This is a genomic window from Xenorhabdus santafensis (assembly GCF_033949405.1).
Classification (GTDB): Bacteria; Pseudomonadota; Gammaproteobacteria; order Enterobacterales; family Enterobacteriaceae; genus Xenorhabdus; species Xenorhabdus santafensis.
Window position 1 is genome coordinate 1 of the sequence record NZ_VCDN01000030.1, and the last position, 53566, is coordinate 53566.

Genomic DNA, 53566 nt, shown 5'->3' on the forward strand with positions numbered 1-53566 from the left:
CCTGTTCAAAATGGGGCGAATCCATTATGACAAACAGGTAGTTGAGAATAGTAACAACATCATTGTCACTATTATAATTGTCTTTAAGAACCTGTGCCAATAGCGTAGTTACAGCTTTGATGCCTTCACGCAGGTTTTTATGTTTCATTGCCAGTTCCATTATCGCGATCTTACGATGATTGATCAGTTCGTTATCATCAATCACGGTCACATCAACGAGAGGAAAGGCATTGAAATAAATCTCTTCCGCCAGGCTAGGTAATGAAAAACACTGCGTCCAGCACTGCTGAAAAGGGTAAGGGCTGGTGTCACCGTGGTAAAACAAAACGGGCACAACCAGTGGCAATGCCTTATGACCTTGTTGCAAATGTTGATTCATCGCCATAAACGCGTAGTGCATCATGCGCCATGCTATCATTTTATCCGGTGTTGACTGGTGTTCAACAAGGACATAAATATACCCGTCACCTTGTTGTGTTTTCACTGAATAGAGCACATCAGACATTCTTGAGCGTAGTTGACGATCAATGAATGACGAGTTAGTCAGAGCTAACGTATTAAAATCACAAAGTTTCTTAATCTTCTCGGGCAGATGAATGTCAAAAAAGTCACGGGCATTCTCGATCTGAGCCATGAATTTTTTGAATGTGGCATCATGAGCTGTAGGTGTAGCCTTTTTATCCTTCATATTTTCTTATCCAAAATGATCCCTGCACTCAGTGTACAGTAAGCATACAGGACAAAAAATAGTGGTACCGTTAACGTCAGTATGGTATCTGAAAGAGATCCATTTATATAAAGGAATTAGTTCCACTCCGGCATTTTGCGTCTTATTGCGTAAGTAACTCTTATGATACCGAAGTGGATTGATGTAACAAGAATTCAGGAGTCAGCTATTTCACTGATGTAGCCGTTATTCTTTCTGAAGCGATTTGACACGTGAATATGTTAATTCAACCTTGCAGGAAAGAAAAACATCGCCGGAACCACTGCCACCTAATATCGCGTCAGATTGTCGCTGGCACTCACTTTCCCGGAACCTCAAGAAATCTTTCTGTGATTTTTTGAGTGAGGCGATAGCGGTTTTTGTTGCTGAAGAACCTGTTTGTTCAAGATTTGTTTTATTGTCGCGTACCGCTTTAGTCATTGCGCTATCGGCAGCGGTTAGTTTAGAGGTGAGACATCCCTGTATTGCAGTTCGAGGGGCATCACCGATTTGGTTATAGCATTGCGTCAGTGGATCTGCTATCACGTCTTTATCAGCGTGGGTATTTGCGATGCTGGAAAATGGTAGGCAAAGAATGATGCTTGTTACAGATAGCAGGCTTAGATTGAATTTCACGGTTAGAAACTCCTTCATGTTTATTCAGAATAGTTTTTAACGCATCTGATAACAACTTTACAATATTTATTCAGTTGTAATATAAAAATACCGATTATTCCTAATTGCACAATGGCGTTTAAGCCAGTTACCTTCCATAGAAAGTTGCCCCAAAGGGGAAAATATTTTGGGGGAGAGATGATGACGTTTATTAGGGACCATATTCGCCATTTAAACATACCAGCCTATGGCTGACATACAACGAAAAAGTAAAAATCCACGCGATTGCGTGGATTTTATGGCGTTTCTTGAAGTGAGCAGAAACTATTTAAACGTTAAACAAGAAGTTCATTACATCGCCATCTTTAACAATATAATCTTTCCCTTCTGCTCGCATTTTTCCAGCTTCTTTTGCGCCTTGCTCACCTTTATAAGTGATAAAATCTTCAAATGCGATGGTTTGGGCGCGAATAAAACCTTTTTCAAAATCAGTGTGAATTTTGCCGGCGGCCTGTGGTGCGGTTGCACCTACCGGGATAGTCCAGGCACGAACTTCTTTAACACCCGCAGTGAAGTAAGTTTGTAGGTTCAATAGCTGGTAGCCGGCACGAATAACACGGTTCAGGCCCGGCTCTTCCAGACCCAGTTCAGCCATGAATTCTTCACGGTCAGCATCTTCCAGCTCTGCAATATCTGCTTCAATTGCTGCACAAACAGGTACAACGACAGAACCTTCTGCTGCTGCAATCGCGCGAACAGTATCAAGGTGTGGATTATTCTCGAAACCATCTTCATTGACATTGGCGATGTACATGGTTGGTTTCAAGGTCAGGAAGCTAAGATAACGGATGGCCGCTTTTTCTTCTGTACTCAGGTCTAAAGCCCGCAGCATACCAGCTTGTTCAAGGTGAGGCAGGCACTTTTCCAAAACCTCCAGTTCAGCCTTGGCCTCTTTATCACCACCTTTCGCTTTCTTCTGGATACGATGGATAGCGCGCTCGCAAGTATCCAAATCCGACAGTGCCAGTTCTGTGTTGATAATGTCAATATCAGCCGCTGGATCAACTTGGCCGGAAACGTGGACAATGTTGTCGTTTTCAAAGCAACGCACAACATGGCCGATGGCTTCTGTTTCACGGATGTTAGTCAGAAATTGGTTGCCCAGGCCTTCACCTTTTGATGCACCTTTTACCAGACCCGCAATGTCCACAAATTCCATGGTAGTGGGCAATATACGTTGTGGTTTAACAATCTCAGCCAATTGGTCAAGACGTGAGTCCGGCATTGGCACAACGCCTGTGTTTGGTTCGATAGTGCAGAACGGGAAGTTTGCTGCTTCGATACCTGCTTTTGTCAGCGCATTGAATAATGTAGATTTCCCAACGTTAGGCAGGCCAACGATACCGCATTTGAATCCCATAAATTTATCACCTTAGATCACTTATAAACCAACGGGCAATATGCCTGTCAGTGAGTTATACAAAATTGGCGCTATTATACACGCAATAGCTCTGTGCGCCACGCACTCCCGGTCAGGCGCTGGCTTTAAATGCATGTAACCGATTGATTGCTTTATTCATGCCATCTTTAATAATAATGTCTGTACAACGCAATGCCTCATCAATAGCATCGTCAATCAGTTTTTGTTCACTGGCTGGTGGCTTGCCCAGAACAAAGCCCACAACTTTACTTTTATCCCCCGGATGGCCAATACCAATGCGCAGGCGGTGAAAGTTAGGGTTATTGCTAAACTTGCTTTGGATATCTTTTAAGCCGTTATGGCCTCCATTGCTTCCACCCAATTTCATTTTTGCGACGCCAGGGGGAAGATCCAATTCATCATGTGCGACCAGTATTTCGTCTGGTTGGATGCGGTAAAACCCAGCAAGAGCCAGAACAGATTTGCCGCTGGCATTCATGAAAGTTGTTGGCACCAGCAGGCGGATATCTTGCCCATTGATATTAATCCGGGCGGTATAACCAAAAAATTTGCTTTCTTCTTTTAGGGGCTGGTTATGGCGTTGTGCTAACAAATCGACAAACCATGCTCCGGCATTATGTCTGGTCTGAGCATATTCGGCCCCAGGGTTTGCCAGGCCAACGATTAATTTTATGTTACTCACAGTTTGGGTTCGCTTATTGGCAATAAAATAAAAAAGGTGAGTAGTTTACCCATCTCAGGGCTTGAGTACAAAGTTCTTGTGTTTTTCATTGTTATCTATATTTTTCATGATCTTCTATATCATTTGCATCCTTGTCGAGCGGTCTACTGGTTGCTGCCCTGAGCTTTATATTGAAGTGCTGCATTATGTGTAATGCTGCGTGTCGTGCGTGGATGTAAACTCATCGGGCATGCCATCGGAGATAAATATAGTTGCTTAATAAATATTAATTCCACAGAATGTAAATAATTAGATCTGAAGTTGAACGAACTGTGATCAGTTACGCAATAACATTCTAAAAAATAAGGCTATAATTAATTCAAAGGAGATATCTGCTTTCGTGCTTTTGAGTTCGTTAAATTTATAAATTGCGTTCGCAAAAAGTATTGGAGGTTGGCTATGAGACGTAAAAAAGCGCTTATTTTTGGTAACATTCTCATGGGATTGGGAATGGCGACGATGTTTATCAGTTTGTCCTATGTATTGTTGAGCCATATTTTTAACTTGGGAGTGTCTGAGTTACTGACAAGCATAGCATTAATGGGATTGTTTGTTGGCGCATTGATTTGGCTGGTTGGCGCCAGTGTTGGTGGACGGGAAGGGGTTACTGATAGATATTGGTGGTTGAGGAATTATGATGAACGCTATCGTCGTAAAAAACACAAGCACCCATGAAATGTATAAATGTTAATAATCTAGTTAACTTATCTGCAAGGCGGTAATAATACTACCGCCTTGTATGTATTTTTCTCTATATTCTTATTCTTTTTGCTATGTCTTTTCTTTTTTATTCCATTTTTAATAAATCATTTAAAAACTGAAATTAAAACCTAAATTAACATTATAGTTATTATCCGGGAAATTATTGTTTTGTTCATGTGATACAGCCGCAAATGCCCGAAAATTATTGGTGAAATTAGCATTAACGCCCACGGTATATTGGACATAATTTTTATCGTTTATTCTTTCTTTTTGAACAAAAGAGGTTCTGGTGGAATTTATGGCGCTGCGCAGTGCATAATCTTCACCGTTAAATTTATGAGTGAGCAAAATTGAGGCATAAGGATTGACGCGACCCAATTGTGTATCCACGCGCCAGCCTACAGAGCCTACTCTTGAATTATAGTGTTGGGAACCAAAATGCATTGAAGTGCTGTTGTCTCCGGCTTCGCGATATCCATCAACATCCCCTTGATCCCAAGCATACTGAATTATCGGGCTGGTGCTCAGATAGTTGGTGACAGGTATATTCCAGCCAGTTGTTATTCTCCAACCCCACTGTTTACCACTGGTTGAGCCAAATTCTCTGCGTGTGGTTTGCCCAAGCCGAATGGCGCGTGACAGGTAATCGTAGTTGGTGTGTGAATAATGAATATCGCTGCTCAGCCAGCCTTTGTCATTATAGTTCCACAGTGCATAGGCTGTCATAACGTGACTGTTTGCGGCATAGCTGAAATGAGGTGCTGCATTTCTTTCCGTTTGAGCACGTGAGATAGTCAATCCTAATAATAAATTATCAGTCAGTTGATAATCGCTGCCCAATGTAAAGGTGTCATCGCGGTTGCCTGTGTAACCGCCAAAGACACCAATTTTCCCTTGTGGATTGCGACTATTTCGCAGTTGTTGCAGGTGCCCGTCAAGTAAAGACAGCGTATTGTTAGTAGGCGCCCGGTTGATTTGATTCAATGTCATCACCAGATATGGCGCGTAATAGATGGACATAATGTACTGACCAACGATTTTATGGGCATCTGGTGTTGGATGGAAATTATCAGAGAATAAGAATGATTGTTTTTTATCAAAATTGGGGTTGGAAGAGTGGCACATCATGGCAAGTTGACCTTGTGGGCAGGCATAACCGAGGGTGTTGGTGATACCATAAATAAATGGATTTTTGATTACTTCCATCAGGAGGCGGTTGGCATCCGCCCGCAGGATATTGCCGTTACCGAGTAATTTATCTTCTTTGTGGTTAAACTCTTCTGAAAATTGGGAGCCCAATTTGCTGTTTTGCTCATAGGCATTGAGCAATTTTTGGTAAATTTCTTTGGCTTTGTTTGGATCTGTAGGCGCTGCATTTTCTGCGATTTTCTCGAAAACACCGTTTAGAATTTTGTTCCGGATCGCAGGATTAGGGGTAGGGTATTTGTTAATTGCTTCGCGGGTTTTTTCCAGAATTTGTTTGATTTTTTCGGGGGGGATCTTGTTTTTTTCTAATGCACCTTTCAGCACACTTTCTAATATTTTGGGTGTTGTACCCACATCAGGAACATTAGGCACAATGACCAGACCTGCACCTGCTTTAATGAGCTGACGGACTTGTGAGGCAGCAGATGTAGAACCATTGTCGATGATTTGTTGTGCTGTTTTTTTCTCTCCTTTTGAAAAGAAAACTAAAGCATCGGCGACGTCATTACCCCCGACCCAGTGGATATACAGGCTATTGGGGTCAGCTTTGTTAGCGTACGAAGCAAAATATTTATTGAGCTGCTTTTGGGTTGTAATGAATTGATGCTTTGATCCCTCTGAGTCATTGGCTGTTGAACCTGCTATAGCATAATTAGTTCCACCATTTTTGGATGGTATTAATTTTTTGTTCGTAATTTTCTGGGCTATATATTCATCATAGAGTTCAGATTCTTTTCCATCTGTTGTAAATCTGCCTAAATTTCCACCATCGCTTAAACTGTCGCCAAACACATAAACATTATCATAAGCATGGGTATTGGAAACGAAACTCAATAAAAATGCTGTTGTAGTTGAGAGTACAAGATGCGTTTTTTTCATCGTCATTCTCCAAAGAAATAGCTTAGTATTTCCACGTCAGCACAATACCTTGGTACAATAACTCACCTCAACCTATTGAATTAATAGAGATAATAGTTATTTATTCTCTTTGGCGAAGTGCTGATTTTTATGGTTTCAGCTTGATACTACTTTGGATGACGTATATGGATACTCAACGTAATGGTAACGCTCGTATATTTGTATGAGTGTTGAACGAGGGAAAATAAAAACGCAAGGACACCAAAGGTGCTTGCCTTGCGTTTTTGATTGAGCGTGCTAATTTTTGATGCTTTTATATCAATGAATTATAAAAGCTCAACAAATTAGAAGCTGGCATTGATTCCGAGGCTAATATTGTAGTTAGGGTCTTGAGCATTACCATCATTGCGGGTAACAGAAGCAAATCCACGTAATTTATTGGTGAAGTTTGCATTTACGCCGACGGTATATTGACGCCAGTCGCGGCTTTGTTTGTCACCTGTTTGCGAAAAAGATGTCGCGGAGGAATTAATGGCACCGCTCAATTTGTAACGGGCATCATCAAACTGATGATTGAATTGAACCGCAGCATAAGGATTGAAGCGACCTAACTTCGTATCCACACGCCAACCCAGTGTACCAACTTTAGAGGTATATTTTTGGTTACCGAAATGCATGGAAGTGCTATTGCTGCCGGATTCATGGTAACCATCAATTTCACCTTTATCCCATGCATACTGAATGATTGGGCTGGTGGTCAGATAGCGGGTGACTGGGATGTCCCATCCTGCAGTGATGCGTGCTCCCAACTGCTTACCAGCGGTAGAACCTGTTTCTCTGAGGTTCGCCATACGAAGACCCTCACCCAGCTTGATAGAACGGGTCAGACCATAATTGATGCGAGAATAATGCACATCGCCGCTCAGCCAACCGTTGTTGTAATAGTTCCACAGCCCATAAGCGGCAAACACATGACCACGCCCTTCATAAGAGAAGTCAGCCACAGGAGTACTCTCATCCTTATAGTTGGAGTACATCGCACCCAACAGCAGGTTATCAATCAATTGATAATCACTGCCAAGGGTAAAGGTTGCGTTCTTGCTGCCGGTATATCCACCAAAGACACCGATTTTGCCTTGTTCATTGCCGCCATTGCGCAATTGTTGCAAATGGCCGTCAAGTGAAGAGAGGGCGCTTTTCACTGGGGCGCGGTTAACTTGGTTCAGAACCATTACCTGTGATGGAGCAATGCCAATTGAAGTAATGTATTGAGCAATGAACTTATGTCCCAATGGCGCTGGGTGAAAATTATCGGAGAATAAAAATTCCTTGTCTTTTGTGAAGGTTGCATCATCTTTGGAGCATTTATCGGCGGTTACACCAGCACCACAGGCATAGCCCAATGTATTGTCGATGCCATAAATCAGAGGATTGGCAATGACTTCACGCAATAATCCATTGATATCAGCACGCAAAATATTGCCGTTGCTCTTGCTAATTTCTCTATCTACTGTGCTGTTATAGAGGTCTGTAAGATTTGAACCACCTTGACTGGCTTCTGCATACTTGTCATTGAGCATCTTTTCAATTTGCTCAGGTGGGATTTCTACGCCGTGATCTTTTGCCTGTGTAGCTAATTCATGGAAAACTTTTTTAATCCCTAGCTCACGGAAAGTATCACTAGGGATAGTTTCTTTGTTAATGTCTGTATGAATTTTTTGTAAGATATTGCCGATATCTGAGTCAGATACACCTGCTTGTTTTAACGCCCCATTAAGCACAAATTCTAATAATCTAGGTGTAGTGCCGACATCAGGAACGGTAGGAGCAATAATTAAGCCTGCTCCGGCATGAACGAGAGAGTTAATTTGGCTGGATGCTTCCATCGCGCTGCTCAAAGTCATACCTTGGGCAACTTTTCTTCCTTCTTCTGGATCATTAGTTTCTGCGCTTTTTGTAGCACCGGCCATTAAGGCTGCGGCAAGATCGTTGCCACCAACCCAATGAATGTATGTGCCGTTAGGATTAGCACGATTGTTATGGGATTTTAAGTAGTCACTGACTTGTGTTTTTGTGCCATCAGCCGTAGCGCCGCCCACAGCAAAGTTGGTGCCGCCATTTTGGGATGGTTTTAACTCATTACATGAGATAAGTTGATTATACAATTTGTTTTTTTTACCATCTGTTGTATAAACCGCGCCATCATTATTTCCAGTATCGCTTAAACTATCACCAAAACCTACAACGTTGTTAAAGACACAATCATCGGCATAAGCATTGCCAATAAAAATTGCATTGATTGAAAGCGCTAACAGTGCAGGTGTGAATAAAGATGCCTTTTTCATTGGCATTCTCCTTAAATAGTAGTTTTTAAATTAACCAGCAATCGTCTGTTAAAGTAAAACGTCCGGCGACTTCATCTTTGATTAAGCCGGAGGTGCTGATGTATTAAATAGTTGGAATAAATTTATGTCAGACAGTGAACATCTTGATAAGAACTGTCCTCGATTATGTATGGTCAGCTGTCAGAAATCGTCCATATTGATTTGAGTTTTTTATATTCAATGTGCTGTAAATACATACATTTTTAAAAACACCTCCAAAAATACTAATCTGATAAAAATTAACCATAGCTAAATTCAGGTCAAAAGAAGCCCTACCTGAAAACTCAGGTATTGATAGTTTGTCTATAAGTAAAATTTATTTTTTTAGACTGGAAATAATATTTATCTATCGATACTTCATTGTAACTAAATGAAATAGTACCCAGCTGTTTTTATTGCGCGACAGGTTAGCAGCAACCTTTGGATGACACCAGTATTGTTGGAGAATTCGGTGACTGGACGTACCAGATGAATTGTTGTGCTTGTTGAATATGAATTTTTATTTGTTTATAACGCAATCAATTTATTATAGTGGGAAAAATTCACTTAACTTTAATCAAGTTATTGATATAAATGATTATTTATGTATGAGTAATAGTTATATTTGTTATTAATTACGGACTTAGCTATTAATGAAAGCGATTAAATAAACAGAAAAACCCCGCTGTGCAAATGCAACAACGGGGTTTTTCAGGCAATGATTTATTTAATCACTTGAATAAGTTTGTGCTTAATACTTGCACTAAAACCCAATCATTAGTGCTCAAACATCGCGGAGATAGACTCTTCATTGCTGATACGGCGAATAGCTTCAGCAAGCATGCCAGACAGTGTTAAAGTACGAACTTTGTTCAATGCCTTGATCTCATCAGACAGAGGAATTGTGTCACACACAATAAATTCATCGATCACTGAGTTCTTGATGTTTTCAACTGCATTGCCAGAGAAGATAGGGTGGGTTGCATAGGCAAACACCCGCTTCGCTCCGCGCTCTTTCAATGCCTCAGCTGCTTTGCACAACGTACCACCTGTGTCGATCATATCATCAACCAGAACGCAATCACGGCCAGCAACGTCACCGATGATGTGCATAACCTGAGAAACGTTCGCACGTGGGCGGCGTTTATCAATGATGGCCATATCTGTATCATTCAGCAGTTTGGCAATTGCACGGGCACGAACGACTCCACCGATATCCGGAGAGACAACAATCGGGTTTTCCAGACCTTTCTGGAGCATATCTTCCAGAAGAATTGGGCTACCAAACACATTATCAACCGGAACATCAAAGAAGCCTTGGATCTGCTCGGCATGCAGATCAACGGTGAGAACACGGTCTACACCAACACTGGACAAAAAGTCTGCGACAACTTTAGCGGTGATTGGCACACGTGCTGAACGGACTCGGCGATCTTGACGGGCATAACCGAAGTAAGGAATAACCGCAGTTATACGGCCGGCAGATGCGCGACGTAAAGCATCAACCATAACGACTAATTCCATCAAGTTGTCGTTAGTTGGTGCACAGGTGGACTGGATGATGAAAACATCACCACCGCGTACATTTTCATTGATTTGAACACTGACTTCACCATCGCTAAAACGACCGACGGCAGCGTCTCCCAGGCTAGTGTACAGGCGGTTGGCAACACGTTGTGCTAGTTCAGGTGTGGCATTACCAGCAAAAAGCTTCATATCGGGCACGAGAAAAACCTCAGGCTTGCGTCCAGAGAGATATTGTTGACCAATTGAACAAACCTTGCTCATTGGTTCAATAACACGGTTATCCCAGAGCGGAATGTATGCAAAGGTGAAATGTTGACGCCACGCGCAACAAAGCCCTGCATCCACTCTGGGGCTTGATTTAACACCTTACGGGCTGATGCCTCTGTTTCGAACTCGCCGAAAACACATGCACCAGTTCCGGTCAGGCGTGACGGGGTGTATTGTAACAGCCATAAAAGAAGCTGTTCAACCTCACGAAAACGTTTTCTTGCGATTGGTTCACAATCATTTGCAAATGGTGCCTTTAATAATGCGGGCAGAGCACGAATTGGAGAATCTCTTTTTAATTCAGGATCTGTGAAGATCATCGGGGTTGAAATCTCAATTCCGGGGTGTGCAACCAGAAACCATTTTTCTTCCGGTGAGGCGGGTTGGAGTTTTTCGCCTATTCCTTCAGCAAAAGCAGCATGCCCTTTGACAAATACGGGAACGTCTGCACCGAGGCTGACACCAAGTTGTGCCAATTCGTCATCGGATAGATTGGCTTGCCAGTGATGATTCAGGGCAACCAACACCGTTGCCGCGTTGGAAGAACCTCCACCTAAGCCTCCACCCATTGGCAGACATTTATCAATGTGAATATCGGCTCCCAGATATTCAATGCCGGGTCGGCGGGCGTTATTGTGATCCTGCTGCGTGCGTTTTTGTAATAAATGCGCTTGCAATAATCGGGCGGCCTGCACGATCAAATTATCATCATGGGCAACGCCTGTAACGGGAGTCAGCAGGTGAATTTGGTTATCCTGCCTAGGTGAAATGGTGATTTTGTCACCATAATCGAGAAATTGGAACAGAGTTTGCAGTTCGTGGTAGCCATCGGGACGTTGGCCCGTGATATACAAAAATAAATTCAATTTTGCCGGTGAAGGCCAGGTTAAAGTCATTATTGCGTCGTCCAGTTATCCATTTTTAATTTGATGCGATTCTTTCCTTGGGTAAGTTCCAGCCGATTGGGCAAGGTTGGAGCTGTTGAAGTATCATATCCCTGATAATTTACCTGCCAAACTTCACCATTTTTTCTATCACTGACGGATTTGAGCAAATAGTTTGCATCCAGTTGGAAATTTTTGGCGTTCCCAGGTAAGCCAATAATCCAATTTTTCAGGTTATCCAATGGAATGTGCATATCAGTAAGTTGGTAAATTAATGATTCAGGATTGTCACTGCGATATTTTTTACCCTCACTGTCGGTGAGCCGGATCATGTTTTGTTCGACGAATAACTCTAACTCTGTCGTACCTAGGGGATTCAATAACAGTAACTTATAATCATCAGGTGAATATTGTTGCCAGAAAAAGCGCGCATACACTTTTTTATCATTGCCCAGATAAGCGAACGAGCCCCTTGTTTGATAATGTTCCATTTTTTTTAGTTGTTGCTCACGCGCATGCCATTGTGGGCTGTCCGCTGATCCCGTACCGACAGGGGGTTGAGTCACTGTACAGGCGGTCAATAAAACAGCGGAAAGGGGAAGCAAGCGAAAAAACGCGGATATCTTCATACAATAGCCCTTGGCAATAGGAGTGTTTGAAACTTGAAATCGACTGGATATGCAACTTGCCATCAAAGTCTATAATCAAGGAGCTAATTTAGCGAAAATTTGCCAAAAATTCTCGAATAAATTACTGATAATGGTTCGTTCGGCTTTTATTGAACTGATGCATCAAGTAAAATGCCCAGCTATTGGGAGTCCTTATGAAGGGTGTGAGTTTATGAGAATAGTTATTAATATCATCATGAATTTGATCCCTGTGATAACTCAACGCAGTTAAAATGACTTTATTAGCACTTGGTATCAACCACAATACAGCACCTGTTTCTCTACGTGAGCGGGTAGCCTTTTCTCCCGAAACGTTAGGGCTTGCTCTTGATGACTTGCTCCGGCAACCGCTGGTGCGGGGTGGCGTCGTGCTGTCAACCTGCAACCGTACAGAGCTCTATCTCAGCGTTGAGCAACAGGATAATTTTAAAGAACAACTGATTGATTGGCTATGTGGCTATCATCAGCTCAATCCTGAAGATCTGCAATCCAGCCTCTATTGGCACTTGGATAATGATGCTGTCAGCCACCTGATGCGTGTTGCAAGCGGGTTGGATTCTTTAATCTTGGGCGAACCGCAGATTTTGGGGCAGGTGAAAAAAGCCTTTGCTGAATCGCAAAATTATCAATCCCTGTCAGGGGAATTGGAGCGTTTGTTCCAAAAATCGTTCTCGGTGGCCAAACGAGTCAGAACTGAAACGGATATCGGGGCAAATGCGGTTTCCGTTGCTTTTGCTGCCTGTACGCTGGCCCGGCAAATTTTTGAATCCCTCTCCAAATTGAGCATCCTGCTGGTGGGAGCAGGGGAAACTATCGAACTGGTGGCACGTCATCTCAAAGAACACGGTGTGCGCCACATGATGATTGCCAACCGTACAAAAGAACGGGCACAGGCTCTTGCCAATGAAGTGAATGCTGAGGTTATTTCTCTGCCGGACATTGATACCCGATTGGCAGAAGCGGATATTGTGATCAGCTCTACCGCCAGTCCGTTGCCGATTATTGGTAAGGGAATGGTGGAGCGGGCATTGAAATTACGCCGGAATCAACCGATGCTGCTGATTGATATTGCTGTTCCCCGTGATATTGAGCCTGATGTTGAAAAATTGAGTGATGTTTATCTGTACAGCGTGGATGATTTACAGGCCATCATTCAGCAAAACCTAGCCCAGCGCAAAGCTGCGGCGGTTGTAGCAGAAGGGATTGTGCAACAAGAGAGCGGCCATTTCATGGATTGGTTGCGTTCTCAGGGTGCCGTCAATACAATTCGCGAATATCGGGAACAGGCAGAGAAAATCAGGGCTGAAATGACAGCAAAAGCATTGATGTCCATAAAGCAGGGTGCTGATGCTGAACAGATCATTAACCAATTGAGCCACCAATTGACCAATCGTCTGATCCATACACCAACAAAATCACTCCAACAGGCTGCCAGTGATGGTGATTTGGAACGCCTGAATCTATTACGTGACAGCCTTGGGCTGGAGCACAACTAACCCTATTCTAAATAAGGTCTGATATTACGAATGAAGCCTTCTATTGTCGCTAAATTGGAAGCATTGCAAGAACGCCATGAAGAAGTATTGGCTCACCTCGGGGATGCCGGAGTCATCGCTGATCAAGAACGTTTTCGTGCATTATCGAAAGAATATGCTCAACTTACCGATGTGACGAACTGTTTTAAAGCCTGGAAAGGCGTTCAGGATGACATTGAAACAGCAGAGATGATGCTTGATGATCCCGAAATGAAGGAAATGGCGCAGGAAGAACTCAAAGACGCAAGAATTCGTAATGAGGAATTGGAGCAACAGCTTCAATTATTGCTGTTACCAAAAGATCCCGATGATGAGCGTAACTGTTTCTTGGAAGTTCGTGCTGGAACGGGTGGGGATGAAGCCGCCATATTTGCCGGGGATTTATTCCGCATGTACAGCCGTTATGCAGAATCCCGCCGCTGGAAAGTTGAAATCATGAGCAGCAATGATGGTGAACATGGTGGATATAAAGAGGTAATCGCAAAAATTTCCGGGGATCAGGTTTACGGGCATTTAAAATTTGAATCAGGCGGCCATCGAGTTCAGCGAGTGCCTGAAACCGAATCACAAGGCCGTATTCATACTTCCGCCTGTACTGTCGCTATCCTGCCAGAAATACCGGAAGCAGAGCTGCCGGAAATCAGCCCTGGTGACCTGAAAATTGATACTTACCGCTCTTCAGGTGCTGGCGGACAGCACGTCAATACCACCGATTCTGCAATTCGAATTACTCACCTTCCAACCGGTATCGTCGTTGAATGCCAGGATGAACGTTCCCAGCACAAAAACAAAGCAAAAGCGATGTCTGTGCTCGGCGCCCGTATTCGCGCCGCAGAAATGCAAAAACGTCAGGAAGCAGAAGCTTCTGAGCGTCGTAATCTGCTGGGTTCTGGAGACCGTTCTGATCGTAACCGTACGTATAATTTCCCGCAGGGGCGCGTTACGGATCACCGCATCAACTTAACCTTATACCGCCTTGACGAAGTCATGGAAGGCAAACTGGATATGCTTATTCAGCCTATCATTACTGAATATCAAGCCGACCAGCTATCTGCATTATCAGAGCAGGATTGATGAATTATCAACATTGGCTCCAGTATGCAACTGCGCAATTAACCGAGAGTGACAGCCCCAAGCGTGATGCAGAAATTCTGCTGCAATACGTGACAGGGCGTTCACGAACCTATTTGATAGCATTCAATGAAACGCTGATTTCAGCGGATGAGGTTCACCAACTTGGTGATGCGCTGGCTCGCCGGATTAAGGGCGAACCGATTGCTTATATTGTTGGGGAACGTGAGTTTTGGTCACTACCGCTTGCTGTTTCACCGGCAACGCTTATTCCACGTCCAGACACTGAATGTTTGGTTGAGAAGGCTCTGGAATTGTTGCCTGACGTACAGGCCCGAATCTTGGATCTCGGAACAGGAACAGGGGCAATTGCGCTGGCGCTTGCCAGTGAGCGGCATGATTGCTATGTAACAGGCGTTGACATTAATCCTGATGCAGTGACATTGGCACAACACAATGCTAAAAAAAACGCAGAAAAGTTATCTTTCCACAATGTGAATTTTTTACAAAGTGAGTGGTTTGCAGCGTTGGGGCAACAACAATTTGATATGATTGTCAGCAATCCTCCGTATATTGATGAGTCTGATCCTCATCTGTACGAAGGAGATGTCAGGTTTGAACCGGCCACTGCATTAATTGCCGCACAAAATGGCCTGGCAGATTTGCAATTAATTGTGGAGCAAGCTCGCCATTTTTTATTACCAAACGGGTGGTTATTGTTGGAGCATGGCTGGAAACAGGGAATCGTTGTCAGAAACCTATTTTTGGAGAAAGGTTATCGGCAGATAGAAACTTTTCAGGATTATGGTGGTAACGAACGTATCACGGTAGGTCGATGGAATAAAAATGAAACCCATAGCTAATTATGAATTTAATAATGCTTCCCTGATAGACGGAATTATTCTAGTAACACAGGCGATTCGTCCCGATTTCCCTCAAGTATTGGTTACAGAACAACTGACTGCATTGATTGAAGAAGCCGAGCAGAGGCTTTCCTCAGTTGCTGATATAAAAGCAAAAATACAGTCGTTATTGACACTTTTTTATTGGGAATGGAAGTTTGGTGGAGCAAATGGGGTTTACTGCTTATCTGATACATTGTGGCTGGATAGGGTATTGAACTCACGCCAAGGTGCACCTGTAGCGCTTGGAACTCTCTTTGCACATATTGCCCAGACACTGGCATTGCCGGTACAGCCTGTAATATTCCCGACCCAGCTTATTTTGCGAGTTGATTTGGACAATGAATCAACATGGTTCATTAACCCAATGAATGGCGATACGCTCAATGAACATGTACTTGATGTTTGGTTGAAAGGCAATATCGGCCCAACTGTTCGCTTGGAAAGTAAAGACTTACAAGAAGCAGATAACATTAGTATCGTGCGCAAGATCACTGACACTATTAAAGTTTCTCTGATGGAAGAGAAAAAAATGGAACTGGCGCTTAAAGCCAGTGAAATCGTGCTGATGTTTGATCCTGATGACCCGTACGAAATCCGCGACCGAGGGCTGATTTATGCGCAGCTTGATTGCAATCATATTGCTGTTTCGGATTTGAGTTATTTTGTGGAGCACTGTCCTGAAGATCCCATCTCAGAAATGATAAAAATGCAGATTAACACCATTGATCAGAGAACGGTTGTTCTTCACTGAACATTTTCTCTGGCCATAATGACGAGATAGCATTTCTCTGCTTCCCAGACTTTTTAATGGGTACAGTTTTTTATTTTTATGGATACAGCAAATTTATTTGCCCTTAACAAGAGAAGGTATAAGTATGCAACAGAAAGTGGTTAACATTGGTGACATCAAGGTCGCAAATGATCTGCCTTTTGTACTGTTTGGCGGTATGAATGTCCTTGAATCACGGGATTTGGCCATGCGTATTTGTGAACATTATGTGACCGTAACACAAAAACTGGGCATTCCTTATGTTTTCAAAGCGTCTTTTGATAAGGCTAACCGTTCTTCCATCAACTCTTACCGTGGGCCAGGCTTGGAAGAAGGCATGAAGATTTTTCAGGAGCTGAAACAAACTTTTGGCGTGAAAATCATCACGGATGTGCATGAAACTGCGCAGGCTCAGCCTGTTGCTGATGTGGTTGATGTGATTCAGCTTCCGGCTTTCCTCGCGCGTCAGACTGATTTGGTTGAAGCGATGGCAAAAACAGGGGCAGTGATTAACATCAAAAAACCTCAATTTGTCAGTCCGGGCCAAATGGGCAATATTGTTGAAAAATTTAAGGAAGGCGGCAACGAACAGGTAATTCTGTGTGATCGCGGCAGTAACTTTGGTTATGACAATCTGGTTGTTGATATGCTGGGCTTTGGTGTTATGAAACAAGCTACCGGTGGCGCTCCAGTTATTTTCGACGTGACTCACTCTTTGCAATGCCGTGACCCATTCGGGGCAGCTTCAGGCGGTCGCCGCGCTCAAGTTGCTGAATTGGCTCGTTCAGGAATGGCTGTGGGTATCGCCGGCCTGTTCCTTGAAGCGCATCCAGATCCAGAAAATGCGAAATGTGATGGCCCATCAGCGCTACCGCTGGATAAACTGGAACCATTCTTGATGCAGATGAAAGCCATCGATGATGTGGTGAAAGGTTTTCCTGAACTGGATACCAGCAAATAATCGCTGAAACAGCCAGATCTTCTGGGTGAGACGGTTACAGGCATTTTGCTTGTAACCGTTTATTTTATCCGGCATCTGCCAAACGGCAGCCAAAAGTATGTCGGGGGAGGGGGAAGATCACTCCGCCATTTCGGCAATTTGTTTATTATGATTAGTTTGTCGTCTGAGGTTTTGTGCAATATGCCGGACTACATAGGCCGCATCCTGATCGATCCCCAAAAATCGCCCGGAACCCCATGTATGTAGCCAAGGTAAACCAATAAACGTAACATCCGGATCAATGGTGATGCCTCTGTCATGTTTGGGATAACCATTGTCCTGAAAAATAGCCAAATCAATCCATGAATAATCCGGTTTAAAACCGATACACCAAATCACCGAAGTAATATTTTCTTTTGCCAAATCAATATGGAGGATTTCTTGTTCTGGCTCCCAAACAGGCTGATATACCGATGCCGGTTCTTCAGTCGCAATATTGTTTTTCTCTAAATATTCATCAATAGAGGCATTAATCCGGTTATACGTCGCATCAGCACGGCTCAGGTTTTCTGATAAATCTGGCCTGAACCAGAGTTGCCCCTCTTTATAGTCATCAAAACGCCCAAGCAACTGCATGCCTTCTAAGGCAAATTTACGCAGGTCAATATCATGCCCGCCATCACGTCCTGTCACATAGTGGTTGGTACTGTCACGGACTTTTTCACTATAGCGATGATCTTTTGCCGTCATTTTGTAATGGCCCATATCAAACAGCCACTTCACCACATCTTTGCCGCGATAGAAGCGGGCACAGCGCGGCGCATCACCGGTTGATAAATAGACTTTCTTGCCTGCCAAGTGTAAATCTTCGGCAATTTGTGCTCCAGACTGCCCCGAACCTACCACCAACACGGCTCCTTCAGGCAGTTGATCCACATTTAAATATTCTTCCGAATGCATGACTTTTATATGCTCAGGTAAATCATCACTTAATCTGGGGTAAATCGGGGTATGATACCCGCCGGCGGCGACGACAAGCTGCTTGGCTGTAGTAGTGCCATGATTTGTTTTGATGATAAACTGTTGTGCCGCCACTTTTTCCACATGTTCAACCTGAATATTTAACATGGCAGGTGGATTGAGTTTTTCAATAAACTCATCAAGATATTCCACAATTTCGTTTTTTTTCATAAACCCGTCGGGATCTTGTTTTTGATAAGGATGTTCAGGTAACAAACACTGCCAATTCGGTGTTACTAACGTAAAATTATCCCAACGTTTACGGCGCCAGCTATGGGTCAACTCGGGTTCTTTTTCCAACACCACATGTTCAATACCTGATTTTTGCAAATAGTGGCTGATGCATAAACCTGCCTGACCGCCCCCCACAATGACCACATCATAATTTGGCAGCAATACTTGATTTTGGCTAGTAATCATAGAACTTCCCTCTCATTTTTTGTCATTTCAATCACTGTAATTTGATCTTCGGGGGTGAGTTCGAAGTGTTTGGCTTGGTGTTTGATCAGTGTCAGGCTGTCCATGGCCGAACTACAGGCAAAGCCATAACGTATCCGCACTCTTTCCGAGGCGGCATGCAAACCCTCTTCAACCTGCTGCAAAAACAATATGCTTGGGTAACTTTTATGCATGGACAAATATTCATAAATCACGGTTGAAGGGGAGTAATATTGAATCTGTTCCCCATTGGGCCACTTCACAGTAAAATTCACACTGGGCATAACATAGACTCCTGCTGCGATTTCAAGGCATCGGCATAACAAAAACCGGTAAATAGTTGGTTGTTAAAATCCCAAAATAGGCTTTTCTGTTGTTGTTGCTGTACCGTAACGGCACTACTGGCATTGGTTTCGCCCACCACGGCGCAGGTAATGCCCTGACGGTGAAACAACGTGATAATTTCTTGACAGTTATCGGCATTGGCCGTCAGTAAAAACCCAAAGCTGGGAAAAATTTGCAGCCATCTAGACCAATCCACACCATTAGGTTTGGGAATGGCATCCAGGCTGATATGAGCTCCTGACGCTGTAGCTTCAAGCAACATCAACAAACTGCCTAAAATGCCAGCATTACTGATATCACGGGCTGCATAAGCCAGATTGGCTTCCGCTAATTGCGGCAACAAGGCAATTTGCGACTGTAAAACGCGGTCAGAGACATGCTCAAAGCATTTCCAATAAGTGGTATTGGGATGGAATTGTCCTTGCAGATTTAAAGCAATCAGGATTTTTTGTTGTGGTTTGACATGCAACACTGAGAGCAATTTTTGCGCTGTACCCTGAATTGCAACTGACAAAGCGGGTTGATAGGCCGCATCGAGGTTAGTATGCCCGCCGACCAATGGCACGCTATAGGCACGACAGGCATCTTGTATACCTTGCATGATCCATTGGGCCTGCTCACTGTTGATGTGCCAAATACTGTTTACCACTGACAACGCTCGGCCTCCCATCGCAGCAATATCACTGATATTCGCCATCACCGCTGACCACCCGGCAAAATAGGGATGATTGGCGACAAAACTTGGCAACATACCCTCACAGGCGTGCAATACATATTGATCATTTAACGGCAGCGCCGCCGTATCATCCCCGGGGCAGGCATACAAACTCTTCCAATCCTGTGCATCAGCATGACACCTTGTATTGGCTGGAATGGCATTTTTTGCAATTGAATTGACTGAAACACAGGGATTAATCGCCTGTTTGGAGCGCATGGCCGGAGTGTTCTTCAATATATCCAGCAATGTATTGAGTTCCATTGTCATGCCTCCTCCTGCATATGGTTTTGCATCGGGATATACGGCAATGGATAATTTTCAATCTGTGCCTGCATCAACACATGCGGGATGTTGGCGACAGTGAGCAGCTGCAAACTATGCCAACCCAACCTTTGGAAATAATGTTCATTTTGACTTTGCACTGTGGCTAAAAAAGTACGGCAACCCAAGTCCTTGGCCGTTGATACCGCCGCATTGATTAACGCTTTCCCAATCGTATGGTGGCGCCGATAGCGAGGCTCGACACATAAACGCCCGCCATACCACGTTTGATCATCAACGGGGAAAATGCGTACGGCACCAATGACACGATCGCGCTGACCGGGCGCTTTCTCAATGGCAACAATACCTAATGCCTTAACATCATATTCGTCACGATCTTCTTTCAATATTTTTTGTTCATCGCGAAAGGTAACTTCGCGCAAGTGATAATATTGCTGAAGCTCCCAATCTTCCGACACAATTTTGATGGCAATGTCATCACTGATAAATTGTTTCAGTTTTTCATCGGGTTGAAGCCGCCAAGAATAACGAGAAAGTTCCATATCATATTTCCCCTTATTCATACGCTTTCAATGAGGAACAAGCCCCACATTTGGCGCAGCCTGCTTGAGTATTTTCTGAGTTCAGGCCATGTTTTTTGAGTTGCAATCCGATTTTTGGATAAAGGGACTGCATAAAAGCGTGATCCGGTTTAGGGTGATGTTCTAACGGTGTGCCCTGAATGGGGACAAAGGGCACAACAAATGGATACACACCCATTTCCGTCAATTTGGCAGCCATTTCCACGATTTCTGATTCGGTATCACCCAACCCAGCCAAAATATAAGTACTGACTTGCCCGCGGCCGAATACCGCAACGGCCGCCTCAAATGCGGAAAAATACGTTTCCAGCGAAACTTCGGCTTTGCCCGGCATGATTTTTTGTCGCACACGCTCGCTCACGGCTTCAAGGTGCATACCAATTGATACAGCGCCGACCTCTTTTAAACGTTGAAACCAGGTAAAATCATCAGGTGGCTCACATTGAACCTGTATTGGCAAATCGACTTGTGCCTTAATCGCCTTGACGGAGTCATATAAGATTTTTGCGCCGCGATCTCTTGCATTGGGGGTTCCTGTGGTGATCACCATTTGCTTGACGCCATCCAGCTCAACGGCGGCTTTCGCGACTTCTGCCAGTTGTTCCGGGCGTTTGCGGGCTAAGGTTCGTCCCCCGATAAGGGACTGATCAATTGAGCAAAACTGACACGCGGTTGCCTTATCATTCATTCGAATGCAATGTTGCAACACCGTTGTTGCCAGCACATCGTGGCTATGCAAGGTTGCAATTTGCTCATAGGCAATACCTTCGGCGGTTGTTAAATCATAAAATCGGGGACGGGCAGGGACAGTTAACGTTGCCACCGGGATCCGGTTTTTAAAAACAGTCACCTTGTCTGAGTTCAACTCAGGCTTTGCCGTGTAGGGAGAGTCTTGTGCTGCAAGATTCAGCACAGGGATCATCATGGTTTTACCATCAAGACACAGCGCTTTATGATCGCTTGGGCCTGCACCACCTTTACGGGATAAGCCAAATTCACCTTCCCATTTCAGGCCGTTGCATTGTAAATCGGTCAATAATTCTATTGTGGATACTTGTCTTACAGGTAACGCCTTTTCAGGCAACTGTCTTGTCGGTAACGGTTTTGTAGACAATGACATTGCAGACATCTTTACCCCCTATTACTTGGGTTTCATCAATAGGTTTATACCCTTCGCCATTCAAGGTGTTTTCTTGTTGGCTGCGTTTATGCATCCCGGTCACCGTTTTATAAATAGGCGGTTATCTATGCTGCCGGGGATGACTGAGAGGCTATTGCCTCTCGATCTTTGGCCGGACAAATTCGCTCCTGACGAATTTGCCACTCTCTTGCTGCCGCTATTCATCTTGAAATTCATTGAGTATCAGATCTGTGGTTCAGCAAAATTTGCGTCTTTTTCGGGATGACTTGGTACCGATGCTTCAATTTTTAGTTCGTGTAATACATTTGTTGGCCGGCGATCAATCAACAAACTAAGCAGCTCAGGGCGGCTGTAATGCCCCACCGAATCCATCATGCGTTTGCGTTTATCAATCAGGCTAAAATCCAGATCGGCAATGCAGTAACCTTCACCTTGTGTGAGCGGTTCAGCTAAAAACTTACCTTCGGGAGATACAATGGCAGTAAAGCATCCTCCTGAAATCGGGCCGATATCACAGCCAGTATCTTGCATAATTTGTTGTTGCTGTTCGGGATGCAACCAGGCGGTGGAGTTGACCACAAAACAGCCGGACTCTAAGGCATGGTGCTGAATGGTTGCTTTGATTTGGTCGGCAAAAACTTGTCCTACCAACGAACCAGGAAACATGGACGCATGTATTTGCTCACCATCAACCATTAAGGCAAAACGTGCCAATGGGTTGTAATGTTCCCAACATGCCAGTGAACCAATACGCCCCACTGTGGAATCAATGGCACACAGGCCACTGCCATCACCCTGACCCCAAACCATCCGTTCATGGTAAGTTGGTGTGATTTTGCGGCGATGCTGAATAATTGAACCATCGGTATCAAATAACAGTTGTGCGTTATAAATCGTACCGCCTGCGCGTTCATTAACGCCAATTGATACCACCATGTTGGCTTTCAGGCAGGCTTGACCAATCGTAATCGTGGCTTCAGAAGGTATCACCACTGATTCACTTAACAGCGTCAAATGTGCTTTTCCCATGGCAAATGGCGGCTGCACAAAGGAAAAATAAGGGTAATAAGGCACGACAGTTTCAGGAAAAACGGCAAATTGCACACCTTGTTTTCCAAGCTCTAAAATAATGTCACAGATTTTTTTTACCGTTTCGGCCTGACTATAAAGCACGGGGCTACATTGTACTGCGGCAGCTTTAATGATTCGGTTCATGTCTTATTTCCCTTATAGAATTGGCGCTTACTTAAACAGTCCAGGTATCAATAATTAAGGCATTTTCGCGACGCATCAGCAGTTTTAGATCCATCACATCCAGAGGGTTAATGGGGCGAATTCCTGGCATAAGGGCTTTTTCCGTCTGACCATACATGGCTTGTAACGCAAAACGACAGGCATAGACTTCACCACCTTCATTCATAAAAGCTTTTAATTGGTTATTGACGGCCAAATGGCCCGGAAATGCCTCAACGCCTAACGTTGGAAAACCTCGTTGAATCCCCAATTGCACACCCGGGCCGTAAAGCAATATTTTGGTTTCAAAACCTTTACGCAATAAACGCTTCGCCTGCATTACATTGATTAGGCCGATTGAGCCTTCAAATGCAACGGTATGGAAAGTCAGCAATGCTTTTTCACCCGGCTGGGCTTTGACGTCTTCAAATACTTTTTCTTCGTAATCAACAAGAAAGTCGCCATCTTTATATTGTTCGATATCCACTTTTGGCATAGCTCGCTCCTAGTTCAATGTTATTTTGGAATGAATCGATGTGCTGTCTTCCTGTGTTATTGCGAAAACTATGCCAAGTTATATTGTGGGGCAGGGATTGGTATTTAATTTATTGAAAAACATAAATTAAATTTATTGTAAGATATTTTTATACATATCAATGAAACAGCTGAGGCACTATGATTTTTCGTAGTATTATGATTTTTCATAATTAAAACTATGGAGATTCATAATACGAATATGATGGATAACATGAATAAAGTTGATTTCATTTCGGATTGGGGTATTTCTGAAAATTCGATTCGCCCGCTGGCATTTGAACACACATCACAGGCATTAATTGTGCTGGACCCACATCAAAATCAGTTTATCGATGTGAATATCAGCGCCACTCGATTATTGCATTGTGAACGTAATGAAATTATTCAAAAAACAGTAAGCTCTGTTTTTGGCCACATAAACCAGCTACCACAATTACAGGCATTTACCGAAGAAGCATTGAAGAACGGTTGGGCTTGGAGCAATGAATTATGTTGCTTTGATAAACAGGGGGAAAAAATCCAATTAGATATTACATCCGTTTCATTGTCTTATAAAAACAAAACATTGCTGATCTGGGCGCTGGTGGATATCAAAGAGTTAGAATGGCGCCAATTTCAGCAAAATACCGATAACGCGATCCGTACAGATTTAAAAGAATGGCAGTCTTTGCAAGAATTGTTTATCGACTCTGATACAGGCAAGCATTTATTGCTGAGTTCAGCCGGCGATGGTATTTACAGTATCAACAAGGAAGGGTTGTGCACCTTTATTAATCCTGCCGGCGCCAAAATGCTGGGGCTGCAACCTGACGATGTGTTGGGCAATAATATTCATGAAATCCATCATCATACCCATGAAAATGGTGATCATTACCCTGTAGAGGAGTGCCCAATTTACGCGGCAGTCCATGATGGCATTGTATATGAAGGCGTTCAGGAAATTTTTTGGCGGCGTGATGGCAGTTACTTTCCGGTGGAATTTACCAGCACTCCGGTTATTTGTGATGGTGAAATTATTGGGGCAGTAGCCGTATTCCGTGATATTACCGAGCGACTGAACACCGAAAAACAACTGACTCAAGCCCTTGAGGAATTGCAAGATTTAAAAAGTCGGCTGGAACAGCAGAACGAATATTTGCAGGAAGAAATTTTACAAGAAAATAAATACCATGAAATTGTTGGCAATAGCGCCTCAATTTTGCAGATTATCGACAAAATCAAGGTTGTTGCTCCAACGGATGCCAACGTGATGATTTATGGTGAATCCGGTACAGGCAAGGAGTTGATTGCCCGTGCTATTCACCAATCCAGCCACCGTAAACAGCAACCACTTATTCGGGTCAATTGTACCGCCATCCCTACGGAACTGTTTGAGAGTGAATTTTTCGGGCATGTCAAAGGGGCATTTACTGGCGCTGTACGTGACCGTATCGGGCGTTTTGAACTGGCAGATCAAGGCACATTATTTTTAGATGAAATTGGTGATATTCAACCAGAATTACAAAGTAAGTTACTGCGTGTATTGCAGGAAGGCACTTTTGAGCGGGTCGGCGAAGAAAAAACACGGCGTGTCAATGTGCGCATTATTGCTGCCACCAACCGGAATTTAAAGGAAGATGTGAAAGAAAAACTCTTCCGCGAAGATCTCTATTTCCGTTTAAATGTGTTTCCGATCCATGCGCCCGCCTTGCGTGAGCGCAAAGAAGATATTCCGATGTTGGTGACACATTTCACCCGATTGATTTGTGATAATCGTAAGTTTAAGTATTTACCATTTTCACAAAAGCATATTCTGGAACTTCAGCAATATGACTGGCCTGGTAATATCCGCGAGTTGCAAAATGTGATTGAACGTGCGCTCATTACGGCGAGGCAGGGGGCGGTTTCTTTTCAATATCTACTGGAACAAGATCAAGTACCAGCCAAGATCCCGCATCAGGAAATCCATCATGAATACCAACAAACAGAAGGGGTGCTGACGATAAAACAGTTTCAGGCGTTAGAGATGCAAAACTTTTCCCTTGCTGTCAAACAATGCAAAGGGAAAATTTTCGGGGATAACGGTGCAGCAAAGTTGTTGGGCATAAATCCAACAACTTTGATTTCGCGTTTAAAGAAATTGGGGATTGATTATTAAAAATTGTCTCCGATGGTAGCCTGGACGATTAATAAATTGCCATTTATTTCTGTACCTTGAATATAAAGTTGCATGAAAATTTAATTGCTCTTAAATAGGGCCAACTTTGGCTTTTGCCAATAGCCATGTTTTCAAAAAAAGAAAGGGAGTATCATGCATAACGCAGTCTATTTTTTCATTTCAATAATATATTGATTACTTCCCGTCAGGGAAATTGGCATCTTATAGGTATTTGTGAGCGAAAGCCCCGCCTGTTTTGCTATTAATTCAAATTCCGATAGGCTCCGGGATTTCCCTGATACAGTAATATCCATATATAAATCAAATGATGCTGAATCTGCGTCATTGGGTTCTTTTACCATTTCGATAATGTATAAAACAGAATCTTCCCGCATTGCTTTATGGACATTGTTCAGGATTGCAACCGATTTATTATCTGCCCAGTCATGCAAAACATTTTTCATGCAATAAGCATCATATGCTGCCGGAATAGTGGAAAAGAAATCACCTTTGATAAAAATCACACCTTCTGATTCCTGCCTGTCAAAATCATACAGATCCATCACATGGCATTGTATGTGTGGGTGGCGTGTTTTTATGCCTTTTGCCAATGATCCCAAACCCCCACCGATATCCATGATGGAATGAATTCCTTCCAGTGGCATATTTTCAATAATATACTTACTCATAACATCGGTTGTTTTTGACATAAAATCATCAAAATCCACTTTAAGGGCTTTATTATCTTCATGATCAAGATAGTCAAAAAATGGTTCATGATGATTAAGTTCAAAAGCCGATCTTTCATTCGTTTCACTTAGGGATAAGCAATATTGTGACCAGGAATTCCAAATCGCCGGATTTAATTCGAATCTTATATGCATTGTTGAGAAGCTATTAGGATCGCTGAGTGATGCACATGGCTCAGTAAGATAAAATTTGTCTTCTTTTTTTGTTAATACATTAAGTGACTGCATGTAGTTCAATAACCGACGGAACCTAGCTTGAGAAACATTGCATAATTGAGCGAGTTGTTCCGCAGTTTTGCCATTTTTAGTGTCTAAATATAACGGCGCCTTAGATTCTACAAAAGCAAATAGCGCACTGGATTTACGATATGCTATGGCCAAGTCTACTAACATTTTTTCCTTCCTTATTAAAACGTATAAAAGAGAGTTTCAAGTTGCAGTCGGGTTATGTCAGCACTACATTACGCCAAATTAGTGAATACCTAAATATAACTATGTATCAAAGGGTTTTGGTTCCCATTACAAATAATATTCAGCCCATTAATAGCTACAATGATTTGGATCAACTGACCATTACAATTTAAAAATTATTTTCTTTCTTATTTTGTTTTTTGTTATACCACAAAGAAAAAATGTCATGGCATGGAAAATAATACCGCTTGTATAGATGAGAAAGTAATTAATAAAATATTGTTGTCACTTTTCAAGTTTCAGCTTTGTTGGCTTCGCTCACTTCAGTCATAAACTTATCTATGCTCCTGGGGATTGCCCCTTGCCGTCGTGTTGCATCTTGAAATTCAAAGGCATCAACCTTCCTAATAATAATGTGAGTTGCTATGGGCACATTACAAGTATTACCGCTTACACAGTATCAAAAAGAAATTTACTACGAAACTCAACGTAATCCGGAAAGTCATCAATTTACAATCAGTATTGCACGTGTATTAAAAAATAATATTAACTTTAAGAAACTTATTCATTCTGTTAATTCCGTTCTTGAAAATGATGTAACATGCCGATTGCGTATTATTGAACACGAGGGTGTTCTGGAGCAGGAAATACAAAATACGGCCGCTAATCAAGCTGAAATCATTAATGCTGAAGAAGAAGACGTGAGTGAACTCTTCAATAAATGGTCAAAGCGAGTTTTTCATCTGGATGAAAAATCCCTTCTTGAAATTGCCCTGTTAAAGAATCTAAAAAATAACGATACGGCTATTTTTATTCGCGCCCATCATATAGTGTGTGACGGTTGGGGCATAAACCAGTTGGCAAAAAAAATTGCTAAATGTTATCACGATAATCACCTGATTCAGGACAATGCAATCACTTCAGATGAGTTGCTTTATTCTTGTCATTTTGAAAAAAATGTTGCGAAATACACTTCTGCTATCCTTGAACAAGAAGAAATTCTGTCACAGCCGGAAACAGAACAACAAATAACCGCATTGGCTGCGCTTACACAACTTCATGATCCCGCATTTTTTAATCGGAAAAAGAAAACGCACTTATCTCGTTTTGTGCAACACCGGCATCTATTAACTCAGGCAAAAATAGAGAAAACCACTGCTCAGGGGATTAATCCGTATCTGGCGGTGATGTCTGCGGTCGCCGTGTTGCTGTCGCGGATACATAATAATACCCAGTTAACAATGGGTGTACCTTTGCTTAACCGCCGCATGAGCCAACTTGATATTGCCGGTCAATGGGCCAATACTTTGCCATTGGCTGTGACGGTCAACGCAGAGGATACTCTGGCAGAACTGGCAGCCCGCATCAAAACAGGAACTAAAGAACTCAAAGCGTTTGAACATATTCCGCTGGGGCGCTTGCTTAAATCCATGGGAACAACCGTGCGCCAAGGGTTTGATGTAACGGTAGCGTATAACCATTCACCGATGGCCGGCGCTTCCAGAGATCTCTATCAAAACGAAGGCATTTATGCCGCCGCGACAGCTCATGAAAATGATGCGATTGCGATTCATGTGCACAACTACGGTGGCAATAATGATGTTGCCATTGATATCACCGCTGCGGAGGATATTTTTGATGAAGATTATTCATTTGAAACCTTTACCGCGTCCTTGGGGCAGGTCATTGATCAGATGATAGCTTCACCTGAGCAGGCAGTTTCTCAGGTAACTCTCTCTTCCGCAGAAGAAATGGCTCAACTGGCGCTGTTTGAGCAGGGGCCCATTACTGAATATTCAGAGCAGGAAACGCTATCAACATTATTTGATGCTCAGGTTTCCTTACACGGAAATGCAGTTGCCATTGCCAATGCTGGCGAGCAATCTGCGCTGACTTATACTCAGTTTCAGACCCGCATCGGCGATATGGTGGCTGTCTTACTGAAAGCAGGAGTCAAGAAAGGGAATATCGTTGCTATCCTAATGGATCGCAGCACAGCAATGTTAACGGCTATCTTTGCGGTATTAAAAGCAGGGGCAGCCTATTTGCCCGTAGATCCTAATTATCCGCAAGAGCGGATTGATTATATGCTGGAGGACAGTGGTGTTACGGTTATCATCGCTGACCGGCTTGATCAATCTTTGAACGTTAAATCTTATACCATTATTGATGGCAATACCGTTGTCGCTCAGGAAGAGCCGCGTTGCGCAGAACAGGCCAATTTATCGACAGCAGATTCTCTGGCTTATATGATTTATACCTCCGGCTCTACCGGGCAGCCCAAAGGGGTGATGATCAATCATTATTCAGTGGTAAACCGGATTGAATGGATGCAAGAACGGTATCCGTTGGATAGCACCGATGTCATACTGCAAAAAACGCCGATTTCATTTGATGTATCCGTCTGGGAATTATTCTGGTGGTCTATCACCGGGGCATCTGTCCATTTATTACCGCCGGGTGCGCATAAAGATCCATTAGAAATAATAAACGCAATCCGCGTTCACCGTGTGACAACACTGCACTTTGTTCCCTCCATGCTCCAGCCTTTTCTGGATATTTTGGCAGCTCAACCGGAGCTAGTGAAAGAACTTAGCAGCTTGCGACGGGTGTTTACCAGCGGTGAAGCCCTTCCTCCGACACGGGTGAATCAGTTCCGTAAAATTTTCTCTGTCCTTGGCTTAAACGCGCCTGCTTTGATTAACCTTTATGGCCCGACAGAGGCAACCGTAGATGTCTCGTATTTCGAATTTTTCCCTGATAATAAAGAAGTTATCAGCCGAGTGCCTATTGGATACCCGATCAACAATACGTTGCTGAGAATTATGTCTCAGCACGGCACTCGGCAGGCAATAGGCATTGCCGGAGAGTTACAAATTGGCGGTGTTGGTTTGGCACGTGGTTATCATAATAAGCCTGAATTAACTGACGAAAAATTCATTTTGTCCGGCAATGAGCGCTGGTATCGCACCGGGGATTTAGCCAGATGGTTACCTGATGGCAGCATTGAATATTTGGGCCGAATTGATAATCAGGTAAAAATCAGAGGCAATCGTATTGAGCTGGGTGAGATCCAAAATACCCTTGAGCATATTCAGGGAATCAACCGGGCAGAGGTTTTACCACAAAAGAACAGTCAAGGTGATGATTACCTTTGCGCATACTATACGGTGGATGCAACAAATGAATTAAGTGCAGCGGGTCATCCGCATTTTACCTCTGAAAAACTGCGCAAGGCATTGCTGGCATTTCTACCTGACTTCATGGTGCCACAGAAATTTTTCCGCGTACCTTTTATTCCTCTTACTCCAAACGGCAAAGTAGATCGTCATGCTCTCGCCACCTTGGTGAAAACAGAGAATTCAGTCAGTCGTGATGATGCCCAAACTGAAACGGAATACCAATTAGCCGACATCTGGAAACGGATATTAAAAATTGACAAACTCAGTGTGCAGGAGAATTTTTACACACTGGGCGGTGATTCAATTTTAATGTTAAAAGTGCGTTCCGAAGCGGAAAAGGCGGGAATAACGGTCACCCTCTCTGATTTGGCACAGTACCTGACAATAGCCGATCTAAGCCAACATATTGACACTTATTGTAAAACGCAAAAAAGCCATCGCCAGAATGCGTTGCTGCCTTTTGCATTGATCAAAGAAAAAGAGCGGGCATCGCTTGCCCAATATGCAGATGCATTTCCCGCAACTCAGCTCCAGCTTGGCTTGATTTACCATAGCCAGCAGAGCAAACATTCAGCCACTTATAAAGATGTTTTCCGCTATACACTTAAATTAAATACGCGGAAAGGAGAATGGGAACCGGAACTTTTCCGCCAAAGTGCAGCAGCAACTATTCAGCGGCATCCTGTGCTTCGTTCTCACTTTAATTTGGCTGATTTCAGTGAACCTCTGCAAATCATCAACCACAATATTAATCTTGATGAGGCAGTGAGCATTGAAGATCTGAGTTCGCTGTCATGGGATGAATCCGAATCCATCATCAAAGAGCACATGGAAAAAAGCAGTCGGCAGGATTATCTGTTTGATCGCGCGCCATTATATCGCATTTGTGTATTCAAGACCGCAGCGACTGACATTATTGAAGTCGTATTCAGTTTCCATCACGCCTTGCTGGATGGTGGCAGTGTGGCAAACCTGATGCATGAACTCTTTTCCCGTTACCAGAATCAGGGAATGCATCCTTCTGAAGTGGAACATTCTGAAGCAAATGTCCTGCCGTCACCGGCATTATATGTACAGGATGAGCTTCATGCTTTGCAGGATCAAAAGCATCATTTGTTCTGGAAAGAGATGTTCAAAGGGCTTGCCAGAACTCAATTCCCGGCTTATCGCTTATATGAAAATCGAACGCATGAAAACCAGCCCCAAAAGCGGGTTTTTGCAAAGAAAGCGATCATTCCAAAAGAGATTGAAACAAAGCTGGGCATCTTGGTACAAGATGAACAAGTTTCAATTAAATCGGTATTCTTTGCTGCGCATTGTTTAACGGTAGCCAGCGTGACGAGCCAGAATCAGATTGCAACCGGACTCGTAACCCACGGCAGGCCGGATGTACAACATTCAGAACAAACACTGGGCTTGTTCCTGAATACATTGCCGGTTCGTTTTTCTGTCGAAAATAAGACGTGGAAAGAATGCATCCATTCGGTATTCCGAGCTGAACAACATCATGCGCCATACCGCAAGTACCCGCTTAACGCTATCCAGCAAGTAGCAGGTGAAGGTGCCAAAATCAGTTCTGCGTTTAACTATATTCATTTCCACATACTGACTGACGTTTTTAGTGGCTCTGATTTATCGCTTATTAGCTTTGATCCGTGGGAAGAGACGAACTTTGAAGTCTTGCTTAATGTCATGACTGATTTCAACACAGGTCAGCATTATCTGCGGTGTGATTTTGATGGCAGTGTCTTCTCACAAGTGCAGGCCGACACTTATATGGATATCTATATGTCCGTCTTGCACAAGATGGTCAGTCAGGGTGATCAATTGGCAACGCTGAGTCAGCCACTTGCACAAATGGTACAAAAACCCCAAAGCAGCAGCGAAATGCCGTGTCAGGGTTTTATGTCCGTGCTGAATATGATTGCGAAAAATGTGCGGGAGCAACCCGATGCCATCGCAATTCGTTATCATGATCTGCAATGGAGTTATAAAAAACTCTGGTCAGAATCAGGCAAAATTGCGTCTGCGCTGATTTCTGACGGTGTTGTTTATAGAGGTACTGTTTATAAAGGATCGGTGCAAAATACTCCGGTAGCTATCGCGCTCGAACGTTCTCCGATACTCGTGGCATCATTGATGGGCGTGATGAGAGCAGGGGGGATCTGCTTGCCATTGGATCTGAGTTATCCGGCTCAGCGCATTGAAGCCATGGTAGAACAGGCGCACCCGATACTGGCGCTTGTCGATGAAAAATCAGAGCCGTTACTCAATGTGGTCGCTGTTCCGACAATGAGGCCAGATGCGCTGATAAATCTCGAGACGCATATCTCCTGTGAAGAACAAAAAAGCAAGGCAGAGAGGGACATAGATCCTGAACAACTGGCTTATTTGCTGTTTACATCAGGTTCAACAGGTAAACCGAAAGGTGTGGCAATGCCGCATCGCAGCCTGTCAAATATGGTGACTTGGCAGAATGATACCCTCACAGGCAAAAACATTCGCTCGACTTTGCAGTATGCACCGCTCAGTTTTGATGTTTCCTTCCAGGAAATTTTTTCTACGCTCGCGGCGGGTGGAGAATTACACCTGATCAGTGAAGAGGAACGGCGCGATCCATTGCAGTTACTGCATACTATCGATACTTACCAGACAGAAAGAATTTATCTGCCTTATGTGGCACTGCAACAATTGGCTGAAACCGCCGTCGCACTGGAAACTTACCCGAAAAACCTGAAAGTGGTTATTTCATCCGGTGAACAACTCCGGGTGACTGACGATATTCGTTCGCTTATTGGGCAAATCAATAACGGTATCCTCCAGAACCAATATGGCCCTACCGAAACACATGTCATCACTGCCTTTACTATGCAGGGCAATCCGGCTTCTTTCCCTGCGCTTCCACCTGTTGGTAAAAACATCAGTAACGTAGATGTTTTACTGCTAAACGAGCAATTAGAAGAAGTTGCATTGGGTGAGCAAGGAGAAATTTATGCCCGTGGTTTAGCTGTCGCACAGGGCTATTATTGCCAGCCAGCATTAACCGCAGAGCGTTTTATTACGCTCAAAGGGGATAATAATCCGCTGTATCGCACCGGTGATTTGGGCGTGAAACTCAAGGATGGCAATATTCTCTGTCTAGGCCGTAAAGATACTCAGGTTAAAGTACGTGGTTATCGTATTGAACTGGCAGAAATAGAGTTGGCGATATCGAATACGCCCGATGCTGACACAATATTGAAAGATGTTGCTGTTGTTGTTCAACAACACGGTGAAAACGACGGTTATTTAGTGGCTTTCTTGGTTGGTGAAAAAGATGACGCATTTGTTGAGCGAGTAGAACAACATTTGTCTGAAACACTTCCCAAACACATGCTCCCGTCGCAAATAGCGTGGCTGGGTTCACTGCCTAAAACACCGAGTGGCAAGCGTGACGATGCAACGTTACGCCAAATGCGAATCACTCATAGGCATACTCAATCAGAGAGTATTTCACCGCGGGATAAATACGAGCAGGTACTGTGTGATTTGGCGGCGGATTTGTTAAAAATACCCGAAGTATCGGTTCATCAGAATCTGTTTGATATCGGGGCCACCTCACTGACCGTGATGAGAATGGTTGTTCTGGTCGAAAAACATTTCGGCATCACAATGCCCTTATCCCTCTTTATCAGTTATCCGACAGTTGCACAGCTAGCGGAACATATCAGAGAAAAGGGCGGACTGCCCACCTTCAGCCCGCTTGTTCCCATGCGCCCTATCTTCACAAGTACAAACGGCAGGGAGTCAGCAGCTCATAAATCCCCTTTATTTTTTGTCCATCCTATGGGGGGAAATGTGCTGTCTTATTTGCGATTAGTGAAACATTTCCCTGAGGATCAACCCTTCTATGCGTTGCAGGCCCACGGTGTCGATGCCGGATCGATACCACTAACCAGTGTACAGGAGCAGGCAGCGAATTATCTGCAAGCTATACGCCATATGCAGCCGCATGGCCCGTATTCAATCGGCGGCTGGTCTTATGGCGGCTTTGTCGCATTTGAGATGGCTCGCCAGTTGAAGGAGCAGGGAGAAGAGGTGGCTGATCTTTTTGTTCTGGATACGGTTGTTGTCAGCAATGAAATGAAGCGGGAAGTGAATGAAGAAGCGTTATTGCGTTGGTTTTTCTGGGAATTATTGTGGCTGAATGAAGGCGCGACGCTGCCCGCGCAGAGTTTACCGGAGCACACGATTTCTTTGCAGGAACAATTTGAATACATCACAGAGCAGGCGATTGCCACCGGCGCAATTCCGAAAGGCAGTTCCCGGGCGGTAATTCAAAGGCTGTTTGATGTGTACAGAACCAATTGGAAAGCGGCGTCAGATTACGCGGCTTGCAAGGCTGATATCAGCATGACTTTATTACATGCGACGCGGCCGTTACCTGAAGTTCTGCGCTCCATGCATGATGCGGTCGGTAGTGAATACCGTGATCCTCAAAATGGCTGGGGGCGTAAAACAACAGGTCATATTAATGTCATCGATGTGCTCGGTGATCATTTAGAAGTTATGGAAGAACCCTATGTAGAGGAAGTTGCAAAAGTCATTCTGCAAGAAATGAGTAATTCCTCTAAAAAACAAGTATTACCGTCCTCGGAGGAAGCATGTCCCATCCATTAAAAGTAATTATCGCTGGCGCAGGTATTGGCGGGTTAACAGCGGCTGTCGTTTTACGCCATATTGGCTGTCAGGTTGAAGTTTATGAACAAGCGCCAACGTTACGCACAGCCGGTTCAGGTTTATCTGTAATGTCCAATGCTGTGGCTGCCTTATCTTCTATTGGTGTTAATCTGAATCTGGAGCACTTTGGTGCTCCGGTTAAATGCGTTGAAATCAGGAACATTGAAGATCAGTTGATCCGTGAATTGCCTATCCCGGAGGTTTCATCCTCCAACGGATTTGACAGTGTTTGTATCTCACGTAAGGCGCTTCAGGAAGCACTGTTAGCGCAACTGGATAAGAATATTATTCATGTCGGCGCGAAAGTAACCCAAATTACTGAAAGCGACGAGGGTGTTTCTGTCCATTTTGCAGATGGCAGAGAAACACAGGGCGATTTGCTTATTGGAGCGGATGGGTTCTATTCCTTTGTCCGTGACTATGTCCGGGGTAATCAGCCCATCCGTGAAGCCGATTATATCTGCTGGCTGGCGATCATTCGCTATCAGCACCCGCAAATCACACCGGGTTACGTCGCCCATTATTGGGGAGAGGGAAAGCGGGTAGGTATCATTGATATCGGCGGCGGTGAAATTTATTGGTGGGGTACGGCAAATATGCTGACTGAACAGGCCAGCCACTGGCAAGGAAGCAACCGTGATATTTTGTCATATTATGAAGGATGGCCGGAGATTGTTTCCGACATTATTTCACAAACGCCGTCAGAAAATATTATCTCTGTGCCCGCACAAGACAGGCCTTTTTCGTCTGTTTGGGGAAAAGGCCGGGTCACCCTGTTAGGTGACGCTGCGCATCCCATGCTAACCACTCTGGGTCAAGGCGCCGGTATGGCCATTGAAGACGCGGCAGTGTTAGGGCATGCGCTGAAGCAGCAGGCAGACCCGATTGCAGCACTGCGTCAATACGAAGAAATTCGTATTCCAAGAGCGGAGATGTTTGTGGATCTTTCATATACACAAAGTGAATTTGAACAGCAAGCTACCCCTGCTGATTGTCAGAAAAGGGAAGATGCTTTGCGGTTTGAGCCAGCGGAAAAAATGCGGGAAGGTTTTGAAAAGTTATTGAAGTTTCCTGTCAATGAGCTTGATGTGATTTCAGCATAACGCTGTGCGCTTGCTCTAACATTAGGCTTTGAAAGGTAGAGAGTTATCGGTTTGATGGGGTTGCGTCATCCTTATATAAAAACCGGTAACTCTCATGACTCATACTTATAATTCCATCATAACCTGGCTATGTGTCGGGGTTTGCAAGGTTGATAGCCTGCCTGTTTTTTTATTCTTGCCCCTAATCTGTAAGTTACTCACTTAATTGCCATAGACGACCTCAAAATTATTTAAAACCTATATCATCGTATTCTAGTGGGATTATTATTTTTTCCGTGTTTTAGCTAAAGACAAACATAATATGATTTACCGAAATAACTTATTTTTGTCAAACAAATAAGGATATTATGCCGCATGTTATTTCCGATCAAAATAATATATTGTTTTTTTGTTGGAATACGTGGCAGTTATCAACTGATAACAATTTGTCATTATGTTCTTGATATTTATACGTCTAATTTATACTTGCAAAACCATCCACTAATTTGATATTACTGATTTACTTGTTGGTTTTTTACACAGGATATTTTTAATTTATTCATATGAATTTTCACACATGGTGTTTTTTAAATCATATTTATAAGGGGTGTTTTTATGAATGATTTTGATAATACATTGCTACCAGCGCCTAAATTTATACAAGCAGATAGTTCCGGTGTGGTTAATATAGAAGATATGAAATTAACTGGGCAGGAATTTATAGTCATGGAAGTGCATAAATACCTTGATCTTCAAGTTGGGGATAAAATAACCGGGTATCTTAGAAATAATAACAATGATGAAATAAAAAGCATTCCTAGTGTTATCGTACCAACTGATGAGGGAAAATTTAGTGGCCTTGTTTATTTCCACATAGAAGATATCAAACATTTGGGGCACTGGAACGCTTCTTATGAGGTGATAAAATTAGATGATGTGAAACTTTCCTCAAGCGTAACTGATATCAATTTCAGGATTGGCGGTCATTGCCCACCAAAAGATAATATTTATAGCATAAATATTTTTTATTTCTCTACATCTGAGGGAGAGTATATTTTCCGTCAGCGCCAATGTGATAAAGAGATATCTGTTAACAAACTTTTACCAGGTGGAAAGCAGGGTGATGATATCTCGGAAGGGCAGCAATGGGATCATTTTTATGATCTATTGCTTCCTTTTAAACTAGGTAAGCAACAGTATGTTTTTGGACTGAAAAATAATATTTTAAATGCGTCTCAAGTTGTACCTGAATCTTATTGGATGATAGCTAAATTAAGTGATCACGGATTTAGAAATGTGACTAGTAGTGGTTATTGGGATAGTCCTTATGATGTTGGTTTTACATATGTGATAGATAATAAACAATTTATTTATCTTCATAGTGGTAAAGAACAGGATAGTGATAAAAAGTATCCTTATGTCATTCGGGAAATAAAGCAAGATGGTAGCATGGGAGATATAACGGCTTCTGGTGCTTGGTCTTCTTTCTATGCTCCAACATTTTCTTTTACAACTGAAGATAAAGTCTATTTTTATGGGCAAACAAAGGCTGATAACAGTCTTATTAATTATGAATTAAAATCCGATGGAACTATTGGAGAATCAGTTGAGGGTGGTGCTTGGTTAGAATATAATGCAGTCCAGTTTACATATAGCATGGGGGGATACAACTACTATGCTGGACAAAATTTTGATAATCATAATTTTTGGACGGGGACTATAAATAATGATGGTTCACCATATCAAGTCAGTACAACGTTAACAATAATTGATAAAAACTATCAATATATGGTTCCATTGAAAATTCATGGAAAGCAATATTTCATTAGGCAAGATCAAAGCAAAGAACATTGGATTATTCAGGAATTAAAGGAAGATGGTACAGTGGGGGGAGTGACAGATAAAAGATGATGTTGTTATATTTAATGCAATAAATTAATGATGATTTAGATAATGATTAATAAGAGATTTTTCTGAGTGGATGATATAATATCAGGCAGTCTTACAGTTAATTATATTATTAATTTTTAATTGCTGGGACTTAAATTGGAGTAAAATTATTGGTGAGATTTTGCTTGTTTAATCTAATGATATTTTCATTTGCATAATAAATTATTCCATTGTGATTTTTTTAAACTAAGTTTAATTTTAGTACGTTATATTAAAGTATTTTTTAAGCCTCTCATTTTAAAATGAGAAGTGGTTATTTGGTATAAATTTTAATTTCAGAAAGAAGTGACATTTTCATTGCATTGCAGGATTTCAACAATAAATTAATTTATATGCCTGTTCTGATATGAGTGTTTAAAGCTAGCCAAAACCACTTTAATCAGTAACAGGCATAGACGATTTTCTCTAAATTAGGTTGACTGACAATCTCCCTCAATTTCTGCCAGCGCCTTAGGTAATGTAGCGTGAAAACTCAGTTGCCCTTCAATGGGAACTATTTTGGCCCTTGCCAACGTTTTCAAAGGTTGGAAGGGAATATCACACACAACGATATGTTTTTCTTTCCCCATATCTCGGACAAAACTCTGAAAGGCGTGCAGGCCGCCAGCATCCAATACAGGTACAGCATCCCATTGCATGATAATGGTTTTGTAATCAGTACTTTTTTCCCTTAATTCAGCAAAAATACGCTCTGCGGCAGCAAAAAACAGAGGGCCAGTGATTCGCACAATGAGCAAGCTGTTCTCGTTGTTTGTCAAAGAAGATGTGTTGATACGAGTCATATTGGCAATTTTGCGCATAAATAGAAGCGAAGCCAGAACAATACCAATTGTGATTGCAATGACCATATCAAACAGAACGGTCAATGACAGGCAAAGGAGCATGACGATAATGTCATCTTTGGGAGCCCGGCGGATTAAATCGATAACTTTATGAGCTTCACTCATATTCCACGCGACAATCAACAAGATTGCTGACATCGCTGCAAGCGGCAGATAAGAGAGCATTGGAGCCAGAACCAGTAGTGTTAATAAGACGAGTAAGGAATGGATCACAGCAGCAATCGGTGACGTTGCCCCTGCGCGCACATTGGCGGCTGAGCGTGCAATTGCGGCTGTTGCGGTGATCCCGCCAAAGAATGGAACCACAATATTGCCCATCCCTTGGCCAATTAATTCACTGTTGGAGTGGTGCTTTTTGCCGGTCATGCCGTCCAGAATGACCGCGCATAACAGGGATTCGATCGCCCCTAGCATTGCCATCGAAAATGCCGCGGGCAGCAATGCTGATACTGTGCTCCAACTGATGTTGAACGAGTGGGTATCAGGCAAATTCCACGGCAGGACAAATTGAGGAAGAATTGGCGGAATACCTTGGCCTTGCGTCCCATCTGCCAGTGTGTAGCTGAATGATGATCCAATCGTTGCTACATCGTGGCCCAGAAGGTGCATGATACCCATGATACTGGTTCCGGCAATCAACGCGGGTAAGTGACCCGGTAACTTTAATCCCAGCTTTGGCCAAAAAATCAATACCAGCAGGGTGGTTAAGCCAATGAGGGTATCACTGAATTGGAATGATGGCAGCGCCTGAGAAAGTGCAACCACCTTATCAACATAATTTTCCGGAATGTGCTCAAGTTTCAGCCCAAAGAAATTTTGCACTTGCATGGTAGCAATGGTGATTGCGATACCAGACGTAAATCCCAATGTGACCGATAGGGGAATATATTCTATAAGCCGGCCTAATCGCGCTAATCCCATGATCACTAAAATAATGCCTGACATGAGTGTTGCGATCAGTAACCCACTTAAGCCGAATTGCTGTGAAACCGGGTAAAGGATCACCACAAACGCTGCCGTTGGCCCGGAAACGCTATAGCGAGACCCTCCGGTAACCGCGATGACAATACCCGCAATGGCGGCTGTGTACAGGCCATATTGCGGAGCTACACCACTGCCGATAGCCAAGGCCATTGCCAATGGGATAGCAATAATACCCACAGTGATCCCGGCAATGATATCTTTTATAAAGCGATGAAAAGAGTAGGGTTCTTTCCAACAGGCCTCAATAAAAGCACTAAACGGCTGTATCCCTTTAATTTTTCTGGTATTCATTGAAATAAAAAACCCAAATAAGATATTAATGACAAGTCGAGAAAAATAAAGTTAGCATATCGCTTTTATCAGTAGAGAAAGGTGTTATATGTCAAAAAGTTAACTAATTGCATACTAAACCGCATAATTCAAAAAAGAGAAAATAGGCCATTTGTACCTAGAGTTAAGTAATATTCGGCAATAATTTTATATTGCATTGTCTATTATAGGGGAAAGCACGGGATGGAAGGGATGAAAAACCTAATTGGAGGTAAGCTGATGCTTACCTCACCAATATAAATAGAAAAAGTAGCCCGAATTGCAAAAATAAGCTAACAGCAGCTCGTTTCAACAATTTTAATGCCCCTTGAAAGCGATCATGTAAGCGCTTTGATTGGGGCGTTTTATTAAAAATCAGTAATAAAGCCTGATCAAACTCAGCGTTTTTCTCAGGATATACATTGAGGATCTGAAAATAGTGGCAATCAAGCCAAACGCGCCAGCAATAGTACTGGCAGCATAAGGCAAGGAATAACGATATGGCATAATGGCTTTGATGGTTTGGCATTATGATAAATATCATTGTCGCTATAAGAGCTGCAAATGCTGATAAGCCAGAGATGAAACACCAGCTTCTCAATGTGGCAATCACGACTTTGCCTGTCATATTTTCTGACTGCATATTATGTTTTCCTATTCAGATAATATTCAGCCCACTGCCCAAGGGCATCCATATGTGCTTGCCTGAAAGTAACATGTGGCCTGGCTTGGCGCAGGATATCAATAACAGCATCAACATCATATTCTGGATGCCGTTTCAGCAACCATGCCGCGACAACCATAGCGCTGCGGGATAGCCCGAGTGTGCAATGAATAAGTACACGGCCTTTTTTGTGCAAATCATCCAGAGTACAAACAGCGGATTGTAAAGCATCAGGCGTTAATGGCAGTAAATCGAGTTGAGGTTGGCTGATATAATTGACAGGATGGTAAGCATGCTTGTGCCATTCGGCTGTCATGTCAAATATGCTGGTTATTTGGGCTGATTTGATGACTGATTGGTGTGGCAAGCTACCGAGAATAATTCCTTCCTCAATTTGGTTATAAGGTGCACTTTTGCGCCGGAACCAAAGATAAGAAAGCCAGGCGCCGAATTGGTAGGGTGCCAATACCCAGCGGGCTGAAAGTGACATCCGGCCGTTAGATTGTTTTTGAAAAATTGAACAGCCTAATCCTGCATAACCGAGAGAAAGCATCATTAATGATATGGCCGGCCATATCAGTATCCATAAAACACCGCCGAATCCGGCTGCCGGCAGCATAAATAGCATACCAGCCGCAGCATAATAGCCAGCCAGTTTTCGCGCATAACAGTCTTGGCTCGGTTGCCAGTGCCAGCGATGCGAAATAGGCAACAGATAACTGATCATCACCCCCACGGCAAAGCCAGTGATGACATCGACAAAATGATGTTGCCATGTAGTGAGAACGGAGAATGCAATCAAGGCTGACCAAATGTGCAGCAACCCACGCCAGTATCCGTGTAAGTGAGCGGAATAACGAAGCCAAAGTAACCACAACAGGATAATGTGCAATGAAGGGGCTTGATTGTAGGGCAAATCAAACATGTCCAGCTGGTCAAAAAACCATCTGAAAATCCCTTCAGTCGCAGGCCGGGAAAATGAAAATTTCAGTGGGAATAACAAGAAGCCTGCACAGGCGATAAGTGATGCAGCCACCAATCGCCAGCCATGCAACCACTGTTCACGGTAGCTTGTGCAAATGAACAGGGAGACTCCATAAAAGAGATCGATACTCCAGTAAGGAATAATCGACCACGGCCAAAAAGGAATATTCTGTTCCCAACCGAACACAACAACACCTACAGCCTCTCTTTGCGCAGTAAGTTGATTGACCTGTCCATAAGTGAGAAAAAAGAACGGTGCCAGAAAAATCAACCACATAAAAGCTGTCAACCATAAGCGTCGGCGGCTTTCATTGGTAAATGCCATTGATTGTTTCATTTCATCATTCTCAACGGTGGACTCTTTTGGCGATGGATACGGTAAAAATGCCCCAGTTATCAGTTAATTGATATTGCTTTTCAAAACCAGCATTTTCCACCAATGCATCTATTTCACCCTGAGTGCGCCGACGCATAATCCATGGTTGATTTTGACGGTGACTCGATAAAACACGGGCAATTATTTCAAGTTGTGGATGCCAAGGTTGCCCGGTATAAATCAAATAACCATTGTCTGCGATAGCATCGGCAAACCCGGCCAAGGAATTTTTGATCAATGTGTTATCAGGGAACAATTCATAGAGGCCTGAAACAATGCCGAGTGTTGGTGCAGGGGAGATGGATGCAATACTTGCGGCATTAAATGCATCACCGATAACAAAACGAATTTTTTCTGTGAGGTTACGCTCTTCTATGTAGGCTTGGCCTTGATTGACATTAATTTCGCTGTAATCCCTCAATAAAACGGAGTCCACTTTGCTGAAATCATTGATTGCATCAAGAATATAACGTCCGTGGCCTGCTGCTATGTCAAGAATATGAACCGGCTGATTTTGTTGTTGCAGTTGACGAATAGCCTGACGGATTAGCGTTTCCATATTGATTTTTCGCTGGCGTATGCCGCGCCAACCAATATTATTTCTGAGATAGAACTGATCTATTATCCGCCCCAACATTCCTTGACCTTGGGGTTGATTGAGGTAGACATAATCCAATGTAGATCCAGAATCAAAACCTGTTTCAAGTCCGATACGTATGCCTTCGGAGGCTTTTCCCCAACGTGTATTCATGGCTTTGCGCATCAGTTTATGCCCAAGGTTTTTGGGACATAGGCGCGGCAATGGCAGGCTTAATTTCCGGAATTCATCTGCGGTATAGCTCCAAACATCTTCATTACTGTAATTGTGTTGGTAATGAGGTAGTGCAAAAATACGCTCAATAAAAGTACGTATTTTATCGAAGACCAGATGGCGATCTTTTTCACCCAGCGTATCGTGATAAAACCCTGACATGACATGTTTCTCTTTGATCGGGGTATTTAGCTGCTGATAAAACTGGTGTTGTGACTTATGGTTCACGACATAATCGCTGCCAGAAATAAATAACTGAGTGGGCACAGTAATGGCGCTGGCATCTTTTACGACGCGTCCAGCGGTTTGGTACAGTTCCAACAAGATATTGACTGCGATTTCTCGGGTAATGAGTGGATCATTGTTATATGAAGCAACACGGGCTTCGTCATGTGTCAGAAACTTTGCTTTTACATAGGAGTTGACGAAGAACAATCCCCGCGCTTTCTGCATTAATTGCAAGCCTTGCACAGCAAACGGAACATACAATTTAATATCAAAAGCAGGCGCGGCGAGGATCATGGCACGGATTTTCGGCGCATAGTCATGTACCCAAGCGGATACCAGCACAGCACCCACACTTTGACCAATCACCGCAATGCTTTTCATCGGGATTTTGTATTGAGTGGAAATAAATCTGACAAATTCATCAACATCACGAATTGAGGTTCCCATTGAAGGGCTGTAGCCCCGTGGCCCCTCTGTCTTGCCATGCCCACGTGCATCCCACGCGAACATCGGCACATCAGGGAGAGCAAGTTCGTCAACGATATGTTGCAGTCGTCCCGAATGCTCATGACCACGATGAAAAATAATAATGGCTTTCTCCGTCTCTGTCTCTGCCTGTGCTTGTGGCCAATAACGGTAAAACAGAGATACGTGATCTGAAGTAGTGAAATAGTGTTCTTCAGCAATACGTTGGTTAAATGTTTGTGTCATGTGCTTAATGCCTTATTGGGGGTGTGACTGTTCAGACAACTTGATTTCACGCAATGCCTTAACAATGCGCTGATAGCAAGTCATCAAAAGTAAAACAATTACGAGAGGGAACAGATAGCTACTCCAACTTAATGCTGAAGGGAAGGTGGCAATGATTAGCCCATAGGCACCAAAAATAAAAGCGCGGTCACTTTTGCCCATTGGGCCGTCATAGCGCCGTGAAGCACCGATGGATTGCGTCAAAACGCCAATAAATTCTGTCAAAATGGTTAAGAATAGGATAACCAACAAACTCACACTGCTGACATGAGGCAGGAAACAGAAAGGAAGATAAAGGGCAACATCAGAAATAATATCTCCCAATTCATTATAAATAGCCCCTAAATGGGATTTTTGGTGATGCTCGCGCGCTAACATGCCATCAATGGCATTCAGCGCCATACGAATAAAGAGAAAGATAGGCAGTAACCAATAGAGGCCGGGGACGGGAAATAAGCTCAGCACTATACCCACAGCAATTGATAGTCCCATTGCGCCCAATGTTACTTGGTTGGCGGTAATTCCGTGTTTATAAAGATAAATTACGACAGGGCGCAATAAGTTTTGGAAACGAGGTTTCAGATCATAGATGGTCATCTTGCCTTAAATCCTTTGTAGGTAAACCCGTTGGTATTATTAAAATAAATGATTTTGAATTATCAAATATTGTTACATGTACCTATGAAATTTCTTAGTGATACTAACACCAATAAATTGAACTTATTAAGAAGTATTTGGCATCTTTTTTTAGTGTGTTTCGCCAGTAATATCGAAATCTTTCGATAGTCTGATTTGTTTATTTGGTTGATTTTTATTAAGTAAATGGTGAGTTTTTTCGGCGGATGCTTGTTGTTTTTATGGAGGCTTCGCTCAGCTAACTTTTTTCTATGTAGGCGAAATCCAAGAGTAAAAATTAAACATTGGTTTAATAATTCTTTATCGGGAAATGATGGCAAAACTGGAAACTGCGGGAAAACTACTGACAGCAATTGACACATCCGGCTGCTATTCTTAGAACGTTTAATGTCTTAAATCAGTTTCTCATCGTTGGTGTTTTTTCTGTTGAAGGAGAGGCTCTATGTTAGGGTTTAATCATCAAGAAGGCCGTTATTTAGAAATTGATGGCGCTCATATTTATTATGAGATTCAGGGTAATGCAAATGGTTATCCGTTAATTTTTCTGCATGGCGGCTTAGGTAATATCGAGACGTTTAATCACATTACGAACTATTTTGGCAATGCCTATCAACTTATTGGCATAGATAGCCGGGGGCAGGGAAAGTCAACGCTGGGAAAAGAAAAACTGACCTACAAACGGATTCAGCAAGATGTAGAGGCAGTAATCAGGCATTTGGGACTGAAAGAATGCAGTATTGTTGGGCACAGTGATGGCGGTATTGTTGCTTTGCGATTGGCAGCATCGGGAACTATTCTGATTGATAAAATGGTGGTGATTGGTACTCATTGGACATTGCCGGAAAATGATCCTATGAAAGAAATCGTTAAACACATCACCGTGGAGAGTTGGCGTGCAAGGTTGCCTGAGACCTATGAAAGCTACCAGCGTTTGAACCCACAACCCGATTTCAACAAACTGTTCGATACAGTTATTTCGATGTGGCTTGATACAAGCGAGGACAGTTATCCGAATGAAACAATCCGTCAAATAACCTGTAAATTGCTGGTTGTTCGGGGCGACAATGATAACTTAGTTTCACGCATTAGTTCGGCTGAATTAGCTGAAAATGTGGAACACGCTTGTTTGTTAAACCTTCCGTTCTTAGGGCACTCTCCCCAAGAGGAAAACCCGGCAATGCTGATCTCATTTCTGACAAAATTCTTATCAAAATAATGCAGCTGCTGGATTAATTACACCTGATTGATTGGGATACCGGCGTTTTTACCGAAAATGCTGTAATGCCTCGTCGTCCAGAGAGTGCCGCAAAAGGTTAAGGTCACTTTTTGCGACACCCTCTTTAGAGCTAGGAAGATGCCAATGGTAATCTATACGAATCATTCACCTTATTTATAAGGACAAAGAAATGCCAGTAGACATAAAACCTAAAAATATGGCGGCCATTGAAATTGCTCATCCCGGGGAGCCTGATGTTCTGACCCTGACAAACATGCCCATTCCTAACATTGGTTCAGAAGAGATATTAGTCAAAGTGGCGGCGGCAGGTGTTAACAGGCCAGATGTCATGCAAAGGCGTGGATATTATCCTCCTCCTCCTGGTGCTTCTGATATTCCGGGTTTAGAAATTTCGGGTACGGTTGTTGCCCTTGGTTCGGATGTTAAAAATCATGCCATTGGGGATCAAGTATGTGCTCTGGTTGCAGGGGGAGGATATGCTGAATATTGCAAAGTACATGAGAGTAATGCGCTATCCGTGCCCAAAAGTTATAGCTTGCTTGAAGCTGCCGCATTGCCGGAAACATTTTTTACCGTATGGGTGAATTTATTTCAGCGCGGCAAATTGAAGGCAGAGGAAACGGTTTTAATTCATGGCGGGACTTCTGGTATTGGCACGGTTGCGACCTTACTGGCAAAAGCATTCAATGCATATGTGATAACCACTGTAGGCTCTGAAGAGAAAAGGCGGGCCAGTCTTGCATTGGGGGCTGATGTTTCAATCAATTATAGAACGGAAGATTTCATAGAAATGACCCATCAAGCCACTCATGGGCATGGTGCTGATGTGATAGTTGATTTGATTGCCGGGGATTATGTAGCAAAAAATTTTCAGGCCGCAGCAGTAGAAGGGCGAATTATCCAAATTGGTGTGCAAAATGGCAAGGCGAAGGAATTGAATCTTATGCCTTTACTGCAAAAGCGCCTGACTATCACGGGATCTACTTTGCGTTCCCGCAGTATTGAAGATAAAGCCCGTATCGCCGATGAGTTAAAGGAAAAAGTTTGGCCATTGTTAGAAAAGGGATTGATTAAGCCACAGATTTTTAAAACTTTTCCTTTGGAACAGGCTGTGGAGGCTCACGCCTTAATGGAAAGTAGTGCACATATTGGAAAAATCATGCTGGTAGTAGAAAAGAAAAAATAGTATGAAAGCAAAAAAAAACCTGAACATTATGTTCAGGTTTTTTCATGAAAAATGGCGGTGAGGGAGGGATTCGAACCCTCGATACGTTTTCACGTATACACACTTTCCAGGCGTGCTCCTTCAGCCTCTCGGACACCTCACCAAATTTTGTATTTTTCTGTATCCAATAAGAATACTTAACTGCTTAACTGAAAAAGCCTGAGCATTTAGTCAGGCTCTTTCATAGAATATGGCGGTGAGGGAGGGATTCGAACCCTCGATACGTTTTCACGTATACACACTTTCCAGGCGTGCTCCTTCAGCCTCTCGGACACCTCACCATATTTTGTGCTACAGTGTTTTTACTTACGTTCTTCGCTGCAACGGGGCGCTACTATAGGGAAAAGCTGTGCGGGCGTCAACATGCTTATGACTATTTTTTCAGGCTTTTTGACTGATTAGACAAATAAAAAACAATTTGCATGCCAGGCAACCAGTTATGGGAGTAAAACCCTCTTTTTTGCAATGAGATATGAAAATATGTTAACCAGATAGCATAAGTAATATTTTTATTCCCTACATCTCATCAGACACTTGCAACCTTGCCGCAATAGATTAAACCTATCAGAAAAACAAAAAAGGAATGAGATTTTATGAATATTATTTTTTTCCACCCAACCTTTAACGCCGATGAATGGATTCAGGGGATACAATCCAGATTGCCTGATGCTAAAGTGCGGCAATGGATCCGTGGTGATACTCGTCCCGCTGATTACGCCCTTGCTTGGTTACCTCCCTATGAAATGCTGGCTAATCGTCAGGAAATAAAAGGCATATTTGCACTTGGCGCAGGGGTGGACTCTATTCTCAAACAAGAATTAAAAAAACCGGGCACATTACCGGAGGGTGTTCCGCTGATACGGCTTGAAGACACCGGGATGGCAAAGCAGATGCAGGAATATACGGTTGCGTCAGTTTTACATTATTTCCGTCGAATGGATGTGTATAGGCAATATCAGGCACAACGCCTTTGGAAGCCATTGCCTCCTCATAATCGGGAAGATTTTGTTATTGGTGTTTTAGGGGCCGGAGTCTTGGGGAGCAGCATTATTGAGCAATTGAAGTTATTGGGTTTTCATATGCGTTGCTGGAGCCGGACACCAAAGCAATTTGATGGTGTTGAAAGTTTTTATGGCAACGAGCAGTTAAGTGATTTTCTTTCTGAAAGCAAAGTATTGATTAACGTCTTGCCGGATACATCAGAAACTCGCGGCATACTTAATCTTTCATTATTCAGCCAGTTAAAATCAGGTTCTTATGTGATCAACATAGCCCGCGGGAGCCAACTCGTCGAACAGGATCTGCTGGTTGCCATTGATAAAGGCTACATTGCCGGCGCAACCCTTGATGTATTTGTTGAAGAACCATTATCAGAACTTCACCCTTTCTGGACACATCCGCGAATTACTATCACTCCGCATATTGCTGCCATTACTATTCCTGAGCAGGCGATGGATGCCATTTGTGAAAATATCCGACGGATGGAAAGGGGGGAATTACCCTCCGGAATTGTTGATATAAACCGCGGCTATTAACAAGCTACTTTACAGCAAGGCAGGCGATTAGGGACAATGGCAGCATTCAGGTATGTAATTGGGATTAAATTGAATCATGAACGAGTTTTCTATTGTCTGCCGTATTTTAGGAACACTGTTTAACCGTGCCCCGCAAGATCCGGTTCTGCAACCTCTACTGGCTATGATTGCTGAAGGAAAATTACAACAAGCATGGCCTTTGGAACAGGATGAATTGCTGGCCAGATTGCAACAAAACTGCGAGCTATCGGTAATTGAAGCTGATTATCAATCTTTGTTCGGCGGAGAGAATGCAAGCGTTGCAGTTTGTCGATCTGACTATACCGATAAGGCCGAAAGTGATGTACGCCAATTTTTAGTAGAGCGTGGCATGCCGCTATCTGATGCGCCAGCTGATCAATTTGGCTCATTATTGTTGGCTATGTCATGGCTGGAAGATCAGGCGGCGGAAGATGAAATTCAAGCCCAGACCACATTGTTTGATGAGTATTTATTGCCTTGGTGTGGGCAGTTTCTTGGCAAGGTTGAAGCTCATGCAACCAGCGGCTTTTATCGGACGTTGGCAATGATTACCCGCGAGGCATTGCAGGCATTGCGTGATGAATTGGAATCTGAGCAATAACATATTGTTATCATAAGATTTTGACTGCAATTCTATCTCATAAACCTCAAGTTATCGCTAACAAGGCCGTGATTTGGGAGGTAGAAAGGGCAGGTGAGATTATTATAACCGTTGTGAAATCAGGCAAGTTATTGATCAATAACTTGCCTTTATTATTTTATGGACGATAAAAATTATTTATCAGTCAAGTCGATAATGAGTGTTCCCGGCTTAATCTCTAGCCCTTTGGCTAACTTTGAAGCAGCTGCTTCAGCTTTACTTTTTTCTGGATTTAAAACATAAACCGGATGAGTATCAAAAAACTCGCTCAAAGAGGTATTCAGGTAAGGAATTAACGCTTTGAACGGCGCAGCGACTTTTTCGGGTGTTGTCTGATAGTCAACAATTTCCAGACCCTTAATGAATATCGCCCCTTTCTCTGCGTCAAATACCGGTTTAGCCCTGATAGTCAGTTTCATGTCAGCCTGTATTGCTCCGAGCAGGGTATCCAACTGAACTTTTGCCAGGCCAGAAAGTTCGATTTTCTCTGGATCTTTACGGCCTACCTGAGCAGTCAGTTCACCGAGAGAAACATTGGCAGTAGCGGCTCCAGAGAGGCCAATATTCTTCTGGTAATGGACTTTTTTTAACAAGTACTCATTAAGTAAGCCTTCATTGATACTAACTTCTTTGAATTGGTCACAACCACTGACTAACCCTACCAGCACCAATGCTGCCCCTAATAAAAATCGTCTCATGTTATCTCCTTTTTGATTTTAACGGGCAGATTTTACATTATTCAGTATTTGATGATTAATTTATTTACAGAATTAAAGTTTACTCATCATGGCCGTTTTGATTTTTCTCTGGTTAAATTGACGATGGAGAGCATAAATTGTTATCAAGCCCACCGTTCCCAGCAAAATCCATGGCAACTGAGGTAAGTTCATATTTTTGCCTGTATCGTAGAGCCACCCACCGCCGGTATAGCCCAATACTCCACCGAAGGCCAGACCCAAGCGGCTGAAGCCCATATAACTGCCGCGCGCCCGAGGATCGGTAAGTGAAGCACTTAACATTTCGCGCGCAGGCTCGGCCGTCACTATGCCTAAATAGAACAAGCTAATGAGCCCGAATAGGATATGCAATTGATTGACCCAGCCAATCGGGAACATGCAAATACTCATTAAACACAGGCCAGCCATTAAGCGCTGTTCTTGGCGGAAACGTTTTTCACTCCAGCGGGCAATCGGATAGAGAAGAGTCAGTGAAATAAAAGCCTCAATGGCATACATCCACTTAACTGCGGTAGCAGTGCCTGAAATTTCATGAATAATGATTGGAAACATTAACATGACTTGCACTGACAGAACAAAAAAGCCGGTCAAGGTGAGTACGTAAAAAAAGAATCGACTATCTTTAACGACGCGCGTCATGCCTTCCTTGATAGGTGTCCGGATTGTTGAAATGCGATATGCGGGCAAAAAACAGGCATTCAATAATGCAACCAGAACAAAAATAGCAGCGCCAACCCAACAAACAAGATTAAAATTGTATTGCAGCAACCAACTACCGATTAAGGCACCAATTACAGCGCCGGCACTGTCTTGCATTAATAAAATTGAATAAAAGCGCCCGCGTTCATGAGGACGTGTTAACTTAATTATCAAGGCTGCCCTCGGGGGATCGAATAATGTTCCACCCAGCCCGGACAAAATACAGGAAAGGAGCAATATCCAAGGTTCAGAAGCCAGAGCCATTAAACCGAAACCCACAGCACGCAATAACATACCTGTGACAATTAATGGCTTGGCGCCAAATTTGTCGGCAATGGCACCACCAAAAATGCCTAGTCCTTGTTGTGTCAATTGGCGCAGACCCAGAGCAAAACCAACGATAGCGGCAGCCCAGCCAAGTTGTTCGACAAAGCGAATTGAAATTAAGGGAAAAACAACAAAAAATCCCAAAACAACAATTAAATTATCAAGTAAAAGAAAATATTTGCCCAAGCGACGTGCTTGTGAAACCAATGACATTTTGCACCATTAATGTATGAGAAAATAAGTGGAATCTTTAATTATTTTGGACTTTATATTTCCTTTAAGATAGGGGGAATGTAGATGATATTTTTTTATCGTTAAAGAGCGACAGGCGTTTTCATGATAGTTGAATTATTGAGCATTTTTTCAAGATAAATATATTGGGAGAATATATGTTTGGTTATCGTTCTACATCACCCAAGCTTCGCTTTATTACGGATAGAATAGTCGTTCGTCTGGTGTACGAACGCGATGCTTATAGATTGGCTGATTATTATGCAGAAAATAAAGATTTCTTGAAGCCGTGGGAGCCAACAAGAGATGGCAGTTTTTACCAACCTTCCGGTTGGACAAACAGGCTGACTTATATGACGGAACTACAACGGCAAGAATCGGCATTTCATTTTTTGCTATTAGATCCCGATGAAAATGAAATTTTGGGCGTAGCCAATTTCACTAATGTTGTACGAGGCGCCTTTCATTCTTGTTACCTTGGTTATTCTTTGGGTGAAAAATGGCAGGGGAAAGGGTTGATGTATGAAGCACTACAACCAGCAATCCGCTATATGCAACGCCATCAGAAAATGCATCGTATTATGGCTAATTATATGCCGCATAATCATCGCAGTGGCAGCTTGCTCGAAAAATTGGGTTTTGAAAAGGAAGGGTATGCCAAAAATTACTTAATGATAGATGGCGTTTGGCAAGATCATGTGTTGACATCGCTGACTGATGATATGTGGGGTAAGGCAGGTTTATGAGACATCGTGAATTAACTCATGTGGACATAATTTTTGTCTGTTAGACTTTGGGCACGGCCGCTATCTTGCTGGAATGTTTTATTTGCCATTTGTATGACATTTTGATGATAGCTTTATCTCTTTTATGCTCATTTCATAAAAATCAACTTTTAGATTAACACCATGAATTTACTGAAATCACTGGCAGCAGTCAGCTCAATGACGATGTTTTCCCGCGTTCTGGGTTTTATTCGTGATGCCATTATTGCCCGTATCTTTGGTGCTGGAGTAGCGACAGATGCTTTTTTTGTTGCCTTCAAATTACCTAACCTGCTGCGCCGCATTTTTGCTGAGGGCGCATTTTCTCAGGCATTCGTGCCTATTCTTGCTGAATATAAAAACCAACAGGGGGATGAAGCCACCCGTACCTTTATCGCGTACGTGTCAGGAATGCTGACGTTGATTCTGGCTATCGTGACGGTGATAGGTATACTTGCAGCGCCTTGGATTATTTACGCCACTGCGCCGGGGTTTACAGATACACCGGATAAATTTGCCTTAACTCGTGATCTGCTCAGAATTACGTTTCCCTATATCTTTCTGATATCACTGGCATCATTGGCAGGAGCCATCCTCAATACATGGAACCGCTTTTCTGTGCCGGCATTTGCCCCAACGCTGCTTAACATCAGTATGATCTTTTTTGCATTGTTTGTAGCACCTTACTGCAATCCTCCGGTAATGGCATTAGGGTGGGCAGTGGTTGCCGGTGGTATTTTGCAATTGGTTTATCAACTTCCTCATCTCAAAAAAGTAGGCATGCTGGTATTACCCCGCGTTTCTTTCAAAGACAGTGGTGTTTGGCGCGTTATTCGTCAAATGGGGCCTGCAATTCTTGGGGTATCTGTGAGCCAGATTTCATTGATTATCAACACCATCTTTGCTTCATTTTTGGTCTCCGGCTCGGTTTCATGGATGTATTATGCGGATCGCTTAATGGAATTGCCTTCTGGTGTGTTGGGCGTCGCATTGGGAACGATACTGCTCCCTTCTTTAGCGAAAAGTTTTTCCAGCGGCAATCATGAAGAGTACCGAAAGTTAATGGATTGGGGCTTACGTCTTTGTTTCTTGCTGGCTTTACCCTGTGCTGTGGCATTAGGCATTCTGGCGAAACCACTGACGGTATCACTTTTCCAATATGGTAATTTCTCCGCTTTTGATGCAGAAATGACGCAAAGAGCGTTAATCGCTTACTGCTTTGGGTTGATGGGATTAATTGTTGTTAAAGTGCTTGCCCCTGGTTTTTATTCTCGCCAAGACATTAAAACGCCGGTAAAAATTGCGATTGCTACTTTGATTTTGACTCAGCTCATGAACCTTGTTTTTATCGGCCCGTTAAAGCATGCGGGATTGGCGCTTTCCATTGGTCTGGCTGCTTGTTTTAACGCGAGTATGTTGTATTGGCAACTGCGCAAGCAAGAGATCTTCAAGCCCTTGGCTGGCTGGAGTGTATTTCTGTTGAAACTCGTAGTGGCGATTGCTGTTATGGTCGGGGTATTACTGGCAATGTTGTGGTTTATGCCGGCTTGGGAACAGGGAAATATGGCGATGCGATTGCTACGGCTGATGGGTGTTGTGATTGCGGGTGCGGGCAGTTATTTTGTAATGTTGGCCTTGATGGGATTCAGGTTGAAAGATTTTGCTCATCGAGGATTACAATAACTGTAATTCCTGACAATTCTGTTGTTATTAAATGCTGCTCAATAATCAATATTAGGCAGCATTTTTTTTACCCAGAATAGGGACAACCTGCAACGCTTTTCTTAGATTTATATTTGATGGCAGCGAAACGGCCTGTCAAATTTGCGATGCAAAATAATTTATACGCAATGAATTTCAAGT

Annotated in this window: 41 protein-coding genes and 2 tRNA genes; 16 read left to right on the forward strand and 27 right to left on the reverse strand. The window is 43.1% G+C overall.

The window, feature by feature from the left end; translation table 11 throughout:
- The 4 genes from FE392_RS08510 to pth form a co-directional block, all read right to left on the reverse strand.
- Positions 1-688, reverse strand: a 688-nt coding sequence (locus tag FE392_RS08510; RefSeq protein ID WP_319929803.1) for an Rpn family recombination-promoting nuclease/putative transposase, incomplete at its 3' end; no start/stop codon positions are given.
- 225 nt (positions 689-913) lie between these two features.
- Entirely contained in the window at positions 914-1342 is a 429-nt protein-coding gene (gene umoC, locus FE392_RS08515) for a UmoC family flagellar biogenesis regulator (protein WP_319929804.1), read from the reverse strand.
- A 307-nt stretch (positions 1343-1649) separates the two neighbouring features.
- Positions 1650-2741 carry a redox-regulated ATPase YchF gene (gene ychF, locus FE392_RS08520; protein ID WP_319929805.1) on the reverse strand — a complete coding sequence of 364 codons (1092 nt, stop codon included), beginning with the start codon at positions 2739-2741 and terminating at the stop codon, positions 1650-1652.
- A gap of 112 nt (positions 2742-2853) precedes the next feature.
- Entirely contained in the window at positions 2854-3444 is a 591-nt protein-coding gene (pth, locus tag FE392_RS08525) for an aminoacyl-tRNA hydrolase (protein ID WP_319929806.1), read from the reverse strand.
- Positions 3445-3882: 438 nt separating this feature from the next.
- On the opposite strand from pth, the gene ychH reads away from it, so the two are divergent.
- On the forward strand, positions 3883-4158 hold the full coding sequence (gene ychH, locus FE392_RS08530; protein ID WP_319929807.1) for a stress-induced protein YchH: 276 nt from the start codon (positions 3883-3885) through the stop codon (positions 4156-4158).
- A 135-nt stretch (positions 4159-4293) separates the two neighbouring features.
- On the opposite strand, the gene FE392_RS08535 is transcribed toward ychH, so the two are convergent.
- The 5 genes from FE392_RS08535 to lolB form a co-directional block, all read right to left on the reverse strand.
- Entirely contained in the window at positions 4294-6270 is a 1977-nt protein-coding gene (locus tag FE392_RS08535; RefSeq protein WP_319929808.1) for an autotransporter domain-containing protein, read from the reverse strand.
- A gap of 323 nt (positions 6271-6593) precedes the next feature.
- Positions 6594-8594 carry an autotransporter outer membrane beta-barrel domain-containing protein gene (locus FE392_RS08540; RefSeq protein ID WP_319929809.1) on the reverse strand — a complete coding sequence of 667 codons (2001 nt, stop codon included), beginning with the start codon at positions 8592-8594 and terminating at the stop codon, positions 6594-6596.
- 795 nt (positions 8595-9389) lie between these two features.
- Positions 9390-10337 (reverse strand): ribose-phosphate diphosphokinase, encoded by a 948-nt coding sequence (prs, locus tag FE392_RS08545; protein ID WP_139204099.1) that lies wholly within the window; start codon positions 10335-10337, stop codon positions 9390-9392.
- A gap of 59 nt (positions 10338-10396) precedes the next feature.
- Positions 10397-11302, reverse strand: coding sequence for a 4-(cytidine 5'-diphospho)-2-C-methyl-D-erythritol kinase (gene ispE, locus FE392_RS08550; RefSeq protein ID WP_319929810.1), 906 nt, complete (start codon positions 11300-11302; stop codon positions 10397-10399).
- Positions 11302-11919, reverse strand: coding sequence for a lipoprotein insertase outer membrane protein LolB (gene lolB / locus FE392_RS08555; protein WP_319929811.1), 618 nt, complete (start codon positions 11917-11919; stop codon positions 11302-11304). The genes ispE and lolB overlap by 1 nt, the downstream gene beginning before the upstream one ends.
- Positions 11920-12191: 272 nt before the next feature.
- On the opposite strand from lolB, the gene hemA reads away from it, so the two are divergent.
- From hemA to kdsA, 5 genes are all read left to right on the forward strand, one after another.
- Positions 12192-13454, forward strand: a complete 1263-nt coding sequence (hemA, locus tag FE392_RS08560; protein WP_319929812.1) for a glutamyl-tRNA reductase — start codon at positions 12192-12194, stop codon at positions 13452-13454.
- Between the two features lie 30 nt (positions 13455-13484).
- On the forward strand, positions 13485-14567 hold the full coding sequence (gene prfA, locus FE392_RS08565) for a peptide chain release factor 1 (RefSeq protein ID WP_319929813.1): 1083 nt from the start codon (positions 13485-13487) through the stop codon (positions 14565-14567).
- Positions 14567-15427 carry a peptide chain release factor N(5)-glutamine methyltransferase gene (gene prmC, locus FE392_RS08570; RefSeq protein WP_319929814.1) on the forward strand — a complete coding sequence of 287 codons (861 nt, stop codon included), beginning with the start codon at positions 14567-14569 and terminating at the stop codon, positions 15425-15427. The genes prfA and prmC overlap by 1 nt, the downstream gene beginning before the upstream one ends.
- Complete coding sequence (sirB1, locus tag FE392_RS08575; protein ID WP_319929815.1) at positions 15411-16220, forward strand: invasion regulator SirB1; 810 nt, start codon at positions 15411-15413, stop codon at positions 16218-16220. The genes prmC and sirB1 overlap by 17 nt, the downstream gene beginning before the upstream one ends.
- A 124-nt stretch (positions 16221-16344) precedes the next feature.
- Positions 16345-17199: a 3-deoxy-8-phosphooctulonate synthase gene (kdsA, locus tag FE392_RS08580; RefSeq protein ID WP_319929816.1), complete on the forward strand. Its 855-nt coding sequence runs from the start codon at positions 16345-16347 to the stop codon at positions 17197-17199.
- Positions 17200-17316: 117 nt separating this feature from the next.
- Here the strand turns inward: kdsA and FE392_RS08585 are convergent, their stop codons facing one another.
- The 8 genes from FE392_RS08585 to FE392_RS08620 form a co-directional block, all read right to left on the reverse strand.
- Complete coding sequence (locus FE392_RS08585) at positions 17317-18618, reverse strand: MSMEG_0569 family flavin-dependent oxidoreductase (protein WP_319929817.1); 1302 nt, start codon at positions 18616-18618, stop codon at positions 17317-17319.
- Entirely contained in the window at positions 18615-18920 is a 306-nt protein-coding gene (locus FE392_RS08590; protein ID WP_319929818.1) for an MSMEG_0570 family nitrogen starvation response protein, read from the reverse strand. The genes FE392_RS08585 and FE392_RS08590 overlap by 4 nt, the downstream gene beginning before the upstream one ends.
- Positions 18908-19966, reverse strand: coding sequence for a sll0787 family AIR synthase-like protein (locus FE392_RS08595; protein ID WP_319929819.1), 1059 nt, complete (start codon positions 19964-19966; stop codon positions 18908-18910). Before FE392_RS08595 ends, FE392_RS08590 begins: the two co-directional genes overlap by 13 nt.
- On the reverse strand, positions 19963-20523 hold the full coding sequence (locus FE392_RS08600) for an MSMEG_0567/Sll0786 family nitrogen starvation N-acetyltransferase (RefSeq protein ID WP_319929820.1): 561 nt from the start codon (positions 20521-20523) through the stop codon (positions 19963-19965). The genes FE392_RS08595 and FE392_RS08600 overlap by 4 nt, the downstream gene beginning before the upstream one ends.
- A 13-nt stretch (positions 20524-20536) precedes the next feature.
- Positions 20537-21691 carry an MSMEG_0568 family radical SAM protein gene (locus tag FE392_RS08605; protein ID WP_439153473.1) on the reverse strand — a complete coding sequence of 385 codons (1155 nt, stop codon included), beginning with the start codon at positions 21689-21691 and terminating at the stop codon, positions 20537-20539.
- A complete protein-coding gene (locus FE392_RS08610; RefSeq protein ID WP_319929821.1) occupies positions 21639-21776 on the reverse strand; it encodes a hypothetical protein in 138 nt (45 codons plus the stop codon). The genes FE392_RS08605 and FE392_RS08610 overlap by 53 nt, the downstream gene beginning before the upstream one ends.
- Before the next feature lie 149 nt (positions 21777-21925).
- Positions 21926-22918, reverse strand: a complete 993-nt coding sequence (locus tag FE392_RS08615; RefSeq protein WP_319929822.1) for a Nit6803 family nitrilase — start codon at positions 22916-22918, stop codon at positions 21926-21928.
- 31 nt (positions 22919-22949) lie between these two features.
- A complete protein-coding gene (locus tag FE392_RS08620) occupies positions 22950-23432 on the reverse strand; it encodes an MSMEG_0572/Sll0783 family nitrogen starvation response protein (protein WP_319929823.1) in 483 nt (160 codons plus the stop codon).
- A gap of 252 nt (positions 23433-23684) precedes the next feature.
- Between FE392_RS08620 and FE392_RS08625 the strand changes: the two genes are divergently transcribed.
- Positions 23685-25610: a sigma 54-interacting transcriptional regulator gene (locus tag FE392_RS08625; RefSeq protein WP_319929824.1), complete on the forward strand. Its 1926-nt coding sequence runs from the start codon at positions 23685-23687 to the stop codon at positions 25608-25610.
- A gap of 167 nt (positions 25611-25777) precedes the next feature.
- On the opposite strand, the gene FE392_RS08630 is transcribed toward FE392_RS08625, so the two are convergent.
- Complete coding sequence (locus tag FE392_RS08630) at positions 25778-26752, reverse strand: methyltransferase (protein WP_319929825.1); 975 nt, start codon at positions 26750-26752, stop codon at positions 25778-25780.
- Positions 26753-27195: 443 nt separating this feature from the next.
- Between FE392_RS08630 and FE392_RS08635 the strand changes: the two genes are divergently transcribed.
- From FE392_RS08635 to FE392_RS08645, 3 genes are all read left to right on the forward strand, one after another.
- The gene (locus FE392_RS08635) at positions 27196-34611 is read left to right on the forward strand and encodes a non-ribosomal peptide synthetase (RefSeq protein ID WP_319929826.1); all 7416 of its coding nucleotides are present in this window, start codon (positions 27196-27198) and stop codon (positions 34609-34611) included.
- Complete coding sequence (locus FE392_RS08640; protein ID WP_319929827.1) at positions 34596-35774, forward strand: FAD-dependent monooxygenase; 1179 nt, start codon at positions 34596-34598, stop codon at positions 35772-35774. Before FE392_RS08635 ends, FE392_RS08640 begins: the two co-directional genes overlap by 16 nt.
- 594 nt (positions 35775-36368) lie before the next feature.
- Complete coding sequence (locus FE392_RS08645; protein ID WP_319929828.1) at positions 36369-37664, forward strand: hypothetical protein; 1296 nt, start codon at positions 36369-36371, stop codon at positions 37662-37664.
- A 449-nt stretch (positions 37665-38113) separates the two neighbouring features.
- On the opposite strand, the gene dauA is transcribed toward FE392_RS08645, so the two are convergent.
- The 5 genes from dauA to FE392_RS08670 form a co-directional block, all read right to left on the reverse strand.
- On the reverse strand, positions 38114-39820 hold the full coding sequence (dauA, locus tag FE392_RS08650; RefSeq protein WP_319929829.1) for a C4-dicarboxylic acid transporter DauA: 1707 nt from the start codon (positions 39818-39820) through the stop codon (positions 38114-38116).
- A gap of 262 nt (positions 39821-40082) precedes the next feature.
- On the reverse strand, positions 40083-40481 hold the full coding sequence (locus tag FE392_RS08655; RefSeq protein ID WP_319929830.1) for a hypothetical protein: 399 nt from the start codon (positions 40479-40481) through the stop codon (positions 40083-40085).
- A 1-nt stretch (position 40482) separates the two neighbouring features.
- Positions 40483-41823: a phosphatase PAP2/dual specificity phosphatase family protein gene (locus tag FE392_RS08660; RefSeq protein WP_319929831.1), complete on the reverse strand. Its 1341-nt coding sequence runs from the start codon at positions 41821-41823 to the stop codon at positions 40483-40485.
- Positions 41824-41833: 10 nt separating this feature from the next.
- Complete coding sequence (locus FE392_RS08665) at positions 41834-43612, reverse strand: bifunctional alpha/beta hydrolase/class I SAM-dependent methyltransferase (protein WP_319929832.1); 1779 nt, start codon at positions 43610-43612, stop codon at positions 41834-41836.
- Between the two features lie 12 nt (positions 43613-43624).
- Complete coding sequence (locus FE392_RS08670) at positions 43625-44248, reverse strand: CDP-alcohol phosphatidyltransferase family protein (RefSeq protein ID WP_319929833.1); 624 nt, start codon at positions 44246-44248, stop codon at positions 43625-43627.
- A 481-nt stretch (positions 44249-44729) separates the two neighbouring features.
- Here FE392_RS08670 and FE392_RS08675 point away from each other — a divergent pair, with 481 nt between their 5' ends.
- Both FE392_RS08675 and FE392_RS08680 read left to right on the forward strand, forming a co-directional pair.
- A complete protein-coding gene (locus FE392_RS08675) occupies positions 44730-45503 on the forward strand; it encodes an alpha/beta fold hydrolase (protein WP_319929834.1) in 774 nt (257 codons plus the stop codon).
- A 190-nt stretch (positions 45504-45693) separates the two neighbouring features.
- On the forward strand, positions 45694-46710 hold the full coding sequence (locus FE392_RS08680) for an NAD(P)H-quinone oxidoreductase (protein ID WP_319929835.1): 1017 nt from the start codon (positions 45694-45696) through the stop codon (positions 46708-46710).
- A gap of 52 nt (positions 46711-46762) precedes the next feature.
- Here the strand turns inward: FE392_RS08680 and FE392_RS08685 are convergent.
- A tRNA-Ser gene (locus tag FE392_RS08685) sits at positions 46763-46852 on the reverse strand.
- 88 nt (positions 46853-46940) lie between these two features.
- A tRNA-Ser gene (locus FE392_RS08690) sits at positions 46941-47030 on the reverse strand.
- A gap of 312 nt (positions 47031-47342) precedes the next feature.
- On the opposite strand from FE392_RS08690, the gene ghrA reads away from it, so the two are divergent.
- Both ghrA and FE392_RS08700 read left to right on the forward strand, forming a co-directional pair.
- Positions 47343-48284 carry a glyoxylate/hydroxypyruvate reductase GhrA gene (gene ghrA / locus FE392_RS08695; RefSeq protein WP_319929836.1) on the forward strand — a complete coding sequence of 314 codons (942 nt, stop codon included), beginning with the start codon at positions 47343-47345 and terminating at the stop codon, positions 48282-48284.
- A 76-nt stretch (positions 48285-48360) separates the two neighbouring features.
- Positions 48361-48906: a TorD/DmsD family molecular chaperone gene (locus FE392_RS08700; protein WP_319929837.1), complete on the forward strand. Its 546-nt coding sequence runs from the start codon at positions 48361-48363 to the stop codon at positions 48904-48906.
- A gap of 173 nt (positions 48907-49079) precedes the next feature.
- On the opposite strand, the gene FE392_RS08705 is transcribed toward FE392_RS08700, so the two are convergent.
- Both FE392_RS08705 and mdtH read right to left on the reverse strand, forming a co-directional pair.
- Entirely contained in the window at positions 49080-49643 is a 564-nt protein-coding gene (locus FE392_RS08705; RefSeq protein ID WP_319929838.1) for a lipoprotein, read from the reverse strand.
- Between the two features lie 72 nt (positions 49644-49715).
- The gene (gene mdtH / locus FE392_RS08710; RefSeq protein ID WP_319929839.1) at positions 49716-50921 is read right to left on the reverse strand and encodes a multidrug efflux MFS transporter MdtH; all 1206 of its coding nucleotides are present in this window, start codon (positions 50919-50921) and stop codon (positions 49716-49718) included.
- A gap of 176 nt (positions 50922-51097) precedes the next feature.
- Here mdtH and rimJ point away from each other — a divergent pair, with 176 nt between their 5' ends.
- Positions 51098-51685 carry a ribosomal protein S5-alanine N-acetyltransferase gene (gene rimJ / locus FE392_RS08715; protein ID WP_319929840.1) on the forward strand — a complete coding sequence of 196 codons (588 nt, stop codon included), beginning with the start codon at positions 51098-51100 and terminating at the stop codon, positions 51683-51685.
- A 162-nt stretch (positions 51686-51847) separates the two neighbouring features.
- Positions 51848-53386, forward strand: a complete 1539-nt coding sequence (murJ, locus tag FE392_RS08720; protein ID WP_319929841.1) for a murein biosynthesis integral membrane protein MurJ — start codon at positions 51848-51850, stop codon at positions 53384-53386.
- Positions 53387-53566 lie beyond the last annotated feature (180 nt).

Excerpts from the sequence above, each read along its gene's own strand:
- hemA (WP_319929812.1), top strand. The coding sequence starts at position 12,192 with ATGACTTTATTAGCACTTGGTATCAACCACAATACAGCACCTGTTTCT.
- murJ (WP_319929841.1), top strand. The coding sequence starts at position 51,848 with ATGAATTTACTGAAATCACTGGCAGCAGTCAGCTCAATGACGATGTTT.
- FE392_RS08615 (WP_319929822.1), bottom strand. The coding sequence starts at position 22,918 with ATGAACCGAATCATTAAAGCTGCCGCAGTACAATGTAGCCCCGTGCTT.
- FE392_RS08540 (WP_319929809.1), bottom strand. The coding sequence starts at position 8,594 with ATGAAAAAGGCATCTTTATTCACACCTGCACTGTTAGCGCTTTCAATC.
- kdsA (WP_319929816.1), top strand. The coding sequence starts at position 16,345 with ATGCAACAGAAAGTGGTTAACATTGGTGACATCAAGGTCGCAAATGAT.
- FE392_RS08705 (WP_319929838.1), bottom strand. The coding sequence starts at position 49,643 with ATGAGACGATTTTTATTAGGGGCAGCATTGGTGCTGGTAGGGTTAGTC.
- ychH (WP_319929807.1), top strand. The coding sequence starts at position 3,883 with ATGAGACGTAAAAAAGCGCTTATTTTTGGTAACATTCTCATGGGATTG.
- ychF (WP_319929805.1), bottom strand. The coding sequence starts at position 2,741 with ATGGGATTCAAATGCGGTATCGTTGGCCTGCCTAACGTTGGGAAATCT.
- FE392_RS08645 (WP_319929828.1), top strand. The coding sequence starts at position 36,369 with ATGAATGATTTTGATAATACATTGCTACCAGCGCCTAAATTTATACAA.
- dauA (WP_319929829.1), bottom strand. The coding sequence starts at position 39,820 with ATGAATACCAGAAAAATTAAAGGGATACAGCCGTTTAGTGCTTTTATT.
- mdtH (WP_319929839.1), bottom strand. The coding sequence starts at position 50,921 with ATGTCATTGGTTTCACAAGCACGTCGCTTGGGCAAATATTTTCTTTTA.
- FE392_RS08535 (WP_319929808.1), bottom strand. The coding sequence starts at position 6,270 with ATGAAAAAAACGCATCTTGTACTCTCAACTACAACAGCATTTTTATTG.
- FE392_RS08660 (WP_319929831.1), bottom strand. The coding sequence starts at position 41,823 with ATGAAACAATCAATGGCATTTACCAATGAAAGCCGCCGACGCTTATGG.
- FE392_RS08595 (WP_319929819.1), bottom strand. The coding sequence starts at position 19,966 with ATGACAATGGAACTCAATACATTGCTGGATATATTGAAGAACACTCCG.
- sirB1 (WP_319929815.1), top strand. The coding sequence starts at position 15,411 with ATGAAACCCATAGCTAATTATGAATTTAATAATGCTTCCCTGATAGAC.
- FE392_RS08640 (WP_319929827.1), top strand. The coding sequence starts at position 34,596 with ATGTCCCATCCATTAAAAGTAATTATCGCTGGCGCAGGTATTGGCGGG.
- prfA (WP_319929813.1), top strand. The coding sequence starts at position 13,485 with ATGAAGCCTTCTATTGTCGCTAAATTGGAAGCATTGCAAGAACGCCAT.
- FE392_RS08600 (WP_319929820.1), bottom strand. The coding sequence starts at position 20,523 with ATGGAACTTTCTCGTTATTCTTGGCGGCTTCAACCCGATGAAAAACTG.
- FE392_RS08655 (WP_319929830.1), bottom strand. The coding sequence starts at position 40,481 with ATGCAGTCAGAAAATATGACAGGCAAAGTCGTGATTGCCACATTGAGA.
- FE392_RS08585 (WP_319929817.1), bottom strand. The coding sequence starts at position 18,618 with ATGATTACTAGCCAAAATCAAGTATTGCTGCCAAATTATGATGTGGTC.
- FE392_RS08590 (WP_319929818.1), bottom strand. The coding sequence starts at position 18,920 with ATGCCCAGTGTGAATTTTACTGTGAAGTGGCCCAATGGGGAACAGATT.
- rimJ (WP_319929840.1), top strand. The coding sequence starts at position 51,098 with ATGTTTGGTTATCGTTCTACATCACCCAAGCTTCGCTTTATTACGGAT.
- FE392_RS08605 (WP_439153473.1), bottom strand. The coding sequence starts at position 21,691 with ATGTCTGCAATGTCATTGTCTACAAAACCGTTACCGACAAGACAGTTG.
- FE392_RS08635 (WP_319929826.1), top strand. The coding sequence starts at position 27,196 with ATGGGCACATTACAAGTATTACCGCTTACACAGTATCAAAAAGAAATT.
- FE392_RS08610 (WP_319929821.1), bottom strand. The coding sequence starts at position 21,776 with ATGCATAAACGCAGCCAACAAGAAAACACCTTGAATGGCGAAGGGTAT.
- FE392_RS08675 (WP_319929834.1), top strand. The coding sequence starts at position 44,730 with ATGTTAGGGTTTAATCATCAAGAAGGCCGTTATTTAGAAATTGATGGC.
- FE392_RS08670 (WP_319929833.1), bottom strand. The coding sequence starts at position 44,248 with ATGACCATCTATGATCTGAAACCTCGTTTCCAAAACTTATTGCGCCCT.
- lolB (WP_319929811.1), bottom strand. The coding sequence starts at position 11,919 with ATGAAGATATCCGCGTTTTTTCGCTTGCTTCCCCTTTCCGCTGTTTTA.
- ispE (WP_319929810.1), bottom strand. The coding sequence starts at position 11,302 with ATGACTTTAACCTGGCCTTCACCGGCAAAATTGAATTTATTTTTGTAT.
- FE392_RS08620 (WP_319929823.1), bottom strand. The coding sequence starts at position 23,432 with ATGCCAAAAGTGGATATCGAACAATATAAAGATGGCGACTTTCTTGTT.
- FE392_RS08630 (WP_319929825.1), bottom strand. The coding sequence starts at position 26,752 with ATGTTAGTAGACTTGGCCATAGCATATCGTAAATCCAGTGCGCTATTT.
- FE392_RS08700 (WP_319929837.1), top strand. The coding sequence starts at position 48,361 with ATGAACGAGTTTTCTATTGTCTGCCGTATTTTAGGAACACTGTTTAAC.
- ghrA (WP_319929836.1), top strand. The coding sequence starts at position 47,343 with ATGAATATTATTTTTTTCCACCCAACCTTTAACGCCGATGAATGGATT.
- FE392_RS08625 (WP_319929824.1), top strand. The coding sequence starts at position 23,685 with ATGAATAAAGTTGATTTCATTTCGGATTGGGGTATTTCTGAAAATTCG.
- FE392_RS08680 (WP_319929835.1), top strand. The coding sequence starts at position 45,694 with ATGCCAGTAGACATAAAACCTAAAAATATGGCGGCCATTGAAATTGCT.
- FE392_RS08665 (WP_319929832.1), bottom strand. The coding sequence starts at position 43,612 with ATGACACAAACATTTAACCAACGTATTGCTGAAGAACACTATTTCACT.
- prmC (WP_319929814.1), top strand. The coding sequence starts at position 14,567 with ATGAATTATCAACATTGGCTCCAGTATGCAACTGCGCAATTAACCGAG.